Source organism: Clostridium sp. CM037, from assembly GCF_055081095.1.
Genome location: NZ_CM143650.1, coordinates 986,887 through 1,044,557 on the forward strand (window position 1 = coordinate 986,887; position 57,671 = coordinate 1,044,557).

Annotated in this window: 52 protein-coding genes and 2 riboswitches (1 of these 54 running past the window's edge); of the genes, 48 read left to right on the forward strand and 4 right to left on the reverse strand. The window is 31.3% G+C overall.

Annotated elements, in window-relative coordinates; translation table 11 throughout:
• The 9 genes from tig to ACWJKP_RS04675 all read left to right on the forward strand — a co-directional run.
• Positions 1 to 469, forward strand: partial view of a trigger factor gene (tig, locus tag ACWJKP_RS04635; protein ID WP_165412010.1) — the 3' portion only. Its footprint begins 824 nt before the window's first position; the window shows 469 of its 1,293 coding nt (coding positions 825-1,293); its start codon lies off the left edge, out of view; the stop codon is at positions 467 to 469.
• A gap of 153 nt (positions 470 to 622) precedes the next feature.
• The gene (gene clpP, locus ACWJKP_RS04640; protein ID WP_165412009.1) at positions 623 to 1,207 is read left to right on the forward strand and encodes an ATP-dependent Clp endopeptidase proteolytic subunit ClpP; all 585 of its coding nucleotides are present in this window, start codon (positions 623 to 625) and stop codon (positions 1,205 to 1,207) included.
• A gap of 34 nt (positions 1,208 to 1,241) precedes the next feature.
• A complete protein-coding gene (gene clpX, locus ACWJKP_RS04645) occupies positions 1,242 to 2,534 on the forward strand; it encodes an ATP-dependent Clp protease ATP-binding subunit ClpX (RefSeq protein ID WP_165412008.1) in 1,293 nt (430 codons plus the stop codon).
• A gap of 250 nt (positions 2,535 to 2,784) precedes the next feature.
• Complete coding sequence (gene lonB, locus ACWJKP_RS04650; protein WP_165412007.1) at positions 2,785 to 4,467, forward strand: ATP-dependent protease LonB; 1,683 nt, start codon at positions 2,785 to 2,787, stop codon at positions 4,465 to 4,467.
• 240 nt (positions 4,468 to 4,707) lie between these two features.
• A complete protein-coding gene (gene lon, locus ACWJKP_RS04655) occupies positions 4,708 to 7,050 on the forward strand; it encodes an endopeptidase La (protein ID WP_462961432.1) in 2,343 nt (780 codons plus the stop codon).
• Positions 7,031 to 7,624 carry a ribosome biogenesis GTP-binding protein YihA/YsxC gene (gene yihA, locus ACWJKP_RS04660; RefSeq protein ID WP_165412005.1) on the forward strand — a complete coding sequence of 198 codons (594 nt, stop codon included), beginning with the start codon at positions 7,031 to 7,033 and terminating at the stop codon, positions 7,622 to 7,624. Before lon ends, yihA begins: the two co-directional genes overlap by 20 nt.
• Before the next feature lie 243 nt (positions 7,625 to 7,867).
• Entirely contained in the window at positions 7,868 to 8,335 is a 468-nt protein-coding gene (locus ACWJKP_RS04665; protein WP_224579028.1) for a hypothetical protein, read from the forward strand.
• Between the two features lie 101 nt (positions 8,336 to 8,436).
• Positions 8,437 to 8,682: a hypothetical protein gene (locus ACWJKP_RS04670; RefSeq protein ID WP_165412004.1), complete on the forward strand. Its 246-nt coding sequence runs from the start codon at positions 8,437 to 8,439 to the stop codon at positions 8,680 to 8,682.
• Positions 8,683 to 8,736: 54 nt separating this feature from the next.
• The gene (locus tag ACWJKP_RS04675; RefSeq protein WP_462961433.1) at positions 8,737 to 9,708 is read left to right on the forward strand and encodes a hypothetical protein; all 972 of its coding nucleotides are present in this window, start codon (positions 8,737 to 8,739) and stop codon (positions 9,706 to 9,708) included.
• A gap of 212 nt (positions 9,709 to 9,920) precedes the next feature.
• Here the strand turns inward: ACWJKP_RS04675 and ACWJKP_RS04680 are convergent, their stop codons facing one another.
• Positions 9,921 to 10,862: a VCBS repeat-containing protein gene (locus ACWJKP_RS04680; protein ID WP_165412002.1), complete on the reverse strand. Its 942-nt coding sequence runs from the start codon at positions 10,860 to 10,862 to the stop codon at positions 9,921 to 9,923.
• Between the two features lie 257 nt (positions 10,863 to 11,119).
• Positions 11,120 to 12,655, reverse strand: coding sequence for a transposase (locus ACWJKP_RS04685; RefSeq protein ID WP_224578784.1), 1,536 nt, complete (start codon positions 12,653 to 12,655; stop codon positions 11,120 to 11,122).
• 267 nt (positions 12,656 to 12,922) lie between these two features.
• Here ACWJKP_RS04685 and ACWJKP_RS04690 point away from each other — a divergent pair, with 267 nt between their 5' ends.
• Positions 12,923 to 14,152 (forward strand): ABC transporter substrate-binding protein, encoded by a 1,230-nt coding sequence (locus ACWJKP_RS04690; RefSeq protein WP_165411622.1) that lies wholly within the window; start codon positions 12,923 to 12,925, stop codon positions 14,150 to 14,152.
• Between the two features lie 48 nt (positions 14,153 to 14,200).
• Here ACWJKP_RS04690 and perR read toward each other — a convergent pair whose 3' ends face one another.
• Positions 14,201 to 14,617, reverse strand: a complete 417-nt coding sequence (gene perR / locus ACWJKP_RS04695; RefSeq protein ID WP_165411623.1) for a transcriptional regulator PerR — start codon at positions 14,615 to 14,617, stop codon at positions 14,201 to 14,203.
• Positions 14,618 to 14,802: 185 nt separating this feature from the next.
• On the opposite strand from perR, the gene ACWJKP_RS04700 reads away from it, so the two are divergent.
• The 19 genes from ACWJKP_RS04700 (at position 14,803) to ACWJKP_RS04790 (ending at position 33,788) form a co-directional block, all read left to right on the forward strand.
• On the forward strand, positions 14,803 to 16,179 hold the full coding sequence (locus ACWJKP_RS04700) for a PhoH family protein (protein WP_165411624.1): 1,377 nt from the start codon (positions 14,803 to 14,805) through the stop codon (positions 16,177 to 16,179).
• Positions 16,180 to 16,341: 162 nt separating this feature from the next.
• Positions 16,342 to 17,352, forward strand: a complete 1,011-nt coding sequence (locus tag ACWJKP_RS04705; RefSeq protein WP_165411625.1) for a phosphodiester glycosidase family protein — start codon at positions 16,342 to 16,344, stop codon at positions 17,350 to 17,352.
• A 46-nt stretch (positions 17,353 to 17,398) separates the two neighbouring features.
• Entirely contained in the window at positions 17,399 to 18,445 is a 1,047-nt protein-coding gene (locus tag ACWJKP_RS04710; RefSeq protein ID WP_165411626.1) for a hypothetical protein, read from the forward strand.
• Positions 18,446 to 18,754: 309 nt separating this feature from the next.
• Positions 18,755 to 19,372: a site-2 protease family protein gene (locus ACWJKP_RS04715; RefSeq protein WP_187351393.1), complete on the forward strand. Its 618-nt coding sequence runs from the start codon at positions 18,755 to 18,757 to the stop codon at positions 19,370 to 19,372.
• A gap of 47 nt (positions 19,373 to 19,419) precedes the next feature.
• Entirely contained in the window at positions 19,420 to 20,073 is a 654-nt protein-coding gene (gene trmB / locus ACWJKP_RS04720; protein ID WP_165411628.1) for a tRNA (guanosine(46)-N7)-methyltransferase TrmB, read from the forward strand.
• A 174-nt stretch (positions 20,074 to 20,247) separates the two neighbouring features.
• Positions 20,248 to 20,432: riboswitch (cobalamin riboswitch) on the forward strand.
• A gap of 135 nt (positions 20,433 to 20,567) precedes the next feature.
• Complete coding sequence (locus tag ACWJKP_RS04725; RefSeq protein ID WP_165411629.1) at positions 20,568 to 22,061, forward strand: cobyric acid synthase; 1,494 nt, start codon at positions 20,568 to 20,570, stop codon at positions 22,059 to 22,061.
• Between the two features lie 94 nt (positions 22,062 to 22,155).
• Positions 22,156 to 23,106, forward strand: a complete 951-nt coding sequence (gene cbiB, locus ACWJKP_RS04730; RefSeq protein WP_165411732.1) for an adenosylcobinamide-phosphate synthase CbiB — start codon at positions 22,156 to 22,158, stop codon at positions 23,104 to 23,106.
• A 30-nt stretch (positions 23,107 to 23,136) separates the two neighbouring features.
• Positions 23,137 to 24,321 (forward strand): glutamyl-tRNA reductase, encoded by a 1,185-nt coding sequence (gene hemA / locus ACWJKP_RS04735; RefSeq protein WP_165411630.1) that lies wholly within the window; start codon positions 23,137 to 23,139, stop codon positions 24,319 to 24,321.
• On the forward strand, positions 24,285 to 24,944 hold the full coding sequence (locus tag ACWJKP_RS04740) for an NAD(P)-dependent oxidoreductase (RefSeq protein ID WP_165411631.1): 660 nt from the start codon (positions 24,285 to 24,287) through the stop codon (positions 24,942 to 24,944). The genes hemA and ACWJKP_RS04740 overlap by 37 nt, the downstream gene beginning before the upstream one ends.
• A gap of 26 nt (positions 24,945 to 24,970) precedes the next feature.
• Complete coding sequence (gene hemC, locus ACWJKP_RS04745; RefSeq protein ID WP_165411632.1) at positions 24,971 to 25,846, forward strand: hydroxymethylbilane synthase; 876 nt, start codon at positions 24,971 to 24,973, stop codon at positions 25,844 to 25,846.
• A 29-nt stretch (positions 25,847 to 25,875) separates the two neighbouring features.
• Positions 25,876 to 27,333, forward strand: a complete 1,458-nt coding sequence (gene cobA / locus ACWJKP_RS04750) for a uroporphyrinogen-III C-methyltransferase (RefSeq protein WP_165411633.1) — start codon at positions 25,876 to 25,878, stop codon at positions 27,331 to 27,333.
• A 116-nt stretch (positions 27,334 to 27,449) separates the two neighbouring features.
• Positions 27,450 to 28,415, forward strand: coding sequence for a porphobilinogen synthase (gene hemB, locus ACWJKP_RS04755; RefSeq protein ID WP_165411634.1), 966 nt, complete (start codon positions 27,450 to 27,452; stop codon positions 28,413 to 28,415).
• Between the two features lie 35 nt (positions 28,416 to 28,450).
• The gene (gene hemL / locus ACWJKP_RS04760) at positions 28,451 to 29,725 is read left to right on the forward strand and encodes a glutamate-1-semialdehyde 2,1-aminomutase (protein WP_165411635.1); all 1,275 of its coding nucleotides are present in this window, start codon (positions 28,451 to 28,453) and stop codon (positions 29,723 to 29,725) included.
• A gap of 307 nt (positions 29,726 to 30,032) precedes the next feature.
• Positions 30,033 to 30,593 carry a precorrin-6Y C5,15-methyltransferase (decarboxylating) subunit CbiT gene (gene cbiT, locus ACWJKP_RS04765; protein WP_165411636.1) on the forward strand — a complete coding sequence of 187 codons (561 nt, stop codon included), beginning with the start codon at positions 30,033 to 30,035 and terminating at the stop codon, positions 30,591 to 30,593.
• Between the two features lie 53 nt (positions 30,594 to 30,646).
• Complete coding sequence (locus tag ACWJKP_RS04770; RefSeq protein WP_263492398.1) at positions 30,647 to 30,781, forward strand: hypothetical protein; 135 nt, start codon at positions 30,647 to 30,649, stop codon at positions 30,779 to 30,781.
• 438 nt (positions 30,782 to 31,219) lie between these two features.
• Positions 31,220 to 31,801, forward strand: coding sequence for a DJ-1/PfpI family protein (locus ACWJKP_RS04775; RefSeq protein WP_165411637.1), 582 nt, complete (start codon positions 31,220 to 31,222; stop codon positions 31,799 to 31,801).
• A 351-nt stretch (positions 31,802 to 32,152) separates the two neighbouring features.
• Positions 32,153 to 32,776 carry an HAD family hydrolase gene (locus tag ACWJKP_RS04780; RefSeq protein ID WP_165411638.1) on the forward strand — a complete coding sequence of 208 codons (624 nt, stop codon included), beginning with the start codon at positions 32,153 to 32,155 and terminating at the stop codon, positions 32,774 to 32,776.
• A 325-nt stretch (positions 32,777 to 33,101) separates the two neighbouring features.
• Entirely contained in the window at positions 33,102 to 33,269 is a 168-nt protein-coding gene (locus tag ACWJKP_RS04785; RefSeq protein WP_165411639.1) for a DUF5412 family protein, read from the forward strand.
• A 48-nt stretch (positions 33,270 to 33,317) separates the two neighbouring features.
• Positions 33,318 to 33,788, forward strand: a complete 471-nt coding sequence (locus ACWJKP_RS04790; RefSeq protein WP_165411640.1) for a hypothetical protein — start codon at positions 33,318 to 33,320, stop codon at positions 33,786 to 33,788.
• 754 nt (positions 33,789 to 34,542) lie between these two features.
• Here ACWJKP_RS04790 and asd read toward each other — a convergent pair.
• Positions 34,543 to 35,628 carry an aspartate-semialdehyde dehydrogenase gene (gene asd, locus ACWJKP_RS04795; protein WP_165411641.1) on the reverse strand — a complete coding sequence of 362 codons (1,086 nt, stop codon included), beginning with the start codon at positions 35,626 to 35,628 and terminating at the stop codon, positions 34,543 to 34,545.
• 287 nt (positions 35,629 to 35,915) lie between these two features.
• Here asd and speD point away from each other — a divergent pair, with 287 nt between their 5' ends.
• The 19 genes from speD to ACWJKP_RS04890 all read left to right on the forward strand — a co-directional run bounded on the left by speD (position 35,916) and on the right by ACWJKP_RS04890 (position 57,651).
• Positions 35,916 to 36,734 (forward strand): adenosylmethionine decarboxylase, encoded by an 819-nt coding sequence (gene speD, locus ACWJKP_RS04800; RefSeq protein ID WP_165411642.1) that lies wholly within the window; start codon positions 35,916 to 35,918, stop codon positions 36,732 to 36,734.
• 856 nt (positions 36,735 to 37,590) lie between these two features.
• Positions 37,591 to 38,745, forward strand: a complete 1,155-nt coding sequence (locus ACWJKP_RS04805) for a glucose-1-phosphate adenylyltransferase (protein WP_165411643.1) — start codon at positions 37,591 to 37,593, stop codon at positions 38,743 to 38,745.
• Positions 38,746 to 38,763: 18 nt separating this feature from the next.
• A complete protein-coding gene (gene glgD, locus ACWJKP_RS04810; RefSeq protein WP_165411644.1) occupies positions 38,764 to 39,873 on the forward strand; it encodes a glucose-1-phosphate adenylyltransferase subunit GlgD in 1,110 nt (369 codons plus the stop codon).
• Positions 39,874 to 39,995: 122 nt separating this feature from the next.
• On the forward strand, positions 39,996 to 41,435 hold the full coding sequence (gene glgA, locus ACWJKP_RS04815; protein WP_165411645.1) for a glycogen synthase GlgA: 1,440 nt from the start codon (positions 39,996 to 39,998) through the stop codon (positions 41,433 to 41,435).
• Between the two features lie 21 nt (positions 41,436 to 41,456).
• Complete coding sequence (locus tag ACWJKP_RS04820) at positions 41,457 to 43,889, forward strand: glycogen/starch/alpha-glucan phosphorylase (RefSeq protein WP_165411733.1); 2,433 nt, start codon at positions 41,457 to 41,459, stop codon at positions 43,887 to 43,889.
• Between the two features lie 124 nt (positions 43,890 to 44,013).
• Positions 44,014 to 44,115: riboswitch (purine riboswitch) on the forward strand.
• Between the two features lie 128 nt (positions 44,116 to 44,243).
• On the forward strand, positions 44,244 to 44,816 hold the full coding sequence (locus ACWJKP_RS04825; protein ID WP_165411646.1) for a xanthine phosphoribosyltransferase: 573 nt from the start codon (positions 44,244 to 44,246) through the stop codon (positions 44,814 to 44,816).
• A 33-nt stretch (positions 44,817 to 44,849) separates the two neighbouring features.
• A complete protein-coding gene (locus ACWJKP_RS04830) occupies positions 44,850 to 45,956 on the forward strand; it encodes a BMP family ABC transporter substrate-binding protein (RefSeq protein ID WP_165411647.1) in 1,107 nt (368 codons plus the stop codon).
• A gap of 35 nt (positions 45,957 to 45,991) precedes the next feature.
• Positions 45,992 to 47,512 (forward strand): ABC transporter ATP-binding protein, encoded by a 1,521-nt coding sequence (locus ACWJKP_RS04835; protein WP_462961434.1) that lies wholly within the window; start codon positions 45,992 to 45,994, stop codon positions 47,510 to 47,512.
• The gene (locus tag ACWJKP_RS04840; RefSeq protein ID WP_462961435.1) at positions 47,513 to 48,592 is read left to right on the forward strand and encodes an ABC transporter permease; all 1,080 of its coding nucleotides are present in this window, start codon (positions 47,513 to 47,515) and stop codon (positions 48,590 to 48,592) included.
• Positions 48,585 to 49,523 (forward strand): ABC transporter permease, encoded by a 939-nt coding sequence (locus ACWJKP_RS04845; RefSeq protein WP_165411650.1) that lies wholly within the window; start codon positions 48,585 to 48,587, stop codon positions 49,521 to 49,523. The genes ACWJKP_RS04840 and ACWJKP_RS04845 overlap by 8 nt, the downstream gene beginning before the upstream one ends.
• Positions 49,524 to 49,814: 291 nt before the next feature.
• On the forward strand, positions 49,815 to 50,804 hold the full coding sequence (gene cbiG, locus ACWJKP_RS04850; protein ID WP_165411651.1) for a cobalt-precorrin 5A hydrolase: 990 nt from the start codon (positions 49,815 to 49,817) through the stop codon (positions 50,802 to 50,804).
• 55 nt (positions 50,805 to 50,859) lie between these two features.
• Positions 50,860 to 51,903, forward strand: coding sequence for a 30S ribosomal protein S1 (gene rpsA / locus ACWJKP_RS04855; protein ID WP_165411652.1), 1,044 nt, complete (start codon positions 50,860 to 50,862; stop codon positions 51,901 to 51,903).
• A 236-nt stretch (positions 51,904 to 52,139) separates the two neighbouring features.
• The gene (gene pepF / locus ACWJKP_RS04860) at positions 52,140 to 53,939 is read left to right on the forward strand and encodes an oligoendopeptidase F (RefSeq protein WP_462961436.1); all 1,800 of its coding nucleotides are present in this window, start codon (positions 52,140 to 52,142) and stop codon (positions 53,937 to 53,939) included.
• An 84-nt stretch (positions 53,940 to 54,023) separates the two neighbouring features.
• The gene (locus ACWJKP_RS04865) at positions 54,024 to 54,353 is read left to right on the forward strand and encodes a DUF3784 domain-containing protein (protein WP_165411654.1); all 330 of its coding nucleotides are present in this window, start codon (positions 54,024 to 54,026) and stop codon (positions 54,351 to 54,353) included.
• 113 nt (positions 54,354 to 54,466) lie between these two features.
• The gene (locus tag ACWJKP_RS04870) at positions 54,467 to 55,084 is read left to right on the forward strand and encodes a class I SAM-dependent methyltransferase (RefSeq protein WP_165411655.1); all 618 of its coding nucleotides are present in this window, start codon (positions 54,467 to 54,469) and stop codon (positions 55,082 to 55,084) included.
• 44 nt (positions 55,085 to 55,128) lie between these two features.
• A complete protein-coding gene (locus ACWJKP_RS04875; protein ID WP_165411656.1) occupies positions 55,129 to 55,935 on the forward strand; it encodes an MBL fold metallo-hydrolase in 807 nt (268 codons plus the stop codon).
• A 129-nt stretch (positions 55,936 to 56,064) separates the two neighbouring features.
• Positions 56,065 to 56,883 carry an alpha/beta fold hydrolase gene (locus tag ACWJKP_RS04880; RefSeq protein ID WP_165411657.1) on the forward strand — a complete coding sequence of 273 codons (819 nt, stop codon included), beginning with the start codon at positions 56,065 to 56,067 and terminating at the stop codon, positions 56,881 to 56,883.
• 50 nt (positions 56,884 to 56,933) lie between these two features.
• Entirely contained in the window at positions 56,934 to 57,476 is a 543-nt protein-coding gene (locus tag ACWJKP_RS04885) for a cysteine hydrolase family protein (protein WP_165411658.1), read from the forward strand.
• Between the two features lies 1 nt (position 57,477).
• Positions 57,478 to 57,651 carry a DUF1737 domain-containing protein gene (locus ACWJKP_RS04890; RefSeq protein ID WP_165411659.1) on the forward strand — a complete coding sequence of 58 codons (174 nt, stop codon included), beginning with the start codon at positions 57,478 to 57,480 and terminating at the stop codon, positions 57,649 to 57,651.
• The last annotated feature ends 20 nt before the right edge of the window (positions 57,652 to 57,671 follow it).

Below are 57,671 nucleotides of genomic sequence, written 5' to 3' on the forward strand. Positions count from 1 at the left end.
TGAGGTATCAAGTGCAGATAGAGAAAAGAAAGAATTTGAAGAAGCTGTAATAGATGCAGTTTGTTCTAACGTTGCAATGGATATTCCAGAAATTATGGTGAAAAGAGAAACTGATATAATGCTCAAAGATTTAGAAATGAAATTAAAACAACAAGGGTTAGATCTTGAATCGTACTATCAGTACACTAACAACACTGAAGAAAAGGTTAGGGAGTTCATGAAAGAAGCAGCTGAAAAGAGAGTTAAAACTGATTTAGTAATAACAGAGATAGCGAAAATAGAAAAATTTGAAGCTAGTGATGAAGAACTGTTAGAAAAAGCTAAACAAGTTGCGGCGCAATATGGAGACAAAGAAATAGATAAAACAGCAGACTTAATTATGAAAGCGCAAAAACAATATCTACAAATTGATGTTGTAAATGAAAAAGTAATAGATATGTTAGTTGATAGTGCAAAAGTTACTGCATAATTTATACTAGAATTAATTGCCAGATATTTCTCTGGCAATTAATTTTAAATACAGGATAAAATTAATTGATTAAAAAATAATTACTTGGGATAGAATTAAGGAATAGATTACCTAGTTAAACAGTACTATTATTAGAGTAAAGGAGTGAATTATATGAGTTTAGTGCCAATGGTTGTTGAACAAACTAATAGGGGCGAAAGATCCTATGATATTTATTCGAGATTATTAAATGATAGAATAATTTTCCTAGGAGAAGAGGTAAATGATGTCACTGCTAGTTTAGTTGTTGCTCAGTTATTGTATTTAGAGTCGGAAGACCCTGATAAAGACATTTATTTATATATAAATAGTCCAGGTGGATCAATTACAGCAGGGATGGCTATTTATGACACAATGCAATATATAAAACCACAAGTTTCAACTATTTGTATTGGTATGGCAGCATCCATGGGATCGTTCTTATTAAATGCTGGTGAAAAGGGAAAAAGATTTGCATTACCTAATAGCGAAATACTTATACATCAGCCTTTAGGTGGGTTCCAAGGTCAGGCAACTGATATTGATATTCACGCAAAAAGAATTATGAAAACTAAAGATACACTAAATAAAATCTATAGTGAAAGAACTGGACAATCAATTGAAAAAATTCAACATGATGTTGAAAGAGATTACTTCATGAGTGCACAAGAAGCTATGGAGTATGGATTAATAGATGAAGTTATATCTAAAAAGAAATAACATTAAACGAAATAAGGTTAGTTGAGGTGAAAATATGACAAAGTTTGATGAAAAAAAACAACTTAAATGTTCTTTTTGTGGTAAAACCCAAGAACAAGTTAGAAGATTAATTGCAGGACCAGGAGTGTATATTTGTGATGAGTGTATAGAATTATGTTCTGAAATAATTGTAGATGAATTCCAGGGGGATGTTGAACTAGACCTAGGGTCATTACCAAAACCTGCAGAAATAAAAAAATATATAGATGAGTACGTAGTTGGGCAAAATACCGCTAAAAAATCTTTGGCTGTAGCAGTATACAATCATTACAAAAGAATAAATTCAAATGTTAATGAAGGTGATGTTGAACTTCAAAAAAGTAATATATTATTACTTGGACCTACAGGAAGTGGTAAGACTTTACTAGCTCAAACATTAGCAAAATATTTAAATGTACCTTTTGCAATAGCCGATGCAACTACACTTACTGAAGCAGGATATGTAGGAGAAGATGTAGAAAACATCTTACTTAAATTAATACAAAATGCTGATTATGATGTAGAAAAAGCAGAAAAAGGTATTATCTATATAGATGAAATAGATAAGGTAGCTAGAAAATCTGAAAATCCTTCTATAACTAGGGATGTATCTGGAGAAGGCGTTCAACAGGCGTTACTTAAAATATTAGAAGGCACTACAGCATCAGTTCCACCACAAGGTGGAAGAAAGCATCCTCATCAAGAGTTTATTCAGATAAATACATCAAATATTTTATTTATCTGTGGAGGAGCATTTGATGGACTTGATAAAATTATAGAAAAAAGAACTAGAACTACATCTGTTGGTTTCGGAGCTGAAATAAGATCAAAAGAAGAAGCAAATGTAGGAGAAATGTTGAAATTTATAATGCCAGGAGATTTATTGAAATTTGGATTAATTCCAGAGTTTGTAGGAAGGCTTCCGATAGTAGTTACTCTTGAAGCTTTAGATGAAGAAGCATTAGTTAAAATTCTTAGTGAACCTAAAAATGCGCTCATTAAACAATATAAGAAATTGTTTGAGATGGATAACGTAGAATTAGAGTTTGAAGAAGAAGCGTTAAAAGCTATAGCTAAAGAAGCTATCAAAAGAAAAACTGGAGCTCGTGGACTTAGATCTATTATAGAAGATACAATGAAGGAAATTATGTTTGATATTCCATCTAATGAACAAGTATCTAAAGTAATAGTTAATGAGGATACTATTAGAACTAGAAACCCACAATTAGTCTTAGCTGAAAGTGGAAAAAGAGAAAAATTAAAGATTGCACAGAAAATTAAAACTAAAAAAGGCCCAGAAACAGCATAGTAAACTAAGACTAAATCATCACCTACGCAGGTGTAATATTAATGTAGAAAAAAGACGGATTATATATCTGTCTTTTTTTTATTTTGAGGAAATTATAAAATTTAAAAATTTGGATAATATATGGAATAAGAAGAATATATTATTCATTTCTTGACCATAATATAAATGATGCAATATTTACTAAAATATGCAAATTTAATATGAGAAAGGAGGATTAGTTTAATATATTAAATATTAAACTTTAAATAATATGACAATGAAACTTCTTATGGCAATACAACTTTTTTTTACAATAGTTATTGGATTATATTTTTTTAATGCATTAAAAAGTCAGCAAAGTAGTAAGGTGGTTGTTAATAAAGGAAACAAAAAAGAAATGGAAAATTTAAGAAAAATGAAAAGCATAAGCCTTACAGAACCACTTACTGAAAAAAGCAGACCGACAAGATTCGAGGAGGTTATAGGACAAGAAAAAGGAATTAAGGCACTGCAAGCAGCGATATGCGGACCTAATCCTCAACATGTCATAATTTATGGGCCACCTGGAGTAGGAAAAACAGCGGCTGCTAGATTAGTACTTGAAGACGCTAAAAAAAGAGAACGATCTCCATTTAATGAATGTTCTAAGTTTGTAGAAATAGATGGAACAACTGTTAGATTTGATGAAAGGGGGATTGCAGATCCGCTTATTGGATCCGTTCACGATCCCATTTACCAAGGAGCCGGACCACTCGGAGCGGCTGGAGTACCTCAACCAAAGCCTGGAGCGGTTACAAAAGCACATGGCGGAATTCTATTTGTTGATGAAATTGGAGAGCTACATCCTATAGAAATGAATAAACTCCTTAAAGTATTAGAAGATAGAAAAGTATTTTTAGATAGTGCTTATTATAATGGAGAAGATCCTAACATGCCGCTTTATATAAAAGAAGTATTTGATGAAGGGCTTCCAGCTGATTTTAGACTTATAGGTGCAACTACACGTAATCCAGAAGAAATAATGCCTGCAATAAGGTCAAGGTGCATAGAGATATTTTTTAGGGCATTACTACCAGAAGAATTACAAACAATTGCTGAAAATTCAATAAATAAAATAGGTCTTAAAATATGTGAAAAAGCATTAAAGCTTGTTGGTAAATACTCTAGCAATGGACGTGATACTGTTAATTTAATTCAGTTAGCTAGTGGTATGGCTATTAACGATGATAGAGATGAAGTAAGTGTTGAGGATGTTGAGTGGGTTATAGAAAATGGTCAGTACTCCCCAAGGTTCGAAAATATGATATCCGATAAACCACAAATTGGATATGTAAACGGGCTTGCGGTTTACGGATCTAATATAGGAGCGGTAATGGAAATTGAAGCTAGTGCAAAAAAAATAAAGCTTAGAAAAGGTGTTCTTAAAATTACAGGAATTATTGAAGAAGAAGAAATAAGTAGTAGCAATAAAAAATTGAAAAGAAAAAGTACTGCGAGATCATCAGTAGAAAATGTGGTTACGGTACTCGAAAAATATTTTGATATAGATTGTGATGATTATGATATTCATGTAAACTTTCCAGGTGGATCCCCTGTAGATGGCCCATCAGCCGGGGTTAGCATAACAACTGCAATATATAGTGCAATAAAAGGTGTGCCAGTTGATAATATGGTTGCAATGACAGGAGAGATATCAATTCATGGTAATGTAAAGCCGATAGGCGGTGTCAATGCTAAAATTGCTGCTGCAAAAAAAGCAGGTGCCACAAGAGTTATTATTCCGAGGGATAATTGGCAAGATAGTTTTAAAAGTATCGAAAATATTAAGATTATACCAGTGAGTAATATTAGTGAGGTAATTCGTGAGGCGTTACTTCAGGAGAATCCTAAAAATATTTCAATTGCATTTGAGAAAGATGTGGATGTTATAGCAGCTGAATCATTAAAAGGATAAATCATATTTTAAAAAAAAAGGTGATCACTATTTAATTATAGTAGATTACCTTTTTTATTTTAAACTTTGTAGTATTGAAAAATAATTGTATTATAGGTATACTATAGTAGTCGAAATATAAAAGCATAAAAATATAATGAGCAAGTATTTATAGTTTGTGATATCTATTCTTTGTAAAGTAGAAGTTTGATTTTACATTAATAGAGAAAAATTAATATAATATAGAAAAGAGGGAGAAAAATGGATAAAAGTACAAAACTTCTTCCGTTAATTCCGTTAAGAGGCATGAATATATTTCCATATATGGTATTGCACTTTGATGTTGGTAGGGAAAAATCTATACTTGCATTAGAGGATGCTATGCTAAATAATCAAGAGATTTTTCTGGGTTCACAGAAAGTATCAAAAATTGAAGAACCAGAAGAGAAGGATATATATAATATTGGTACTATTTGTAATGTAAAACAAATATTAAAGTTGCCAGGAGATGCAATTAGGGTACTAGTTGAGGGAATGAAGAGAGGTAAGATTCTTGAGTACAAAGAGAAGGAACCTTTTGTACGGGTGGAAGTAGAAATTATTGAAGATGAACTGTATGAAGATAATAAGGAATGTAAGGCATACATTAGAAGTATAGATAAAGCCTTTGAAGAATACATAAATCTATCAGTTAACAACTTCCCAGATGCTTTATTCAGTTTAGAAGAGACGGAAGAACCAGGAAGATATTGTGATATGGTAAGCTCATATTTAATACTAAAGCCAGAGACAAAACAAGAATTGCTTGAAACAGTAGAAGTTATTAAAAGATTAGAAAAATTGTTATTTATATTAAAAAATGAGGTTGAAGTATTAAAAATAGAAAAGAAGATTGGAACCAAGGTTAAAGGTAGAATTGATAAAATCCAAAAGGAATATTACCTAAGAGAACAAATGAAAGCTATACAAGAAGAATTAGGAGAAGATGACGAAGATAAGAGAGAAATAGCAGAATATGAAAATAAAATAAAAAAGGCAAAGCTTCCTAAAGAGGCAAAAGAAAAAGCAATTTATGAACTAAATAGATTGAAAAGTTCAGGGAATTATTCTTCTGAAAGTGGAGTAACAAAAGCCTATTTAGATTGGATATTAGCGCTACCCTTTAATAAAGTGACTAAAGATACCATTGATATTAACAAGGCTAGAGAGGTTTTTAAAGCGGAACATTATGGGCTCGAGGATGTTAAGGAAAGAATAATAGAATATTTAGCAGTTAAAAAAATCAGCAATACGCTTAAGGGACCTATACTTTGTTTGGTAGGTCCACCAGGAGTTGGAAAAACATCTATAGCGAAGTCTGTTGCTAATGCATTAAATAGAAATTTTGTTAGAATGTCACTTGGTGGAGTAAAAGATGAGGCTGAAATAAGAGGACATAGAAAAACTTACGTGGGAGCAATTCCAGGTAGAATTATATATGCCATGAAACAAGCCGGATATAGAAATCCATTATTCTTATTAGATGAAATTGATAAAATGAGCAGTGATTCTAAGGGTGACCCGGCAGATGCGCTTTTAGAAGTTTTGGATAGTGAACAAAATGCAACTTTTAGGGATCATTACCTAGAATTAGACTTTGATTTATCGAAAGTTTTATTTATAACTACTGCAAATAAATTAGATACCATTCCAAGACCATTACTAGATAGAATGGAAGTTATTGAGGTGTCAGGCTACACTTCAGAAGAAAAATTCCATATCGCTAAAAATCACATTATTCCAAAGATGTTAAAAGAACATAATATGGATGATGATAAAATAACTTTTTCCGATTCTTCGGTGAATTGCATTATCGAAAATTATACTAGGGAATCAGGGGTTAGAAATCTTGAAAGAAAAATTGCCTCAATTATAAGAAAGGCAATAACTGAAACGGTAGAAAAGGGTAAGGAAAATGTTAATGTTACAACTTCACATGTTAAACGATATTTAGGTCCAGTTTTATATACCTATGATAAAGCTGACGAGGAAGATGGAGTAGGAGTTGTAACAGGCCTTGCGTGGACAGAGGTTGGTGGGGTTATCTTGCATGTAGAGGTAAGTGCTATGGATGGAACTGGTAAGCTTCAACTTACCGGTCAATTAGGAGATGTTATGAAAGAATCTGCTAAAGCTGGATACAGCTATGTTAGAGCTAATGCAGCCAAATATAATATTGATAAAGATTTTTATAAAAATAAAGATATTCATATTCATGTACCAGAGGGAGCGGTGCCTAAAGATGGACCATCGGCCGGGGTAACTATGATAACTGCAATGGTATCTGCCTTAACTAACAAAAAAGTAAGACATAATGTAGCGATGACAGGGGAGATTACACTTACAGGAAGAGTGCTGCCTATTGGTGGGCTTAAGGAAAAATCGCTAGCTGCTTATAGGGCAGGAATTGATACAATTATAATACCTAAAAATAATGAAAAAGACATACAAAAAATACCAAATGGTATTAAAAATAAACTAAAATTTATAATTGCAAGTAAAGTAGAACATGTGCTTGAAAATGCATTAATTGGAGAGATATATAATGGAGATAAAACAATCTGAATTCATAATTTCAGCAGTAAAACCTAACCAGTATCCTACAGATAATATGGTAGAGTATGCTTTCGTTGGTAGGTCCAACGTAGGAAAGTCTTCTTTAATAAATACTTTAACCAATAGACGAAAGCTGGTTAAAGTTAGTGGAACACCTGGAAAAACTAGACTTATAAACTTTTTTTTAATAAACAATAGCTTTTATTTTGTTGATTTACCAGGTTACGGATATGCAAAAGTATCAAAAACTGAACAAGCTAAATGGGGTAAGATGATGGAGGACTACCTAATTCGTAGACCACAACTTCAAAAGGTAGCGTTACTTGTGGATTGTAGACGTAAGCCAACTAAAGATGATCTTCTAATGTACGGATGGATTAAACATTTTGGTTATGAAGTTGTAATAGTGGCAACAAAAAAAGATAAGTTAAATAGAGCAGAACTTGTAAAAAATAATAAGCTGATAAGGGAAACATTTGCTCTTGAGGCGAATGAGGAAATTATTAATATTTCCTCACTAAAGAAAATAGGTGTAAAAGAGTTACTAGGAAACATGTTTAAAGATGATCACATAGAAGAATAAAAAATAAAAGAGACCTACATTACGGCGTGCAAACTAGTACTTTGTGCATAAAGTAATGAGGTCTATTTTTTTTTGCCTTTAGCATGTGTAAAAAATATACAGCGCCGCAGGTAATGATTTAAGCACATGGAAAAAGATGATTTAATTTGAAAATCTGTGTCAATTTATTTCTACAAGAATAGTATATATTAGAACCAAAGAAAAAGATTTTAAAAGGTAAAACAACAATAAGGAGGCAAGTAAATGGATATGAATAGCTTATTAAGTGGCTTGAGTAGTGGCAAAGGAAATTTAGGTGGTGGCAACTGTGGCATCGGAGGTGGCAACTGTAACAACAGAGGCGATTGTGACTGTGGACGCGGCTTTGGTGGCGGCTGTGGTGGCTTTGGAGGCGGAAGAAGCTCAATAATTTGGATCATTATTCTATTATGCTTATGCGGAGGATGGGGTCAAGGACAAGAGTGTGGAACTGTCTGCGGATGCGATCCTAAACACTGCAAGGAACTTTGCAGATGTGGCTCAAGTAGTAGAGGTGGATTTGGCGGATTTGGTGGATTTGGTGGCGGATGTGGCGGATTCGGCGGCGGCGGTGCATGTTGCTGGATAATAATCTTAATTCTTATATTCGCATGTGGTGGCAATAATGGTAGACAAGGCAGAGGATGCACAAATAATTTTATAAATCTAGATAACTGTGATGAAGATTGTTAGATAAATAATTATAATTGCACAAATAGATAAATTAAATTATTAATTAACTTGAGTTAAAATAAATAGTGCATTAAAACATGGCCCAGGAAGGGGAGTTTTATATGTCAAAAAGAAGACGTCGTGTAAGAAGATGTTGTGATAGAACATCAGAATGTGGATGTAGAAATGGAAATCAGTTTTCAAGTATATGTACAAATCCATGTTGTGCGTTAATACTCTTAATTATACTTCAAAGAACATGTCTACTTGAAAACAAAAATGCTTTCTTGCTAATATTGATATTCATAGTTTGTTGTTGTTGTAAAGGTAGAAATGTTGAAACACCAGCGAGAGGATGTTGTTGTTAATTCTAAAAATCAGGGAGAGCTTATGCTCTCCCATTTATAAATGAGGTGATAAATATGTCAAAACATCATAAACACGATAGAAATAATATGAATAATGAAAATAATAACAATAATGCAAATAATAACAATGACAGTAATAATAACGGCAACAATAATAACAATAACGGCAACAATAATAATAATAATAACAATTCTGGCAATAACCCATTAGCACAAATGATTAATGGAAATTCTGCAAATCCTTTGATGGGATTATTAACTAGCTTTCTTGGAGGAAATAATGGTGGGGGCAATAATATGCTTGAAGGGTTAATTTCTGGGTTAGGTGGCCAAGACAATAATATGCTAGGAAATTTAATTGGCAGTTTAGGCGGACAAGACAATAATATATTAGGAAATTTGATGGACAGTTTAGGAGGGCAAGGTAATAACATGCGGGGCAACTCAGCGGATAGTTATTCAGGAAATGTAAATTCAACATCGAATTCAGCAAAAAATAATAATAACAATCAAAATAGTAATAATAGTAATAATAGTAATAATAATCAAAATAATCAAAATAAAAATAATAAAAATAATAAAAATAATAATAGTAATAATAGTAATCGTAATAATGGTAATAGTAATAGTAATGAAAAAAACAATGATCTTAATGAGAATAATGATTTAGTAAATTCAAATGAAGATGGGCAAGATAACATGTTATCAAATATATTTTCAGGTATGGGTGGTATAGATTTAAGCGAAATTTCAAATATGCTATCTGGAATAGATTTAAATAATCTAGACTTAAACAATCCAAATCTTGATGATATTATGAATTCCATATCGAATAATGATTCTTTTGAAAGTAACGATGTTGAATTTAAACATACGAGTCCTAAAGAAAGTACACATAGCATTTTACAATTCTTAGAGGATGAGGATAAGGAACAGCTTATTTTTATATTAGCTCATCTAGTAGATGATAAAAAAATTGAAGTGCTCAATAAAATCGTAGAGGAAAATGATACCTCAAGACATTAGAATTTCTACAAATAAATGTGTGTTTTATATAAAAAATTTAAATATATTTTATAATGAATAAAACTCCGTAAAAAGGGTAATATTATAAATGTAATCGGAGTTGAAATCTCCATTAGCATAAAATAATTATTTTATGCGTAACCCCCCATCCCCCTTGGGACCGATAATACGGTCCCTTTTATAATTGTGTATATCTTAATAATATCGCTTTATTACTTAAGAGTTACAGAGCTGATTTTGAAGATAGAAACTTTATTCTCATTAGGTATAAGCTTTACAATTAGGTCTATAGTATAGTTTTTTGTTTCTTTTAAATCATTTGTATTAGTTCCTTTAAAATTTAATGTCCATAGAATTTCACTGGCATTACCGTCTTTGTCCCAATTATAATCTTTGAAAACGGCATCTTGAAAAGTAAAATGTATTTTTTGGCTTGATAAATCGCCTAATAGTGAAATATCATTACCATTTAAATAAGGTGCGAAAAGTTCTTTTGACATATTTAATTCTGATAATGGAAAGCTTTCCATCAGATTTACAAAACCTAACATGGTGTTTTTACCCATATAATTATCGGCATAATTATAGTTAAAAGACTTTAAATTATTTTTAATGAAAATATAACTGACTAAGTTCATTTCACCATCTTTAATATTTCCAGATATAACTTTAGGAGTTTTATTATTTTTACTATCTATAAAACCTAAAATATTGTTTGTGCTGCAAAATATATCATCAAATTTTTCTCCGGTCCAAAGAAATACATGCTGAATAGCCTTATCCTTTACTGATGCTTGAGTAAATATTTCAGGTATATTATTTCTAGATATGTCCATTAAAGTAAGTCGCATCGGCCACTGTGAATAATAATTTCCCACTGTGTTACTTTTTTTAGAAGGCTCTAGGTAATAACTTTTAGATTCTGAATTTATTTGGATATAATATTTATCTGCATCTGTTTTTATGTAGAGAATATCCTTATTCCCATCTGCTGTTAGATCAGCTTGCATCATTTTGTTTTCATTAACAACATTAAACGTACTTATTGAACATTTTCTGAAAAACAAAAAAAATGTAAGCATTATGGTAAAGGTAATAATTGCTAAAGTATAATAGACAATTTTCTTCTTAAAAAATAGTATCTGTAATTTCATATATTACACCCCCCTCTAAATTATATGTAACAATTGTATGTTTAATTAATTTATATTAAATAAATTTAAAAAAGATTCATATTTATTAATAGTATAGTCGGAAAACAATAATTAACAATTTCCATATTTAAGTATTAAAAGTGCTTATTTGAATGAAAAGTTATATTTGAATTAATTACGGACATGACAAAAAGACTTTTTTATACACTATTTTAAAAAAGCCGTAGGCTGGTTATTGAATTGAAATTTATTTTAAATTACGCAGCTATATTTTTAAGAGTTGGGAAAATATCGGCAAGGGCTATTAATCTTTCTGATGCCCAAGCATCTATGAAACAGCAAAATGCACCAAGAAATACCCTTGTTATTCTACACCCAACAGAATAAATAATTGCATCTTCAGCATGAAAATTGTTATTTATTCTATCCCAACATCTTTCAGTAGTTGAACGTCTTTTATAAAGAGATTTCCATTGTTTTGAACCTCTTAATATTGGAGTGAAATACCTTGGGTTGTCTAATGTTTTAGTGTAATAAGATTTATTGCTTTTCATAGGACATTTTTCACAGTTTTCACATTGAACTGGGAATAACCATTTATGTCTATATTGTTTACTAATAATTCCCCAATTACGAAGCTGATGTCCACAAACAGTTCCGTGTGGAATAGCATTCTTATCAAGTTTAACAAATTCACTATTTGATGAAGGTTTTGAAGAACGTGAATTTAAATCAATAATAGGATTTATTCCATAATGCATGCATAAAAGATAAAAAGCATTAGCATCATAAGCAGAATCTAAGGCTACAGAATGAAATTTAATTTCAGGATATAAATCCACAAGTTCTTTAAGTGCATAAACGCCAGTAACAGCATCATGGCGTGCCGCGCTAACAAATTTAATATGGATAGGTAGGCTGTAAAAGCTATCACAGGCAGTAAATCCGTGATAGGTATGACCATAGTAATAATGTTCATTAAAGCTATCCCAACCCCAGCTAGCACTGGGGTCGGTAAACTTTCGATAACAGTCACAATGTTCTCCTGGTTTAAGTTTGCAATCACAAACTTTTTTACCGTAAGGCGAAGCCTGTGTTGGCATACAGGTTCCGTCGCCAGCAATATTTAGTTTAGAAGGATCGCCCAAAATACCCATTGATAAAGAAGGAATAACAAATAATTCTTTAAGTATGTTGTTCATTTTGGATTCGCTTCTGTCAAGGAGCTTTGAATTATCATATTTTAAGATTCTTTTAACTAAACGGTCAACTACACCAGACTTGGAGTTATTCATCTTTTGGTTTTTCTTTTGTTTTTTACGTGGTTTACGTTTAATTTTACGCAGTTTGGATTTATTAAGGATCTTATCCTTATGAATCAGCCTATCCATAAAATCATAAAAAGTACCTACACCAGGAATTCGGTCAACATGTATGCCTTCGGCTTTAGAGTCTGAATAGCAAGCGGGTATAAAGCCAGATAAAATTGAATAGAAAGGGTCTGAACGTAATGTTTTTACCCAAGATGATATACTAGTTTCTTTACAATAAGCCATGATAATAAGTGACCTGAGTAATGCTACCGCATCTTTGGGCGGAGCCCCTTGATTAGATTTAGAGTAAGTACTTTCTATTAGAGGGACAATTCCGGTTAGGTCGGTAGACCAGATTTTAGTTATTTGTGAACTACGCTCAAACAAAGTGATTTGTTGATTGGTTTGAATATAGAATTTTTCTAAAAATGTTTCAAGAAAATATTGATATTGAGAATGAGAAACCTTAACAGTTAACATAAAAACACTCCTCGCAAATGAAATAATGTAAAAAAATATACATATTTAATTTTGCGAATTTTTACTAGCTGTCAAGTCTTATTTCACAATGTTTAAGTAAAAAAGATTAAAAGTAATACGAATAGCTTAAATTTTCTAGGTTATTCGTACAATATGAGGCACCACGAATTTTTGAGGTGAAGTTGATTTTTGAGCAAAATGAATCAAGAGTTAGCAGTACCTTAAGAGTTTCCGAGAGTGCACTTATTAATAAAGTGAGGTGAACTTATGAAAAAATCATTAAAAAATTTATGTTGCGTTCTTATAGTTTTAACTATGGTGTTTAGCTTTTCATCATGCAAAATGGATGAAAAAGAAAAAAAATTAAATATATTTTTAGACACAACTGATGAGTCTTCTTCAAAAGTAATTAAGCTTTTAATTGATGATTTTAAAAAGAACAACCCTGATGTTGAAGTAAAACTAAATGATGCACTAGGTGATAAAAGTGATATCATGGAGACCATTAATTTAGGAACAGAAATTGATGTGATTTTTACTAATAGGAATAAACTTATTGAACTTAGTAAAAATGGAGTTTTGAGTGATATGAAAGATTCTTATGATGATAATACTATAAATAATAGATACTATAATATTATGAGTTCTTATGGTAGAGTAGGAGATAAATACTATGGAATAGGGGTTGTGCCATATTCTATTGAGCTACTATATAATAAAGCGAATCTTGAGAAACTAAAAATATCTAACCCTAATAATTTAGAACAATGGTTAAATGTGCTAAAGCAAATTAATGGTAAGGGTATGAAAACTCCTGTAGTGTTAACGGGAGATGTAGATGCGAGTGGATTTCTATTTTCATTAATAGCTAGCAAGAGCATAAGTATTCATGACGTTGAGGAAAAATATGATAGTGGTGAGGAATCTTATAAAAAATTGAAAGATGTACAGGGAATATTTAAAGAATTTGATTCTTTAACAAAAAATAATGGAATTACTAAGGACTCTTTTGAATTAGGTAATGAACAAAATATTACGGGTTTTAATAATGGTGATTCTCCATTATTAGTATGTATTTCTTATTATAATTCTAAACTTAATGGAAGTAATATAGGCATAATAGGAGATTACGAGAATAATTCAAAGTATGGGTCTAATGGGCCTATTATAATTAATTCTTTATTAAGTGTTCCTGTAAATGCAAAGAATGGCGATAATGCCGATGCGTTTATTAAATATATTTACAGTGATGAGGTTCAAGAAAGAATTGTGCAGAAAGGAATTATAAGTGGAAATAAAATCGCAAATAATAAAGTCACAGGTATTGGTAAAATAATGGTTCAACATATATATAAAGCTAATGATAATAATATACCTATATTATATAATGTACCTGATAAACTCAAAAACAATGTACTTTTAGCTTTGAAAAAGATTTTAGGTGGTGGTTATAGCTCTAAAGAATGGGAAGAGTTATTAAAAGAAAGTTATAAATGATTTGGTAAATAAAGAAAGAAGTATGAATTTAATTTCATACTTCTTTCTTTATTTAATTATTTTGCAATTTTCACATAAACCATAAAAATATACTTTACTCTCTAAAACTTCATAGCTAGTATGCTGTTTTACATCTTCGCGTATATTTGAAAAACGTATGCCTTCTATGTCATCAACCCTGCCACAACTTATGCAATGTATGTGAGGATGTGAAGACACATTGCCATCATATCTAAAGTTACCCTCACCTACATTAAGTTCAATTATTAATTTAACTTCTATAAGAGTTTTCAATGCTTTATAAACCGTAGCTAAACTCATAGTAGGATACGTTGGTTGCAGAGCTTTGTAAATCACTTCTGCAGAAGGATGCTCTTTAGTTGATTGCAAATATTTATAAACAGCAATCCGTTGAGGTGTAAGTTTTAATTTCTTCTCTTTAAAAATTGTTGTAATGTTATCCATATACACCATCCTATAATGTTATCAAATCTGTTGTAGGTTTTATTATATAATAAAAACTATTACTTGTCAAAAAAAATAATATACTATATTTAGAATTAATAGGAATTTTAAATTTTATTTTATTTTTAATTCATTTATAGGATAAGTAACATATATTAGTAATAGAGAAAGGGGGAGCTGACATTTTGAAAAAAACCTATGTACTAGATACAAATGTTATTTTGTATTCACCAAGCGCCATATTATCTTTTGGAGATAATGATGTAATAATACCTGAAGTGGTACTCGAGGAATTAGATAGTTTTAAGAAAGATAAAAGTGATTTAGGGGCTAATGCTAGATATGCGGCTAGACTTATTGATAAACTTAGGAAGCAGGGGAAACTAAATGAGGGTATTGATTTAACAAGTGGAGGAAGACTTAGAGTAGAAATGAATCATTATGATACCAAAATTCCTGATTCTTGGAATAAAGAAAAAGCTGACAATAGAATATTGCAGGTATGTAAAGGGCTTAAAGAGCAAGGCGAGGATGTATGGTTAATAACCAAAGACATTTTCCAACGAATAAAGGCAGATGCCGTAGATATTAATGTAGAAGATTTTTATGAAAAATTTGTACCGGAGTATGATAATCAGTATACAGGAAGAATGGAGGTATTTGTATCTCCAGAAAAGCTTCAGGAGTTTTTCAGTAAAAAAAATTTGGAAGTTGGTGCCTTACTTAAATATGATGAGGAAACAGAAGAATATACCACTCCATTTTTATACACAAATCAATTTTTAATAATTCATTCAATGGAAAATCCTAAACAAACGGCACTCGCTAGATATGATGGTAAAAATGTAGTACCTCTTTATAATAAGGAAAGTAAACCTTCAGGAGTTTCGCCAAGAAATGTAGGTCAGAAATTTATGCTGGAAGCTTTAAGCGCTGACTCAGTAAAAGCACCACTCGTAATTATAAAAGGACCTGCAGGAACAGCTAAAACATTATTTTCATTAGCGGTAGGACTTCAAAAAATATTACAGGATAGTAATGAACATTATAGAAGGATTTTAATTTGCAGACCCAATGTTACTATGGATGAGGAAATAGGGTTTTTACCTGGTACAGAACAAGAAAAAATATCGCCATTCATGAGGCCGATATTTGATAATTTAGAGATACTTGTGGAATCTGATGAAAAAGAACGTTACAAAAATGAGAAGCAACTATTAGATAAAATAAATGACTTGTTTGATAGGAGAATTATAACTACTGAAGCTGTTGCTTATCTTAGAGGAAGGTCCATAGTTAAAAATTGGGTAATTATAGATGAGGCACAAAATTTGTCGCCGAAACAAGTTAAAGCAATAATAACTAGAGTTGGAGAGGGAACTAAGTTGATTCTTATAGGTGACCCAGAACAAATAGATCATCCTTTTCTTGATTCAAGGTCAAATGGTTTGTGTTATGCATCTGAAAAAATGAAGGGTAGTGACTTGTGTTATCAAGTAACTTTGAAATATGATGAATGTGAGAGGTCGCCCCTAGCATACGAAGGCTCTAAAAAATTATAAAAATTTAATTCTATAGGAGAGAGTATAAAAATTTATACTCTCTTTTGTATTAATTTATCATATGATATTTATATTCACAAAAATTACATTTAAAAGATGTGTTAAAATATATAGTTTTATTGTATAATATGATAGTACATAATAAAGAAAAGGATGGGAAAGATGAAAAAAATAGAAAAATGTGGGAAGAGAAAGAAAAGAAGTCAAAGCACGCTTGTTTTATTTTTTATAATATTTGAATTAACTTTTACAGCTATTACAGGCCCATTTATGATTTATTATGGTCCGTTTAAAAATGTAAAGACTACAGTGGTAGGCGCAGCAATGACCACTCTTACATTACAATGGCTAGCAACATCATTTTTATCCGATGAAAAAATAAAAGAAATTATGAAGGACCAAGTAGTGGAAACTATAGCTCAAAATAACTCGGATGGCGTAAATATAGAAAATAAAGATGATAATAGTATTGAAAGATATGATATTAAAGGGACAAAATATAAAGGGCATGTGTTAGTAATCAGTGACGCGACTAGATTAAAAGTAGGGTATAGTAGTAAGCTCGGCGAAGAAGGGCAATTAACTAGTGATATTGCAAAAAATAATAATGCAATTGCAGCGGTTAATGCTGGCGCGTTTACAGATAAAGCTGGTGACAAAAAATGGACAGGAACGGGAGCAAATCCAACAGGAATTATAATGTCTAATGGTAAAGAAATTTTTAATGATATAAAAAATGAAAATGAAAAAACAGAGGTTGTAGCATTTACTAAATCAGGAAATTTATTAGTTGGAGCTCATTCAATTAAAGAAATGAAAGAGCTTGAAGTGATGGAAGCAGTATCTTTTGGTCCGGCACTTATAGTTAATGGACATAAAACTATAAATACGGGTGACGGACGTCAGGGGATAGCACCTAGAACAGCTATTGGACAAAGGAAAGATGGTGCAATAATATTATTAGTTATTGATGGTAGACAGATAGGTAGTTTAGGTGCTAATTTAAGAGAGGTGCAAGATATATTGTATGATTATGGGGCTTATAATGCTACTAACTTAGATGGAGGTTCTTCTTCTACATTGTTTTATGATGATGAAATTATAAACAATCCTAGCGATAGCTATGGAGAAAGATCTATACCTTCAATTATTTATGTGGAGAGTAGGCAATGAAGTGAAATTTGAGCATAGTACATTTTAAATTAAAGGAGAAGAAACTATGAGCTGGAAGAAAAGAATAAGTATATGGATAATATTTTCGTTATCCATGCAATGTTTAGGTTTATTTTATATAGATCATTATTTTTTAGCTACTGATTCAAAAATGGTTACGGAAAAAATTGTTGAAAATAAAAGCGATAAATTAAAAAATATTGATATTACATTGCCAGCAAACGTAGAAAATATATTAGCATCCTATGATGCTAAACATTTATGCTATTATGAGAATGAAGAATTAAAAATTGCTAACTGTAAGGATGGAAGCGTTAAAAATATAGAGGCGGAAGATGGAAGCAAAATTTCTTTTTATAAATGGCTTCCAGATAGAAATAGAATGCTTTTAGTAGAGAAAAGTGATGATGAGTCTAGTAATTTAGTATTGTATTCTTATGACGTAGCAAAAGGTGAAAAAGTAAAGATAGGAAAATTAGCATATACTGGTACAAATGATGAAGTAGAAGATATTCAAGTATCAATTTTAACAGGTGTTACTTATATACAGGTTTTAAATGAAGGTGAGAGCAGTAGTATATATAGAATTGACAGAGACTATAGAAGTGACAGAGAGGAAGAGATTACAAAGATTGATACAATACCAAAGAGTGTGAGTAATATGGCATTAGCGCGCCATGAAGATAATTTGGTGTACGAGGGATTAGTCTATAATAAAATGTATTCTACCAGTCTTGAGGAACCTATAAATATTAAAGGTGTAGAAAAACTTACTTTAATTGGGACTGATGATGATGACAATGTGTATCTTGGAGAATTAAAAGATAATTTGGTAAGCAAAATTTATTATGGGAAAACATTAGAAAATACTGAAAATTGGAAAGTGATTGATTTACAAAAACCTTCTAAAAAAAATGATTTATTCGTTACATCTCTTGGTAAGGTCTATCAAAATGATGCAATGAAAGCTGTAATAAAAGATGTTAGTTCTGGAACTGAAACTAGCTATAAAGGAGAATTATTGCAATTGTATACTAAGGGAATAGTATCATTGGTTAATAATAAAGAAGTATCTTTTGTTCTTTTTAAGTAGTCGATACTATGGTGTTTTATTTAAGACCTTATCTTTTTAAGATAAGGTTTTTTCTATAATCTGAAAATATAAGTTAATTCATAAGGATATAGTTGTGGTGATATATAGTTGTGGTGGTATATTATTTTATTTTAAGAATATTCAATTCAAAATAACAATAAACTTTGTTATAATAGGTATATTAGACATCTTAAAAAATAACAAGTCAAAGATGCATTAACAAGGTGAGTAGCGATTAACATTGCCTACCATGTAGGAATATAAGGAGGAATAAATTTGGATACACAACAAATATTAAATAAGATTTTGATGATACCGGCAATTTTATTAGCATTTACTTTTCATGAGTATGCGCATGCTATCGTAGCAGATAGGTTAGGAGACAAAACTCCACGATTTCAAGGGAGACTTACGCTGAATCCAATCGCACATATAGATCCAATGGGATTTCTTATGATTATATTAGTAGGGTTTGGTTGGGCAAAGCCTGTTCAGACAAATCCTAGTGCATTTAAAAACTATTATAAGGATGATTTGAAAGTTTCAGTTGCAGGCCCAATTGCTAATCTAATTCTAGGGTTTGTATTTGCAATTCTTACTGTGTTATTTTCGAAATTTCCACCAATTCATGGTGGATTATATACTATTATTAGCCAAATTTTAATAATTACAGGGTACCTAAATTGTATTTTGTTTTTTCTTAATTTAGTGCCAATACCGGGATTTGATGGATCTCATATAGTTAGAGATTTGTTCCCAAAGTTTTTTTACAATTTACCAGATACAATTTATAGGTATCAATTCTTAATATTTATGGTGTTAATATTGCCTATATTACCTGGTGGACAATCAGTTTTTACTTATATCGTGCAAGCGCCAGGGTTATGGTTATTTAAACAGTTTTTAAATATTGCAGGGATGTTTTAAATAAAAAGTAAATTTCATAAAAATTATAAATGTAAGGAGAAAAACATATGCGCTTAAGAAAAAAATATTGGGCTAGACCAGAGCTGGAAACTAGTCATATTGTAATAACTGACCAATATGATCACAAAGGAAAATGGAATGAAGAATTTAAAAATAATAATGAAATCCATCTAGAACTAGGTTGCGGTAAAGGTAGATTTATATCAGAAAAGTCCAGGAGAGATATTGATATCAATTTTGTAGGCATTGATTTAAAAGATGAGGTTCTGGTATTTGCCCTTAGAAAAGTAATAGAAGTAAGAGAAATTGAAGGAGCACAAGACATAAATGTACGTCTTATGCCAATGAACATTATGCTTATTGATGATGTGTTTGCAAAAGATGAGATAAGCAGAATTTATATAAATTTTTGTAATCCTTGGCCAAAAGACAGACATAATAAAAGAAGATTAACTCATACTAAGTTCTTGACGAGCTATAAGAAATTCTTAAAACCGGGATCTGAAGTTTGGTTCAAAACAGATGATACAGAGCTATTCGAAGAATCAGTAGACTATTTCAAAGAGTGTGGGTTTGAAATATTATTTTCGACCTATGATTTGCATAAGAGTGATTTTAAAGATAATGTAGTTACAGAATATGAAGCTAAATTCACAGAAATAGGGAAACAAGCTATGTTTCTACAAGCAAAATTAATTTAGCGAATTTAACCATATGAGACTTAAGCATTTTAGATTCTTATTTATTGACAGGATTAACATAATGCTATAAACTTAATTACATAGAAATGTATTAAATTGAAAATTTTAAAAATGAAACTTATGAATTATATTAGTTAAAAATGAATAGATTTGTTTAGGTGCCTTTTATTAATCAGCCACTAAAGTGGATTAAGTTACTTTAGTAGATGATTAGTAAGGTGAAAAGGGAATGTGGTGTAATTCCACAGCAGCCCCCGCTACTGTAATTGAGAGAAAATCTTTTATAACTACCTGAAAGGGAAAGTGATAAGAGAAAGCGTATCAAGAGCCAGGAGACCTGCCTAAATTAGTAATATTAAGCTTTCGGCGGGAAAGAACTGTAGAATTCAAGTTAGTGCAATGAAAAATTTGTACATAACAGCAGGTGCGCAAGCTTGCTGTTTTTTTGTTGTGTGCCAAAGAAGAATACAAGTAGGAAGAAAGGAGAAATAGTAATGGCTAAAGTAATGGTTCAAGGAACCGCTTCATCAGTAGGAAAAAGCATATTAGTAACAGCACTTTGCAGAATTTTTGTGCAAGATGGGTTTTCAGTATGTCCTTTTAAGTCACAGAATATGTCATTGAATTCTTATATTACATTGGATGGGAAAGAAATGGGACGTGCGCAGGTGCTTCAAGCCTATGCGGCAGGATTGGAGCCAGAGGTATATATGAATCCGATTTTATTAAAACCTACCTCGGATAAAAAGTGCCAAATTATCGTTAATGGAAAGGTTTTTGGGAATAGTACAGCTATGGAATATCATAATATGAAATTGGAATTCAAAGACATGTTAAAAAAGCAGTTTGAAGAATTAGAGAAGAAGTTTGATATTATAGTAATGGAAGGAGCAGGTAGCCCAGCAGAAATTAATTTAAGAGATAGAGATATAGTGAATATGGGAATGGCGGAACTTATAGATGCACCTGTGATACTCGCAGGAGATATAGATAAGGGTGGAGTATTTGCGTCACTAGCAGGGACTTTGCTTTTGCTTAATGAGGCCGAGAAAAAAAGAGTTAAAGCCACTATTATTAATAAGTTTAGAGGAGATTTAGAAATCTTAAAGCCAGGACTTACAATGATTGAGGATATTATACATATTCCATGTGCAGGGGTAGTTCCTTATTTTAGATTGGAACTCGAAGATGAAGATGGTGCAGTAGAATTTAACAAAAAAATTACTGCACCTATTGATATTGCTGTAATAAAGCTTCCACATATATCGAATTTTACGGATTTAGACGCATTAAAGGCTGAAGAAGATGTATCAGTTAGATTTGTTACAACTAAAGGAGAATTGGGCACGCCAGACCTCCTTATCATACCCGGAACAAAAAATACTATTGATGATTTAATTTCTTTAAGAAATTCGGGACTTGCAAAAGCGGTTCAGCAATATAGTGTAGAAGGTAACGTATTAGGTATTTGTGGAGGCTATCAAATGTTAGGAAATAGCTTAAGTGACCCTAATGGCTTAGAGGGAAATTCAAAAGAAACAGAGGGTATGAAGCTTTTAGACGTAGACACAATATTTGAAGATGAGAAAATAACTACAAGAGTAAAGGCTCGTAGCATTAACATTAGGGATACTAGTATAGAAACTTATGGTTACGAAATACATATGGGAATTTGTAAATATGGTCATAATGCAAAACCACTTTTTGAAATCTATGATAAGAATGGTTCTGATACGTCATCCTTTGATGGAGCAATAAATGCAGGTGGAAATGTTATGGGTACATATATTCATGGAGTTTTTGATGGAGTAGAGTTTAGAGAACATATGATTAATACTTTAAGGGTAAAAAAAGCTATGGAACCTAAAAAATCTAAGGTTTATGAAAATCTAAGAGAAAAAGAATTAGATAAGCTAGCAGACATAGTTAGAGATAATGTAGACATGGATTCAATCTATAAAATCATAGGAATAAAAAGAAAAAGTTAAAAAGAAAAAGTTAGGGACAGTTAACAACTATTTAAAAAATTATAACAGTATAAGATAGTGAGGAATTAAAATGGCAATACTATTTCAGACGAACATAATAGATTTAATTTTAGCGGTAATGTTAGACTTATTAATTGGAGATCCATATTGGTTTAAACATCCGGTGATTTATATAGGAAAACTTATTTCTAAATTAGAGAAGTTAGGCAGAACGATATGTAAAACTAATGGTCAAATTAAAGTTTTTGGCGGAATTATTGTAGTTATAGTAGCACTTTCTAGTTTTTTGGTGCCTTTTATAATTTTGAGAATTTCTAATAAGTTTTTTTGGTTGTACCATATTCTCAATATAATATTGCTTTGGACAACAATAGCTGCTAGATGCCTTCATAAAGAAGGTAAAAAGGTTTATGATTCTTTAGTTAATAATAATATTTATGACGCAAGAGTTAAATTATCGTACCTTGTAGGGAGAGATACAAAAACCCTTACTGAGTATGAAATAGTAAGAGCTGATGTGGAGACCATTGCAGAGAATACAGCAGATGGTGTTATAGCCCCTATTCTCTATGCAATATTAGGGGGAGCACCTTTAGCTATGATGTATAAGGGCATAAATACCATGGATTCAATGCTTGGATATATGAATGAAAAATATAAATATATTGGGTTCTTTCCAGCTAAAACAGACGATGTATTTAATTTTATACCAGCAAGAATAACAGGATTTTTAATCTGTTTGGCATCACCACTTGTTCGAGGAAATATTGCTTGCAGTATAAAAGTGATGATAAGAGATAGAAAAAATCATAAAAGTCCTAATTGTGCTTATCCAGAAGGAGCAGCAGCAGGGGCTATGGGAGTTAGACTAGGTGGTACGAATGAATATTTTGGAGAAAAAATGTATAAACCAACAATAGGAAACAAAATAAATGATTTGGGGAAAGAACATATAATAGATACAATAAAATTAATGTATGGGGCAATGTTTTATTTAATAATAATATGCATGTTATATGAAATATGCGTATATATGAAATATTAGTAATAGTGATGTATTTTTGGAGATGATATAATGATACAACTTATAGGGCTAAAGCATGATGTGAAAATAGAAATTAGAGAAAAACTCTCAATTATACCAAAACGCCAAGGAAAGTGCTTAGAGGAACTTTTAAATATTTGCGAAGAGGCAGTTATTTTAAGTACCTGCAACAGGACAGAGATATATTTTAAATCTAAGGATGAAGAGATTGTTGATAAGATTTTTAAGGCATTAAATTGGGATAGGTCTTTAATAAAGTGTGTAGAAAATTATAAGGAAGAAAAAGCAATACAACATTTAATGGATGTGGTCTGTGGGTTTGATTCACTATTACTTGGAGAGGACCAAATTTTAGGGCAAGTTAGGGATGCTTATGAAGCTGCAAAAGGTTCAAAATCAACTAAAAAGGAACTTCAAAGACTTTTTGAAAATGCTATCGCTTGTGGCAAGAAGTTTAGAAATAAATCTAAAATAAGTGAGATACCGGTTTCTTCATCTTCTATGGTAGTTAAAGAAGCAATAGATAGGGGACACAAAAATTTTATGATTTTAGGCTATGGAGCGGTAGGAGAATTAACTTCAAAATATATACTAGAGGGAAAAATAAATTTACTATATATTGCAGTTAGGGATATTCATAAGGCTAATATAGAAGATCCGAGGGTGAAAATGATACCGTTTAACGACATACATAAATATTATGAAAAGGTGGATTGTGTTATATCTTGTACAACGGCTCCTCATACTGTGGTTCACTTAAAGGAGTTACCTAACAAATACTTATTATTATTTGATTTAGCTGTACCAAGGGACATTGAAGAAATAGTAAGTGAAAACCCCTTATATGAAGTGTATGACATAGATATGTTAGGCGACATCCATGATGCCAACTACAAAAGACGTGAAGCCTCAATGAGGGATAATAGATACATTGTGGATGAAGCTATAAAAGAGTATATAGAGTGGAAAACCATGGAAGAGTTATCGCCTTTTATAAAAAAGTTAAAACACAATGGTGAAGGTGTTTACAAAGAAAGACTAGAGACTTTTAAGCACAAGAAAGAGACTAAGGATAATGAAAAATTAGCAGAGATACTTTTGAAGAGTACTTCAAATGCCTATGTAAACAAAGCTATAGAGGTGTTGAAGGAGGAACATTTGAAGGGGAGGTCTAAGGAATGCGTGGACATAATAAGCAGGATTTTTCAGGTTTAAATTATACCATGATTTCACTGCTATCAGATAAGATTAATATACTTATAGTTGGTGGGGGAGAGGCAGCTCTTATAAAATGTAAAACTTTCTCAAGGGAAGGTTGTAATATTACAGTAGTATCAAAAGAGTTTTGCCTAGAATTTTACACACTACAAAATATTTATAACCTAAAATTAATAAAGGGTGAATATGATGAAAGCTATGTAGATCAGAATCATATTGTAATTATTGCTACAGATAATATAGATACAAATGATGGTATAAAAGAATACTGCGATAGAAAAAGTAAACTATATGTACACTGCGGGGATTATAAACAAGGGTTATTTGTAACACCAGTTCAAAGAAATACACCCAATATGAAATTTGCATTACATACTAAAAACGGTAGCCCTAAAACAACACTTTTCATGTCGAAAGTCATAGAAGATAAAATTTGTGAGTATGAAGGTTTTATAAATTATACATGTAGCATGAGAAATATGGTAAAGAAGAGTGAAGTCAAAAAGGAAATTATGAATTTTGTATGTAGTGAAGATTTCCACTTTTTTTATACTAAGGGAGTGCAAAATACTATTTTAGAAATGTTTTATGGAGCTGAATTTGGGATAGCTGAGAATTGAAGTTGAAGTTAAAGGAGGAATAAATTTTGAAAATTAATATAGGAACTAGGAGAAGTGAACTTGCACAAGTACAAGCTAATACAGTTATGGCTATGATTAAAGAAAAATTTAATATTGACTCTGGAAAGGTACTTATTGAGACTAAGGGCGATAGAATTTTAAATGTAACTTTAGATAAAATAGGAGGTAAGGGTCTTTTTGTAAAGGAAATAGAGGTTGCAATGCTGGAGCAAAAAGTTGATATAGCAGTACATAGTATGAAGGATGTACCCTACGACATACCAGAGGAGTTTGAAATAGTGGCTATTCCAGTTAGAGAAGATGTTAGGGATGCATTTGTTGCCTTTAACAACATTAGTTTTTATGACTTGCCTAAGGGCGCAAGAATAGGAACTAGTAGTATTAGACGTGGCACTCAAATTAAGATACTAAGACCAGATGTGGAGATTGTACCTATAAGAGGTAATGTACAGACTAGAATAGCAAAAATAGAAAAGGAAAACCTAGATGGCATAATCCTAGCAGCTGCAGGACTAAAAAGGCTAGGTATGGAAAAGATAATTACTAACTATTTTGAACCAACGGAAGTTGTACCAGCGATAGCCCAAGGTGCATTAGGTATTGAAATGGTTAAAAGCCATCCACAAGTATCTATGATTAGAAAATTAGATTGCTACGATGCTAGAATCTGCGTAGACGCAGAAAGAAGCTTTATGGCGACCCTTAATGGAGATTGCCATGGTTGTATAGGAGCATATGCTTATTTTGAAGGAGAAACTATGCACATGCTTGGTGTGTTTGAAGTTGATGGGAAAATAGTGAAAAAACAACTTTCAGGAGATAAAAATGATTATATAAAGCTAGGTGCTGATCTAGCTAAAAAAATATTAGAAGATAATTAATCATATTAAAAAGTAGAAAGGGGATACTAATGGGAAAGGTTTATTTAATGGGAGTCGGTCCAGGAGATGAGGAACTAATAACCCTAAAAGCAATAAGAATGCTAGAAAAATGTACTGCAGTTATGTATGATAGGTTAGCAAGTATTAGTATACTTAAATATTTAAAAGCTGAATGTGAAATATACTATTGTGGAAAAGAGCCGGGCTGTCATTATAAAACTCAGGAAGAGATAAATGAAATGCTAGTAATGCTCGCTAAAAAAGGACATGTAGTTGGAAGAATTAAGGGCGGAGATCCATTTGTATTTGGACGTGGCGGAGAGGAAGCTTTAGCACTTCTTGAAGAGAACATTGAATTTGAAGTTATACCAGGAATAACTTCACCAATAGCAGTGCTCAATTATGCTGGCATACCTATCACTCATAGAGGGATAGCTCAAAGTTTCCATATATTCACTGCAATGACCGCAGAAAAACTTAATATTGATTGGAATGCGGTAGCAAGGCTTGGCGGAACTTTGGTTTTTATGATGGGTTTTAAAAATCTAGAAAAGATTGCAGGAAATCTTATATCCAATGGGAAAGGTAAAGATACTCTTTGCGCGGTAATAATGAGAGGAACTACATCAAAGCAGAAGAAGGTAGTGGGAACGCTAGAAGATATTTTATGTAAGGTGCAAAAATCAGAAATATCATCTCCTTGCATTATCGTAGTGGGGGAAGTAATTAAATTTAATGATGAATTCAATTGGTACGAGAAGAAACCTTTATTCGGGAAGAACATCTGTATAACTCGTTCAAAAGAGCAATCAAAGGAATTAAGAGAAAAATTAATAGATTTAGGTGCAGAAGTACTTGAGATAAATTCCATTGAATTTAAAAACACTTCATATAATTTAGATGATTATAAAACAAAGCTTGCGGGCTATGATTTTTTAACTTTAACCAGTGTAAATGGAGTGAATATCTTTTTCGATTACTTAAAGGATATTGAATTTGATATTAGGAAGCTCAAAGCTAAAATTGCAGCCATAGGGCCAGCCACTGCAAGCGCTATTAAAAATAGAGGGATTATGCCAGAAATAGTTGCAGATCATTTTGTTGCTGAGTGTTTGTTTGAGAAAATGAATACATACGTAAAAGCGAAAGATAAAATATTAGTTCCTCGATCTAAAGATGCAAGACCTTATTTGGTAGAAGAATTAAGAAGTATTGGCTGCAGCGTGGATGAAGTTTTCACATATGAAACGGTTTGTGGTAAATTAAGATATGAAAATGAAATAAAAGATGTAGATTTGATAGTATTTACTTCGCCGTCGACTGTTAAAAATATGATTACAATGATAGGTATCGAAATTATAAAATCGAAAACGGCACTGGCTATAGGACCTATAACTGCAAAGGAACTTTCAGATAATGGTATAGAATCTATTATATGTGATGAATATAGTGCAGAAGGGGTTATAAGCAAGCTTGTAAAAATGTAATGTTAATTTAGAGATGATTTACAGCACCGCAGGTGATGATTAAAAGCTTCGAAGGTGATGATTTAATAACAATTTGTGGATAAAATGATAATTTATTTAATTAGGAGTGGATAACTGTGTTCAAAAGGAATAGAAGATTAAGAGAAACAAGTAATATAAGAGATTTAGTAAGAGAAACGATATTAACACCATCAGATTTTATATTTCCTATTTTTGTAGTAGAAGGTGAAAATATTAAAGAAGAAATATCTTCAATGCCAGGAAATTATCATTTTTCATTAGATAGACTTCATGAAATTATTGAAGAAGTTGAAGAAGTGGGCGTACGTGGAGTAATTTTATTCGGATTACCAGATCATAAAGATGAAGTAGGTTGTGGAGCATTTGATAAAAATGGTATTGTTCAAAGAGCAGTTAAAAAGGTACGGGAGATATCAAAAAAATTAGTTATAATAACGGATGTATGTATGTGTCAATATACTAGTCATGGACACTGTGGAATATTAGAAAACGAGAAAGTAGATAACGATAAGAGTTTAAAATATATGGCAGAAATAGCATTATCTCATGCTGCAGCTGGAGCGGACATGATAGCACCATCTGACATGATGGATGGTCACGTAGCTGCAATAAGAGAAATTTTAGACGGAAATGGATTTAAAGATGTATCAATAATGGCTTATAGTGCAAAATACTCGTCAGCGTTTTATGGCCCTTTTAGAGAAGCGGCTAACTCAACGCCACAGTCTGGGGATAGAAAAACTTATCAAATGGATCCAGCAAATATCAGAGAAGCTATGAGAGAAATAGAATGCGATATTGAAGAGGGCGCAGATATTGTAATGGTAAAACCAGCATTATCATATTTAGATGTAATAAGATGGGCTCGTGATAGACATGATGTGCCAATAGCAGCTTATAGTGTTAGTGGAGAATTTGCTATGGTAAAATCAGCTGCAAAAATGGGATTAATTGATGAAAAAGCTGTAGTTATGGAAATGCATATGTCTATGAAAAGAGCAGGAGCGGATATGATAATCACTTATTATGCACTTGATTTATGTAGATGGATTAAGGGATAGTTAGAAATTAAATATTTAGAAAAGAGGAAATTACGATGAGAAATTTAGATATATTTAATGAATCAAAGCAGTATATGCCCGGCGGAGTTAATAGCCCAGTTAGAGCGTTTAAAGATGTAAGTGTAACTCCTCCAATTATTAAAAGTGGTAAGGGTGCATATATTTATGATGAAGATGGAAATAAATACATAGATTTCGTATGTGCTTGGGGACCTATGATACTTGGGCATAGTGATGATGATGTAGTAAAAGCTATACAAAATACTTGCACTAGCGCTATTGCATTTGGTGCACCTACAGAATTAGAACTAAAACTCGCAAGGCACATTTGTAGCACTGTAGATAGTGTAGACATGATTAGAATGGTTAACTCAGGTACAGAAGCCACAATGAGTGCAGTTAAGCTTGCAAGGGGATATACAAGAAAGAATAAAATAATAAAATTTGCAGGTTGCTACCATGGACATTTTGAAGGCTTTCTAGTTGAAGCCGGTTCAGGAGTAATGACCGCGGGAATACCAGGTTCAGCAGGCGTTCCTGAGGAAAGTATTATACATACATTAATTGCAAATTACAATGATATTAGCAGCGTTAAAACATTATTCGAGAAATATAGTGATGATATTGCCTGTATAATAATTGAACCAGTAGCAGGAAATATGGGAGTTATACCAGCTGAAAAAGAATTTTTATTGGAGCTTAGAAATTTATGCGATGAATACAAGAGTCTACTTATTTTTGATGAAGTAATGAGTGGATTTAGAGTAGCATATAAAGGAGCACAAAGTATTTATGGAATAGTTCCTGATTTAGTAACTTATGCAAAAATCATGGGAGGGGGACTTCCTTGTGGTGCATATGGTGGAAAAAAAGAAATAATGGAGTTATTATCTCCTATGGGACCAGTTTATCAAGCGGGAACTATGTCTGGGAATCCGGTGGTAATGGCAGCTGGATATGAAACATTAACTAAGCTTTATAATAACCCTAGTCAATACGCGCACATGGAGAAACTTTCAGAAAAACTTCAAAAGGGGCTAATAGAAATTGCAAAAGAAAAAGGTATACCTATGGTAGTTAATAGATGTGGTTCAATGCTCACAGCATTCTTTACAAAGAAGAGTGAAGTTAAAACTTTTGAAGATGCTAAAACTTGTGATCCATCGCTATTTGCAAAATACTTTGAACATATGATAAAAAGTGGAATAAATATTGCACCTTCTCAATTTGAGGCAATATTCTTATGCGTTAAGCATACTGATAATGATATTGAAAAATTCTTAGAGGCGTTTAATAGTTTTAAAATATAAGAGTTCAGTGAATAACAGGCACAATATGTGAAGTAACAATTTTTTCTTGCTGTATGCTATAACGAAAAGTATATATCGCTACAGATGCGTTCGCTTTGCCAAGTAATTCTAAAATTTATTTTATTTACAGTTGCTAAAAAACACAAACTCGCTAGCGCTCAAACATGTGTTTTTCTTAACGCATCTAAAACTAAAACAAATTAAGAATAACTAAGGCTTGCTCAAACGCATTTTACGCGATATATACTTTTGTTAGTATCTATTAAGAAAAAATACTTAATTTCTAAAATTGAAGGAAGTGTAAAACATGAGATTTATTAAAGATAATGAATTTATAAGGGGCAATTGCCCAATGACTAAGGAAGAAGTAAGAATATTAAGTGTGGTAAAACTTGAGCTTCAAGAGGATTATAGGGTATTAGACATCGGTGCGGGGACAGGATCAGTAAGTATTCAAATTGCTCAGATATGCAGTAGTGGTGAAGTAATCGCTATAGAAAAAGATGTTGATGCATTAGAGGTTATAAAACAAAATAAAGAAAAATTTAAAACGAGTAACCTGGAAATACTAAGTTCAGAAGCCATGGAGATAGAAACCGATATAACAGGAGAATTTGATGCTATATTTGTAGGTGGAAGTGGTGGAAATATAGCTGATATTATCGAGAAGTACGGAAGTAAGCTTAAGAAAAACAGAAATATTGTTTTAAACTTCATAACAATAAATAATGTGTACAAGGCTATGGAAGCTTTAAAAGCGTTAAATTATGAAGTAGAATGTGTACAAATTCAAGTAAGCAAGACAAAAGGAAAGAGCTATATGTTAATGGCAAATAACCCTATATTTGTTGTTAGTGGAGCAAAATAATTCTTTTGAAAATGAATAAATTTTGGTCGAAATTTTTAATGGTGTTTTTAGTGGTGACATTACCTTTAGGATTAATGGGTATTGTTCAACAATTTTTAGGTACAATGTTTGAAAAATGTTGTATGAGTATAGTGGCAATAATAGGCTTCTTGTCAGATACTCGTATTGCCGTTGAAAAACGTTGGTGATATATAAACTATGAGCTAGGCTCTAAATGTTAAACCTTCTGCTTATAATACATACCATTGATGTGAGCGTATAACAATTAATAATTATTATGATCCCTAGAGAACTATTCACTTATCTACAGCGTTTTTCGTGTTAAATCACAAAGGTACCATAGAAATTAAAACTCAAAGATTAATATTAAGGCGTTAGTTGTTTATATCTAATTCCATATATTTTTAAGGGAGTATCATGGAAATCTGTTTATGTATGGTTTCCTAAAAGTATAAAAATTGCACTTTATTTTGTATACATGAGTATTTAGTGTACATATATTTATTAATTAAAAGTTTTTATAAAAAAGTTACAAGTGTATGCTGATATTATGAATATTAAGTATTGTTAGTTTATTTTATTTTCGATAGTATTTACACTATCTACAAATTAAGAGGAGAATAAATATGAAAAAAGTGTTATTATTATTGGCAAATGGATTTGAAACATTTGAAGCAAGTGTTTTTATTGATGTAATTGGATGGAATTACATTGATGGTGATAAATCCACACAATTATTTACATGTGGAAGGACCAAGCAAGTAAACAGTACATTTAATCAAAGGATTATTGTAGACTACACTTTTGATGAGGTAAATATTGATGATTATGACGCATTAGCAATTCCAGGAGGATTTATAGAATATGATTTCTATAATGATGCTTATAACGAACAGTTTTTAGAAATTCTAAGGGGATTTGATAAAAAAAGTAAAATTATAGCCACAATATGTGTTGCTGCATTACCACTAGGGAAAAGTGGAGTTTTAAAAGGAAGAAGAGGAACTACCTACAATAAAAGAGATGGAATAAGGCAAAAACAGTTGAAAGATTTTGGTGTTGAAGTTATCAATCAACCAATAGTAATTGACCAGAATATAATTACATCTTGGAATCCATCGACTGCAATGGAAGTGGCTTTCATATTGTTAGAGAAATTGACAAATAAAGAAAATAAGGAGAAGGTTAAAGAATTGATGGGGTATTAAGAAAATAATTCTTTGGCTAAAAATATATTGTGCTAAATAGCATATTATAAGAAAAGTTACTCTAAGCCTCTGACGCTTTTTCAATACAATTTTTATGTCCCCCCAGAGAACTACCCAGAGTCAGAGCCTTAAATTAAAGAAAAAACAAAAATACTATTATGGGCATTTGATGTATAATTATTCATGAAGGGTGCATTAACCACAAATGTATGATTGATAGATAATCGTAGATTAATTGTTTTTTTGACTTATCTATATTTAGTATCATAGAAGTGGCTTAAATAGCTAGTTTACAAATTGTAGGTATGTAAACTATGTGAAATTACTTAATTTTAACAACGGAGGTTAATAATGTATAATTATGTTATATTTGATATTGATGGTACGATTTTAGATACCGAATTTGCAGTTCTTTCATCACTCCAAAAATTAATGTTTGAAGAATTTAATAAAAATTTTAGCTTTGAAGAATTAAGATTTGCGTTAGGTATTCCAGGAGAGGTAACATTAAATAAACTTGGAATAACTAATCTTCCCGAGTCTAATGAGAAATGGAATAGATATTTAAAAGAATATATTTCTCATGTAAAAGTTTTCGATGACATTAAGGATACATTAGTTAAATTAAATGAAAGGGGGATTTCAGTAGGTATAGTTACTTCAAAGACTAAAGAAGAGTACATAAGTGACTTTGTACCTTTTGGGCTAACCAATTACTTTAAATTAGTGGTTTGTGCAGATGATACAGAAAAACATAAGCCTAATCCAGAACCTATTTTAAAATTTATTGAATTATCAGGAACAGATAAATCAAAGACAATTTACATTGGTGACACTAAATATGATATGGACTGTGCATTCAGTGCTGGTATAGATTTTGCATTAGCGTTATGGGGTGCTAAATCTTCAATTGGGATTAATGCAAATTATATTTTTCAAAAACCTAAACAAATATTGGAACTTATAGAGGGTTAATCCGAATTAAGGGAAACTCAAAATTTGGGGCTCTTAAAGGCTGTAAAATATAAAAGATAAGCAGAAAGATGTATTAACCCTTTTGCTTATCTTTTATTGTTAAAATACATACCATCGGATGTGAGAACATAACAATTAATAACTGTTATCTCCCCCAGAGAACTATTCAGAGGCTTTGAATTTAATATTGGCAAATGAAAAATCAATCTTAACTATTAATTGTAAAAAAAGGTTATCCACATTGTTTCCCGCAAGCTGTTTCCAATATCATAAAAGAATGATACATGAATAATTGTTATTAAGTAAGTATTAAGGAGGGAAATAATTGAAAAAGAAAATATCAGTTTTTATAATTATTGCTATTTTATTTTATGGAGTATATTGGGCTTTCTTTGATATGAGTCTGAGTCGTTTGCCTAAAGGGGAGTTAATAGTAGAATCAAAATCACCTAACGGAAAATATATTATTAAGGCTTATAAATCAAATTTGTAGAAAAGGTCGAAGTAATACTAAGTTATATTAGATGAGAAAGGAGAAAACATGGATAGAACAGATATCCCAATATTGATTTCAATGTCTTATATGCTATTCATTACTATATTATCACTTGTTAAACAAAGAAAATTAATCATACAATCCAAGCACAGTAAAATTTTTAGTATTGTAATGCTTCTTATCGGTGCAATCTTAGGAAGTTTAATGATTTATAAAAGACAAAAATCCTTTGAGGTGTTACTTGGATTAGGTTTATTTATTGAATTTTATCTTATCTCAAAATTAAAGCAAGGTATTTATGAGAATGGTTTTTTTGAATGTACCAATTATAGTACGGTATGGAGTCAAGTGAAAAAAGTAGAGATTTACAATAAAACACATGAAGTACAAATTCTGTATTACAATAATGTTGGCTCCAACGAGTTAGCTTTTGAAAAGAAAAGTCTTAATTCAATTTTACATATTCTAAGAGAATATTTAGATGATGAATTCATTAAGGTCATTAATAAGATATAAAGCTAATGAGTATTATCTTAGGTAAATTACCTATAAAGTTAAGACATATCATTCTTATAATCCAAATCAAGGAAAACACAAAATTTGCGAATTCTACTAAAGCCTGTAAAATATAAAAGATAAGCAGAAGGATGTGTTTAAACCTTCTGCTTATCTTTTATAGTGTTAAAATACATATCTAGAGGCTATTCTAGTGAACCTGAGCCGATAGGCTTCCGGTATTCCCTAATATTGTTTCTAAGAATTAATGGTTTTCTGCCCTTCGATTTCGTTTCCATGAAACGGAAGAGAGTCTTCATTTGATGATAGATTACATAATAGTATGAAATTTCTCCGGAAGTGACTCCAAATAAGAAGCGCAGAAACAATTGAAATCTCATTTAGAAATTCTTGTTTTGTAAATTAAAAATTCTCGTCAGACTTCCAGGAAGGAAGGTTAGCGAACCTGAGGCAGGATGTCGAGTGTGGTCACATAATAATTAATAATTGTTATGTACCTAAGAGAACTACCCAGAGGCAGAGAATTTTATATTCGCAAAACACTGATTTTTAGGCGCAAAAAAAGTATATATTACGTATAATGCATTGAAGCGAGCTTTAGAACTTCTTATTTTATTTTTAATTAAGATGCGTTACGAAAAACATATGTTTGAGCGACAGCGAGTTTATGTTTTTCAGCAGACTAATTAAAAATAAAATTAGTAGTTCTTAGCGAAGTGAATGCATTAATAGTAATATATACTTTTTTTCTACTTTATTTTGAAGTTAAATAACCCTCTTTCATTAAAAGTTCAGCAGAAAGCACTGCACCACCGGCTGCTCCGCGTAGAGTGTTATGAGATAGGCAAACAAATTTATAGTCAAATAATTTATCCTCTCTGAGTCTTCCAAGTGATATGCCCATTCCTTTTTCAATATCTCTATCTAGCCTAGATTGAGGTCTATCATTTTCCTCAAAATATGTTAAGAATTGCTCTGGGGCATTTGGAAGTTCTAAAAGTTGTGGTTTGCCTTTGTAACTCGCCCAATGCTTTAAAATAGTTTCTTTTGATGGTTTATTTTCAAAAGAAACAAAAACTGCAGCTAAGTGACCATCTGCCACAGGAACACGGATGCATTGAGTTGAAATTATAGGCTCCGCAGCATTAACTATCTTATTATTCTCAATATGACCCCAGATTTTTAGGGGTTCCTGCTCACTCTTTTCTTCTTCTCCACCTATATATGGTATAACATTATCAATGATTTCCGGCCAGTCTGAAAATATCTTTCCAGAACCTGATATAGCTTGATATGTGCAAACTAATATTTTTGTGGGTTTATATTCCATAAGGGCGCTTATAGCAGGAACATAACTTTGAATTGAGCAGTTGGGTTTCGCAACAATAAAGCCTCTTTTAGTGCCTAAACGCTTACGTTGTGCGTTAATTAATTCAAAATGGTCAGCATTTATTTCTGGAATAACCATTGGAACATCAGGTGTACCTCGGTGTGCAGAGTTATTTGAAACTACAGGAGTTTCAGCCTTTGCATATTTCTCTTCAATTTCTCTTATTTCATTAGCGTTCATATTAACAGCACAGAAGACAAAATCTACCTCGCTGCTTATTACATCTACTTCATTTATATTTTTAATTACAATATTTTTAACGCTTTCAGGCATAGGTACGTCTAGTTTCCATCTATTATTTACTGCGTCATAATAAGTTTTACCCACAGAGTTCTCACTAGCAGCAATAACAGCTATTTCAAAATAAGGGTGATTTTCAAGTAGTGTAACAAGACGTTGACCAACAAATCCAGTTCCACCTAATAATCCAACTTTTAATTTTTTATACATTGTATTAATACCTCCGATTCTAATGATATACATTTGTAGAAAAATATAAATATTACACTTAAATATATTAATATCCATGTTATACAGGGAATAGTATGATAAACATAAAAACATATATACTACTATTATATATATTGCTATTATAAATAATTATAATGTTAAAAAGTATATACTTCAAGCAATTTATTATATAGAATGGAAAGAAACGATAAATTTATACCTTGACAATGAAGTCATAAGTTATATAATTTTCTTTAGAAGAAGTCTAATAGAAATGGGGAATAAAGTTGGCTAAAAATGAGAAAAATAAAATAAAGCTATATGGATTTAACAACTTAACAAAATCATTAAGTTTTAACATTTATGATATTTGCTATACAAAAACAGAAGAGGATCGCAAAAGATATATAGAGTATATTGATGAACAATATAACGCTGAGAGGTTAACAAAAATTCTTACCGACGTTACTGAGACGATAGGCGCAAGTGTGCTAAATATTGCAAAGCAGAACTATGATCCCCAAGGAGCAAGCGTAACATTACTTATTTCAGAGGAAGAAATTCCATTATATGTGGTGGATCCTTCCTGTAATAGAGGAATTTTAACTCCGATTCGTGAGAATATCGTGGGACATTTAGATAAAAGTCATGTAACAGTACATACTTATCCTGAAAGCCATCCTCAAAATGATATAAGCACTTTTAGAGTAGATATAGATGTAGCCACTTGTGGTACTATTTCGCCATTAAAAGCTCTAAATTACTTAATAGATAGTTTTGATTCGGATATTATTACTATTGATTATAGAGTTCGCGGCTTCACTAGAGATATGGATGGTCAAAAACATTTTATAGATCATGAAATTAATTCTATACAAGATTATATTTCAAAAGAAACTATAAATAAATATAACTTAATTGATATGAATATATATCAATCTAATATATTTCATACTAAAATGATATTAAACGATTTTGAGCTTGATAATTATTTATTTGAGATTAAACAAGAAGATTTAAATGAAGATGAAAAATGTGATATTATACAAAAATTAAAAAAGGAAATGGGCGAAATATTTTATGGTATGGATATTTCTAATGAGTAAATTTCTATGAAATTTTATCTAAGGCACATTAAAATGAATAATTATTCATTTTAATGTGCCTTAATAATTATGAGCTTTATCATAAAGCATGATTATAGAGTTATAGATTTTTAGCTATCTGTAATAAAAACTGAGACAGAAAAATAATTGTAAATATTTAACAGAATATTGGCGGGTAATTTAGTTATAAATGTAACACTTATTCCCAAAAAAATTTTATTGATATAAAAAAAATGTAATTATTTTTAAATATTTATATATTTTTATTATGAAACTTAAAACAGTGTAATAATATTCTAATCCTAAAAGAAACTTTAGTAAACTTGTAGATAAATAATTATTATAAGGAGCAAAATCCACCAATATTTTCCCTATTATTATGATACAATTATAAAAACATTATAAAAATATTATTATAAATATTCAAATAAATGCAGCTAAATAAGGCTTTGCTTTCGTTTTAATAAATTTTAGAATTCAAAATTTATTATTTACAATTACTAAATTATAATTTTTATATGTTTAAAGTGGAGGGTATATTCCTAATTTTTAAAGCGAAATTGTGGATGAGCATCTTGGGGATGGCAAGCCATCAAATATTTTTCTTTGATTAGTCGTTTTGAAAATCCCTAAAGATTCTATGTACCTTGTAGATAAATTTTATGAAACGTATTTGTTCTCATTAATGTATGCATTTTCTAAAGATTTTTTTTTTGTGTTTTTACATGATGAGGTATTAGGTGTAAAAATGTGTAAAAATCTTTATTAAGTAAGATGTTAGCTTTAGTAAAAGTTAGTATTGTAGCTCCGCAGGAGATGATTTAATTAGTAAAGGTTTAGAAAGGAGAGAACTAGCATGATAAAAAAAGAAATGATAGCTATGATATTGGCAGGAGGCCAAGGGTCAAGACTAAAACAATTAACTAAAATCACAGCAAAGCCTGCGGTTCCATTTGGAGGAAAGTATAGAATTATAGATTTTTCTTTAAGTAATTGTTCTAATTCGGATATAGACACTGTAGGAGTTCTTACTCAATACCAACCTTTGGCTTTAAACTCTCATATAGGTATAGGCGCACCTTGGGATTTAGATAGGAAAAACGGAGGGGTGAGTCTACTTCCACCTTACCAAAGTCAAGATGGCGGAAATTGGTATAATGGCACAGCAGATGCTATATATCAAAACACAAATTACATCGATAGCTTTGAACCAGAGTATGTTCTTATTTTATCAGGAGACCATATTTATAAAATGGATTATTCCAAAATGTTAGATTATCACAAAGAAAAAGGCGCAGATGTTACCATTGCAGTATTAGAAGTAACGAAGGCCGAGGCAAGTAGATTTGGAATAATGAACACACGAGAGGATCACAGCATCTTTGAATTTGATGAAAAGCCAGAAGAGCCTAAAAGCAATTTAGCATCTATGGGAGTTTATATTTTTAAATGGTCTGTTCTTAAACAGCTTTTAAAAGATGATAACCTTGATAAAAATTCCAGTAACGATTTTGGTAAGAATATAATACCAAAAATGTTGATAAATAATCAAAAATTATATGCATATCCATTCAAAGGGTATTGGAGAGATGTTGGTACTATTGAAAGTTTATGGGAAGCTAATATGGATTTGCTATCTGACGATAACGAACTTGATATACATGATAATCAATGGAAAATATATACAGTGAATCCTATGATGCCGCCACAATATATCGGACCTAGCGCAAGCATTGACAATGCAATGCTCAATGAGGGATGTACTGTTTTTGGAGAAATAAGCAATTGTGTGCTTTTTCATGGAGTACATGTAGGAAAAAACACTAAAATAACTAATTCCGTAATTCTACCTAATACTAAAATAGGCAATAATGTGGTAATAGATAAAGCTATTATAGGAAGTAATGTTACCGTAAGACGTAATGTGCATATTGGCAATGGAGAAGACATTATTGTTATAGAACAAGGAAGAGAAATTAAGGTTGATTCAAAGAAAATAACTAAATTATAAAACTTGCGAGGTGAGAGCATGCTTAAAAATTATATAGGAATATTAATGTTAAATGAGCAAGAAGATAATATTAAAAGTCTTACAAAATCGAGACCTATAGCGTCGATTCCTATAGGTGGAAGATATAGAATTATTGATTTTGTGCTTTCAAATATGATTAATTCGGGTATTCATAATATAGGTATGTTTACTAACACAAAATCGAGGTCCTTAGTGGATCATTTAGGTTCAGGGAAACCGTGGGATTTAGATAGAAAAATAAATGGACTATTTTTGTTTAATCTTACCTCAGAAACATCACAATTAAAAGATATAGATGCAATAAGTGAAAACATGGAATATATTTATAGAACTAAGCAAGAGTATGTAATAATATCTTCTTCTTATATGTTATGTAACATGGATTACAATGAGGCTGCTAAGTATCACGAAGAATCCGGTAGCGATATAACGGTAGTATACAAAAAAACAAATAATGGGAAGACGCATTATGTAAGTTGTAGCACTTTATATATTGATGAAGAAAATAAAGTTTTGAACATTGGAAAAAACATAGGAGCAGAGGACGAACTAAATATATCAATGGAAATGTATATAATGAAAAAAAGCACTCTTATATCTATTGTAAACAAGTGCATTCAGACTGGATATCATAGTTCGATGAAAGAAGTTATTTGTAGTGAAATTACTGAACTTAATGTAAATGCATATGAGTTTAAAGGATACCTCCAATGTGTAAATTCTGTAAAAAATTATTATAAAACTAGTATGGATATGCTAAATGGTAAAGTAACCAAGGAATTATTCTTTAACAAAGGGTTAATCTATACAAAGAGTAAAGATGAAGCTCCTACTAAATACTTTAATGGATCGAAGGTTAGTAATGCTTTGATTTCCAATGGATGTATTTTGAAAGGAAGTATAGAGAAAAGTATAATTTCAAGAAGGGTAACGGTACACGAAGGGGCAGAAATCAAAAATTGTATAATATTTCAGAATTGCGAAATTAAAAAAGGTTGTAAACTGACTAATGTTATAATTGATAAAAATACAATTATAAGTGAAAATACAGTACTAAATGGGGATGAAGATTTTCCGGTAGTTATTGAAAAAAAATTTCGGCCATAACAATTTTAAAAAATAGGTATTTGAAAATAAATAACAAGTATACTTACTTGTTCACTTTGTTTACAAAATAACAAGTATACTTACTTGTTATTTATTTTCATATATTTAATGGGGGGTTTAGTATGAAAGTATTATTTGTGGCTTCTGAAGCATATCCTTTTATAAAAACTGGAGGCCTTGGGGATGTTGCATATGCACTGCCTAAAGCTTTAAGAAAGCTCGGCATTGACGCAAGAGTAATTATACCTAAATATAGTAAAATTCCTTTGTCATTTAAAAATTGCATGGAAACTATAGCTAGTTTTAAGGTTAAAGTTGGTTGGAGAGATAAGTATTGTGGACTACAACGTTTGACTTATGATGAGGTGCCTTATTATTTTGTAGATAATGAAGATTATTTTAAAAGACCTGAGATATATGGATATTATGATGATGGAGAGAGATTCTCTTACTTTTCAAAAGCAATCTTAGAATCTATAAAATACATGGGGGATTTCGTGCCAGATATAATTCATTGTAATGATTGGCACTCTGGAATAGTACCAGCTTTACTTAAAGAAAATTATAGTGAAGACGAGCGATATAATGAAATAAAAAGTGTATTCACTATACACAATTTGAAATATCAAGGAGTATTCAACAAAGAGATACTAGGTGATTTAATAGATTTAGATTGGAAATATTTTAATGATGAAGCATTAAAATTTTATGACAATGTATCATTTATGAAGGGCGGGATTGTTTTCTCAGATGCAGTAACTACTGTAAGCAACACTTATGCAAGAGAAATACAAACTCCTTTTTATGGGGAATCGCTAGATGGATTATTAGCCTCAAAGGCTGAAAATATATATGGCATAGTAAATGGTATAGATTATGATCTCTATGATCCTAGGGTGGATAAAAAAATATTTTGCAATTATGATGAAAAAAGTATAAAACAGAAAGTGAAAAACAAATTAAAGCTACAAGAAAAACTAGGGTTTACCGTAGATGAAGAAATGCCAATGATAGGAATTACCACTAGACTAGTGAAACAAAAAGGCTTAGATTTAATTGTGGATAAACTCCAGGAATTACTTATTCTTCCGATACAAATAGTACTGCTTGGTAATGGTGAAGGATATTATGAAGATATATTTCAATACTTTGCGTCTATTTACCCAAGTAGGATATCGACAAATATTATTTTCGATGAGGAGCTAGCACAGCAAATATACGCTGCTTCAGATATGTTTTTGATGCCATCTTTATTTGAACCTTGTGGCATAGGCCAGCTTATAGCCTTGAAATATGGAAGTATTCCAATTGTCAGGGAAACTGGAGGGCTCAAAGACACCGTTATCCCTTATAATAAATATACTAGTATTGGTAATGGTTTTTCTTTTGAAAATTATAGTAGTCAAGAATTGTTAGATGCTATAAAGAGGGCTCTGGATTTATACAAAGACAAAGAGTCTTGGAATAAATTAGTTCAAAATGCCATGCTTTCAAACAATAGTTGGGAAAATTCGGCTGAAAACTATATGGAATTATATACTAATCTGAAAAGTAAATTTTAAAATTGCTAGGTGGTGAATATTATAGTAATAGATAAAGAAATATTTAAGTTGGACTATGTAGAGAAACTACAAACAATGTTTGCAGAAGATGAAATTGATGCATCGCCTCTGCATCAATATTATGCTTTAGGTGCACTAGTAAAAGACTATTGCTCTAAACCATGGATAGAAAGTAATAAAGAGTATGGAAAAAATAGAGGAAAACAAGTGTATTATTTTTCTATGGAATTTTTAATTGGTAGATTACTAGATAGTAATCTAGTTAATCTAGGTATAAAGGATATTTGTGAGGATGCTCTTAGTGATTTAGGAATTAGTTTAAAAAAGATAGAGGATATAGAATCGGATGCGGGGCTCGGTAATGGTGGGCTTGGAAGATTGGCAGCATGTTTCTTAGATTCTATGGCATCTACGCAGATTCCGGGTCATGGTTGCGGCATAAGGTATAAATATGGATTATTCAAACAGAAAATAGAAAATGGTTATCAAGTAGAAGTTCCTGATAATTGGTTAAGAAATGGTAATTCGTGGGAGATAAGAAAAGAAAGCAAGTCTGTAGAAGTAAGATTTGGTGGAGATGTACATTTAAATAAAGAGAATGGATTAACAAGAGTTAGCCATGAAAATTATGAGTGTGTAAGGGCGGTACCATACGACACTCCAATAAAAGGATATGAGAATAATACTGTAAATACATTAAGGCTTTGGAGCGCAGAAACTATGGAGGAAGATTTTGATTTTTCATCCTTTAGTCAAGGAAATTATGCAAAAGCTGGTGAAAATAAATATTCAGCGGAGGCTATTTCACAAATTTTATATCCAGATGATAGCTATGAAAAGGGTAAATTACTAAGGCTTAAGCAAGAGTATTTTTTTGTGAGTGCTGGATTACAAAGTATTTTAAGAAATTATAAAAAGAAGAAACTTTCATTTAGTGAGTTTCATAAACACGTGGCGGTGCAGATAAATGATACCCATCCGGCTGTAGCTGTGGCTGAACTAATGAGGCTATTAATTGATGAGGAGGGTTTATCTTGGGACGCTGCAATGGATATTACAACGCGAACTATGGCATATACTAACCATACAATTATGGCAGAGGCACTAGAAAAATGGCCTGTAGATATGTTTAAAAAATTACTTCCACGTATTTATATGATTGTAGAAGAAATAAACAGGCGTTTTTGTAATGAAGTGTATCATAGGTACAATGGAGATTGGAATAAAGTCAATAAAATGTCTATTATTTATGATGGATATATAAGGATGGCGTATCTCGCTATTGTAGGAAGTCATTCTGTTAATGGAGTTGCAAAATTGCATACAGAATTATTAAAGCATCAAGAATTGGCTGATTTTTATGAGTTCTTCCCAGAAAAATTTAACAACCAAACTAATGGCATAACTCATAGAAGATGGCTATTAAATTCTAATCAAAAGCTCGCAGAACTTATAACGGAAACTATAGGTTATGGGTGGGTAAAGTCTCCAAATGAGCTCCATAAATTAATGGATTATTCAAAGGATACCGCTTTTCAAGAAAAAACACATAGCATAAAAACGAATAATAAAATAAAATTTTCAAACTATATATTAACCAACTATGGAACTGAAATTGATCCGAATTCCATATTTGACGTTCAGGTAAAAAGACTGCATTCCTATAAAAGACAAACTTTAAATGTATTCCATATAATGCATTTATATAACCAGCTTCTTGAAAACCCTAATTTAGATATGGTTCCAAGAACTTTTATATTTGGTGCGAAAGCTTCTCCAAGTTATTATATAGCAAAACAAACTATTAAACTTATTAATACAATAGCCTCTAAGATAAATAATGATCCTATAGCGCGCGGTAAAATAAAGATAGTATTCCTTGAAAATTATGGTGTGTCATTAGCTGAGAAAATTATTCCTTGTGCTGATGTTAGTGAACAGATTTCTACTGCATCTAAGGAGGCTTCTGGAACTGGTAACATGAAATTTATGATGAATGGGGCTATAACACTAGCAACCTTAGACGGGGCAAACGTAGAAATATTTGAAGCAGTCGGAAAAGAAAATATTATATTATTTGGACTAACATCAGAAGAAGTAATAGAATATTACAAGAATAAAAGTTATAACTCTTATGATATATATAATAGCGATCAAAGAGTAAATACTATAGTGAATCAATTGGTAAATGGATTTTTAGAAACTCCTAAAATTGAATTTATGAGCATATATGATAGTTTACTATTACACAATGATGAGTATTTTGTGCTTAAAGATTTTGATGCTTATGTAAAGGCACATAGAGAAATTGACAGGTTATATAGACAAAAGTCCATTTGGCAACAAATGGCCATTACAAATATTGCTAAGTCGGGTATCTTTTCAAGTGATAACACTGTAGAGAAATATGCAAAAGAAATTTGGGGAATTCCTGCGGTTAATATTAAATTATAATTGTATAAAAATGCTGTACTAGATTATTATCTAGTACAGCATTTTTTAAAATACATATTGATTTAACGAAAAAAATGTTGTAGTATTGATATACAACTATAAATACGAACAATTAATAAAAAACAAAACTTAATATTCGCAAACTCATATAAGCTTAGAAATATGGACTAAGCGTTTCTACCAAGTAGCCGTAAAATACTTGACTATGGGTGTTTTAATAAAAATAGTTAAATAATTCTAAAATGAATTTTTTTATTATAAACTCCCTAGCTAACGCGTTAAGCCGTTAATAGAGGAGTTTTTTGTTTTGCAATGAATCGTATGTTGAAAATATAGTTAATAAAGGAGAAGATTATGGAAATATTAAAGGATAAAATATTAACGCAAGGGTCAGTAATAGGTAGTGGAATTTTAAAGGTTGATAGTTTTTTGAATCATCAAATTGATATAGTGCTCTTAAATGAAATTGGAAAAGAATTTAAAAAAAGGTTTGCACAACATGAAATCACAAAAATATTAACAGTTGAAGCATCAGGTATAGGAATAGCATGTATTGTGGCACAATACTTTGGTAACATTCCTGTAGTTTTTGCAAAAAAACATGAAGCCACTAATTTGGATAGCAATACATATGAAGCTGATGTGTTTTCTTTTACAAAAAATAAGAATTATAAAATTAGAACTAGTAAAAAATATATAAAAAAAGAAGATAAGATTTTAATAATTGATGACTTTTTAGCTAATGGGAATGCTGCATTAGGACTTATAAAAATTGTACGTCAGGCTGAAGCCGAAGTGGTTGGAGTGGGAATTGTAATCGAAAAGGCATTTCAAAATGGAAGAATATGCATAGAAAAGGAGGGTGTTAAAGTAGAATCATTAGCCATAATAAAATCTTTACAAGATAACAAGATAGTTTTTAGCTAAGACTTATTATTTATTATAGGGGAGGAATTAACAATGAAGAAAAAATTAGGAAGTTTATTAATAGTACTTACATTAGTTATGCCTTTAATGCTTGCAGGATGTGGCACTGATAAGAAAACTGAGACAAAAGGTACGCAAAAAAAGGAAATAAACGTAGGGTTTATATATGTAGGACCTGTAGGTGACGAAGGCTGGACTTACTCTCATGATGTTGCAAGAAAAGAGATTGAAAAACAGCTAGCTGTAAAAACTTTGTATAAAGAATCAGTAAAAGAGGATTTAGCAGAAGTTGAAAAAGTATGTGAAGAAATGATTAATCAAGGAGCTAACGTTATTGTAGGAACAAGTTTTGGATTTATGGATGGAATGGAAGCATCAGCTGCGAAACATCCTGAAGTTAAATATCTACATGCATCTGGGTACAAAACTTCAGAAAATATGTCAAACTATTTTGGACGTATCTATCAAGCAAGGTATCTTTCAGGGATAGTTGCTGGAATGAAGACTAAAACTAATAAAATAGGATATGCAGCAGCGCACCCAATTCCAGAAGTAATAAGAGGAATAAATGCTTTTGCTCTAGGGGTACAATCAGTGAATCCGAAAGCTGTAGTAAAAGTAAAATGGACTAATACTTGGTATGACCCAGCTAGAGAAAAAGAAGCAGGAAAGGCACTTATTGCAGAAGGTGTAGACGTAATTACCCAGCATCAAGATACTGCAGGACCATTACAAGCTGCAGAAGAAGCAGGAATATCCGCTATTGGATATAATACAGATATGAAAGCTAAAGCACCTAAAGCATATATGACATCGCCAGTTTGGAATTGGACACCATATTATGTTGAGCAAATAAAAGCTATTAAAGCCGGTACGTGGAAATCAGGAAGTTATTGGAAAGGTTTAGAATCTGGAGTAGTGAGTCTTGCGCCGCTCACAGAAAATGCACCAACTGGAGCAAAAGAGGCTGTAGAAAAGGCTAAAACAGAGATTCTTTCAGGTGAAAACAAAATATTTGTAGGACCTTTAAAGGACCAAACGGGAACTACTAAAATTGAAAAAGGTAAAGTCATGACAGATGAGGAATTACTACAATTTAATTGGTTTGTTAAAGGCGTAGAAGGAAAAATAGAGAAATAATATATGATTTTAAAATATGGAGGAGATGATTTAATATGAATGAAATCCCTTATGTATCTATAGAGAATATTAGTAAGACCTTCGGAAAGGTAATAGCTAATAAGAATATGAATTTAACGGTGCATGGTGGGGAAATTCATGCGCTACTAGGTGAAAATGGGGCAGGTAAAAGCACTCTCATGAATATGCTATCAGGGGTATATACTCCTGATAGTGGCTCTATTTTTATTCATGGGAAAAATATGAATTTTACTTCTCCAAAGGATGCTATTAAAGCTGGTATAGGAATGATTTATCAGCATTTTAAATTAGTTGAGGAAATGACTGCGAAGCAAAATATATTACTGGGTCAAAATAGAGGCTTATTTTTTAATGACAAGTTAGAAATTAAAAAGATTAATGATATATGTGAAAAATTTTATTTAGAGATGGATGTAAACAAATATGTTTGTGATATGGCAGTAGGAGAGAGGCAAAATCTTGAAATACTTAAAGTACTTTATAGAGGTGCTGATGTCTTGGTATTAGATGAACCTACTACGGTGTTTACTCAAGGTGAAACTGAAAAATTATTTAAAATAATGAGAAAGATGAAAGAACAAGGCTGTGCAATTATATTTATAAGTCATAAAATGGATGAAGTAATGGAGATCTGTGACAAAATTACTGTATTAAGAAAAGGTGAAGCTATAAAAACAGTTGAAAAAGAAAATACCACTCCAAAGCAATTAACAGAACTTATGATGGGTCGCAAAGCGGATTTATCTATAAATGAGGTAAATAAAGAGCCAGGAGATATAATGCTTAAGGTAAAGGACTTGAAAGTGTTAAATGCTGAAAAGGCAGAGATAATTAAAAATATTAGTTTCAGCCTAAGAAGTTCTGAAATTCTTGGCGTGGCTGGAATTGCTGGAAGTGGCCAAAGGGAATTATGTGAGGCCATTGCAGGAATTGAGAAGGTAGCAAGTGGTGAAATAGTTCTTGAGGGGGAGAATCTAGTAGGGAAAGCTCCTAGAGATATTATTAATAAAGGCATAAGTATGAGCTTTATACCAGAAGATAGATTAGGAATGGGACTTGTTGCTTCTATGGGAATGGTGGATAACCTTTTGCTAAAGGATTACCACACGCAAAAGGGGATATTTATAGATAGAAAACCAGTCGTAATTAAAGCAAAAAAAATGGTTGAGAAATTTGAAATTAAGACACCGGACATACATCATCCCATAAAATATTTATCAGGTGGGAATATTCAAAAAATATTAGTTGGAAGAGAATTAAGTATGTATCCGAAGATTCTTGTTATGGCATATGCGGTAAGGGGCTTGGATATTAATACATGTTATACGATTTACGACCTAATAAGTCAAGAGAAGGAAAAAGGAACGGCAGTATTATTCATTGGAGAAGATTTGGATGTGTTAATTAAGTTGTGCGATAGGATTATGGTGCTTTGTGATGGTGAGGTTACTGGCATTGTTGATGCGAAAAAAGCTTCAAGAGAAGAAATTGGTATGATGATGGTGGGAAATACTGCCCAGATGGAGGAGAATTAGATGATGAAGATTGTTAAAAGAGCTGAAACTCGCAAAACTGATAATTTTAAAATTAGAAGCATTGCAATCCTCCTATCATTATTGGTACTAGGTATGTTTTTGTTAGTAATTAAACTTAATCCAATAGACGTATATGCGTCTCTTATAAAGGGAAGCTTTGGCTCGGGTTATAGTATTAAGCAAACACTTATTAAGGCAATACTACTGATTGTAGCTTCTCTTGGAATATCGATAGCCTTCAAGATGCAATTTTGGAATATTGGTGGAGAAGGACAAATAGTAATGGGAGCCTTTGCTGCTACTTTTTTTGCATTGAAATTTCCATATATGGATAAATTACCATTGTTATTAATAATGTTTTGTGCAGGTATTTTAGGCGGAGGGTTATGGGCATTAATTGCAGCCTTACTTAAGGGGAAATGGAATACTAATGAAACGATTGTAACATTAATGCTAAATTACATAGCCTTAAAGTTTATTACATACCTACAATATGGACCTTGGAAGGATAAGAGAGCAATGGGTTTCCCTAAAATACCTAACTTATCGCCAAATGCAACGCTTCCAGATGTTTTTGGTATACATATGGGATGGATAATCGCAATTATACTTGTGATTATAGTGTATATTTTCATGAAATATACTAAGAAGGGTTATGAAATTTCGGTGCTTGGAGAAAGTGAAAAAACAGCATTGTATGCAGGCATTAAAATTAGAAAAACCATGTACATAGCTATATTTTTAAGTGGAGCACTATGTGGAATTGCAGGTGTAATTCAAGTATCAGCTGTAAGTAGGACACTGTCTGCACAAGTTGCAGGTGGGGCAGGATTTACAGCTATAATTATAGCTTGGCTTTCAGGATTAAGTGCACCCATTATAGTAATAGTATCTATACTATTTGCGGCTCTATTACAAGGAGCGTCATTTATTCAAACAGCATTTGGAATACCTGAAGCGGCTGCACAATTAATACAAGCAATTATACTGTTTTTTGTATTAGGCAGTGAAGTCTTCATTAAATATAAAATAAATTTTAACTATCAAGGCATACTAAAGGAGGAAAATAGAAATGAATAGTATAACAACATTTTTAGCCGCTGCGGTTGTAGCAGGTACACCTCTACTTTTTGCCACATTAGGTGAATTATTAACTGAAAAGGTAGGTAACCTTAATTTAGGTGTAGAAGGCATGATGCTTATGGGATCTGTCATTGGATTTATGGCAGGCTTAAGTACGGGAAATCCTGTTATAGCAATGATAGCTGCAGCAATTTCAGGAGCCTTTGGAGCGTTAATTTATGCGTTTTTAACTATAACACTTCGGGCAAATCAAGTTGTATGTGGTCTTACGCTAACTATATTTGGAACAGGGTTCTCAAGTATGATAGGTAAAAAATTGATTGGGCAAGTTACCCCAGATAAGGTTAAATCATTTTTCGTACCTAAAAGAATTCCATTAATTGGAGATATACCTTTTATAGGAGATATATTTTTTAATCAAGATGTGTTTGTATATTTGGGATATATTATAACTTTGCTTTTGTTTATATATTTATATAAAACTACTAAGGGCTTAAACACCATGGCAGTTGGCGAAAATCCTGCAGCTGCTGATGCAGCTAGTATAAACGTTAATTTGTATAAATATGTGAATACATTAGTAGGCGGAGCTCTTTGTGGTCTTGGAGGAGCATATCTATCTCTTGTTTATGTTCCAGCATGGCAGGAGAATGTAACATCTGGCAGAGGATGGATAGCAGTGGCCTTAGTAATTTTTGCAACTTGGAGACCTCATAGAGCGCTTATAGGAGCATACCTTTTTGGAGGGCTTGACATAGTAGGTTTTAGACTTCAAGGATTACCTAATTTTTCAGTATCTCAATATCTTATTGATTTGCTACCATATTTAGTTACAATAATTATTTTAGTAATAGTATCAATGAAAAAATCTAGTAAAAACTCACCACCGTCTGGACTCGGAAACCCCTATTTTAGAGAAGAAAGATAATTAATTTCTCGAATTTTTTTACATGATACATAATAGGGGACATTTAACGACATTTTAGAAGGAGAGTCTCCCACTTCTATAAGCGGAAGTTACATTCCCTAACAAATAAAAAACTTCAGCGGGAGTATAAATCTCCTTCTGAAGTCGTTAATATTGCAGCTCCGCAGGAGATGATTTAACAATTATTCAAATGCAAATAGTTGTTAACTGTCCCCAATTATTTTATGTTTTGTGTATAATAATAGTATGATATATAATAATAGTATGATATATAATAGGAATGGTGACAAAATGAAATATGCAGTTATTACATTTACAGAAAAGGGAGATCAAATAGCTAATATTTTAGCTTCAAGCCTTAACATTGATTTATATTCAAAGAAAAAGCAAAGTGATTTTAATTTTAGGGAAGTTAGTAGAAATGCAATGGAAAACTATAGAGGTGTAATATTTATAAGTTCTACAGGTATTGCAGTTAGAGCTATAGCACCATACATAAAAAGTAAGGATGTGGACCCTGCAGTATTAGTTATAGATAATTCTTGTAATTATGTTATAAGTCTTTTAAGCGGTCATTTAGGAGGCGCAAATGAGCTTACATTAAAGGTTAGTAAGCTTCTCGAATCACAAGCGATAATAACTACTGCTACAGATAATTTAGGTATTTATGCTCCAGATATGATAGCAAAAGATAATGGACTTATAATTGAAGATTTGAAAAAAGCAAAAGAAATAGCGGCTCTCTTAGTAGAGGGAAGAAAAATTGGATTTTTTGATGAAAGAGGGATAGTACAAACGCCCGTTGGATATAGTAGTAATTTAGAGGACGTTAGTGGGTTACTATACATTTGCAGCTCAGAGAGTACTGATAATCATTTAAAGGGACATATAGTGCCTACGATTAAATTAATAAGAAGAAATATCGTACTAGGGATAGGATGTAGAAAAGATTTTTCAACCCAGAAAATGAAACAAACTGTATTAAGAGTTCTTAAAGAATTTAATATAGATATTAGGTCTATAAAGTCTATAACGACGATTTTAATAAAAAAAGATGAGGTTGCAATAAATGCGCTAGTAGATTATTTTAAATGCCAACTTAAAATATTTACGGCAGAAGATATAAAGCAAGTACAACATAAATTTTACGGTAGTGATTTCGTTGAAAAAACTATTGGAGTTAGAGCTGTTTGTGAGCCTTGTGTAGAACTTAGTGGTGCAAGGATTATAAAAAATAAGATGAAATTAGATGGTATGACGTTATGTATAGGTGAAGTATGATATAATAAAGAAGATATTTTTAGTAACAATTATGCAATAAGAGGAGTGTATTTATATGACAACAGATAATAAAGAAGAAGTTATAATGAAAGATATGACAACAGATGGTAATGAGGAAGTTATCATGAAAGATATGACAGTAGATAGTAGTGAAGAAATTACAATGAAAGATGCGATGGATAATACTGATGACGTGCTTTTAGCTAAAAAAAGTGAAGATAGCGTTAAAGTTTGGGAAAAATTACAGGAAATCGTAGATGAGAATAAAACGTTAGAAGTAACAGTTAGTGACATAGTAAAAGGCGGAGCTACGGCTTATATTGATGGAGTTAGAGCATTTATACCTGCGTCACAAATCTCAGATTCATATATAGAAAACCTAGAAGACTTTAAAGGCAAAACTTTAGAAGTTAAAATAATAGAACTTGATAAAGAAAATAAAAACATAGTTCTATCAAGAAGAGTAATAGAAAAAGAAGAAAATGAAGGTAAAAAAGATATAATTTGGAATGAACTCAAAAAGGGCGATAAGAGAAAAGGTGTTATAACTAGACTTGCTAAATTTGGTGCTTTTGTAGATTTAGGTGGCATTGATGGTCTTATTCACGTTTCACAATTATCATGGAAAAGAGTTCAAGATCCAGCAGAGGTAGTGTCAGTTGGAGATGAAGTCGAAGTTACTATTTTAGATTTTGATAAAGAAAAAGGAAGAATATCTTTAGGACTTAAATCAGAAGCAGGAAACCCATGGAAGAATATAGTAAGCAACTACAAGCCTGGTGCTATAGTAGAAGGAACTATTGTAAAATTAATGGATTTCGGTGCTTTTGTACAACTTGAATCAGGAGTAGAAGGACTAGTTCATTTATCAGAAATATCAGAAGAACGTATAGCAAAAGTTTCTGACGTATTAAAAGTTGGAGAAGTTGTAAAAGTTAAAATCGGTGAAATAAACGAAAAAGATAGAAGAATAAGCCTAAGTATTAGAGAAGCAGCAAGAGGAAATGAAGATTTTTCACAATATAAGCAAGAAGAAGAAGCTGGATTAACTTTAGCTGATATATTAGGAGATAAATTCAAAAACTTTAAATTTGAATAAAATTATAAGTAAAAATAATTAATAATAGTTTTACTTAATAGAGCTACAAGAAGCATAGATTTTTAAAAAAGTCTATGCTGAATTAAGAAGATGATTTCTGTATTGTAAACAGGAGTCATCTTTTTTAGGTTCCATTGATATCTAAATTTAATATCTACTTTTAATAGATTTTCTTAGAAACATATGGTAATATATTTATAAAATGTAATTTAATGATATGAAAGAAGGGGATTTTAGTGAGTGAAGTTAAAAAACTTAAAACAAGAGATGAAATTGACAGCATGTACAAGTGGAACGTCCAAAAGATGTATAAGAGTTCTGCGGCGTGGGAAGAAGATTTTGAAATACTAAGATCTAAAGCACCAGAAATGCAAAGATTTTCAGCGAAACTGGGCACTGCTGAGGAGTTATTATCATTTTTAGAAAGCAATGTAGAGATTCAAAGACTTCTAGAAAAATTGCTTGTATATGCACATTTAAGAGGGGATGAGGATACAGCTAAGGCAGAGTTTCAAGTACTTAAAAATAAGATTGATTCATATGCCGCAGAAGTTTCGAGTGCCACTGCATTTTTTGTCCCTGAACTATTATCATTAAAAGAGGGCTTTATAGATGAGGCAATTTGTAAGATTCCAAAACTTAAAATATATGAATTCTACTTACTAGATATTTTAAGTCAAAAGCCTCATACATTAAGTGTAGAGGGAGAAAAGCTATTAGCCTCTGTAAGCGACTGCTTAAATGCCCCGGGAAATATATTTGAAATGCTTACAAATGCAGATATGACGTTTCCAAGTATAAAAGATGAAAAAGGTAATGAAATTGAATTAACAGAAGGAAACTACAGTATTTTTATAAAATCGAAGGATAGAAGGGTAAGAAAAGATGCCTTTGAAACATTATTTGGAACATATAAGGGGTTTAGAAATACGTTAACAACATCTTTGACATCATCAATAAAAAACTTTGTATTTAATGCAAAAACAAGAAATTATGCATCAGCATTAGAAAGCTCATTAAAGCCTAATAATATTCCAGTAGAGGTTTATCATAATGTGGTGGATACTATAAACAACAATCTAGACTCCCTCCATAAATATGTAAGACTTAAAAAGAAACTTTTAGGACTTGATGAAATTCATATGTATGATTTATATGTGCCAATAGTTGATGCGGTGCAAGATAGTATTGAGTATGAAGATGCTGTTAAGATAGCATTAGATGGTATTAAACCTTTGGGTCAAGAATATTTAAATATATTTAAGGAAGGAATTAGTGAAGGCTGGGTAGATGTATTTGAAAATAAGGGTAAACGTTCTGGGGCATATTCATCGGGATGCTATGACAGTATGCCATACGTACTCTTGAATTATAACCACCAATTAAATGATGTATCTACGCTTGCTCATGAAATGGGGCACTCTATTCATTCTTATTATTCAAGGAAGAATCAACCATATATATATTCAGAGTATGAGTTATTCTGTGCGGAAGTAGCATCTACAACTAATGAATGTTTACTAATAGATTATTTAATTAAAAATGAGACAGATAAGAAGAAAAGACTATTCTTAATAAATCAGCAATTGGAAGGAATAAGAACTACAGTATTTAGACAATGTATGTTTGCAGAGTTTGAAAAAACAACCCATGAAAATATTGAACAGGGTAACCCATTATCTCCAGAGGACTTATGTAAAATTTATCATGATTTAAACCAAAAATATTTTGGAACTGAAATGGTGGTAGATGAGGGTATTGATATGGAATGGGCAAGAATTCCTCACTTTTACAGCGACTTCTATGTATATCAATATACTACAGGTTTTGCAGCAGCTAATTCTTTCAGTAAAATGATAGTTGAAGAGGGCGAAAGTGCTGTAGAAAGATATAAAGGATTCCTAAAGAGCGGTGGAAGTGACTATCCAATAAATATACTTAAAAAAGCAGGGGTAGATATGTCATCACCAAAACCTTTAGAGGATACTATAAGAAGATTTGATGAATTATTAGAAATGCTCGAAAAAGAGATATAAAAAAAGTATTGGATTTCTCCTGGGGGACTTGCAATAAGAGCTTGAAACGTAAAATTTTGTTAAGAAATTCTAAATGAAATTTCAATGTTTCTGCATTTCTTATTGCAAGTCGCTTTCAGAGAAATCCAATACTTATTATTTAGATCTTATTTTGAACATCTTTATGACGTAGTAGAGGCAAAGATTGCAGGATTTAATACAATGTCAAAAAAAGAAAAAGAAGAGTATAATGTTGTTTCCTTGTGTAAATACACGGGGAAATTCATGTTTATGATTGATTTTTGCATAATACTTTTTGTTTTAAGTGTTGTGTTTGCAATGAAAGTACTATTTAATATTGGACTAATGTTATTTTTTGTTGCACTAATATTTAAAATAATTTATTCAAATACAGGCAATCGATTTAAAAGATAGATAATAGTCAACTATTTATAAAGTTAAGTGGTTCTAAAGGATTGAAAGGTTGTAAAAAACAATGGATATTATAAGAATAATGTGTAGTAAAGATTAGTAGTATGGGGGTGGAATTGATAAATATAACAAAATATGTTGCTGAACAATTTGGAAAACCAACTGGCATTGGTGGAATTATATCTACATTTATTATGAATAGGATGAATCAAATGCAATACAAGACTGTTATGGATAATTTGAATTGTTCTCAAAAAGATAGAGTATTGGATATTGGGTTTGGAAACGGGTATCTTATTAAACAGTTGGCAAAGAAAAATGAAGGGGATTTTTATGGTATTGAAATTTCTGATGACATGTTAAAGACTGGTTGTAAACGCAATAGTGAATTAATAAAACGAGGAAAAGTACATCTAACAAAAGGTAATGTAATGGATATTACTTTTGAAAATTCTTTTTTTGATAAAATTTATACAGTTAACACTGTTTACTTTTGGGAAAATTTAGATGAAAGTTTATCGGAAATTAAGCGAGTGTTAAAACCAAATGGAATTTTTATTAATGTTATTTATTCAAAACAGTGGTTAGATAATATAAAATATACACAATATGGTTTTTTAAAATATACACCTAAAGAATTAGAAGAAGCAACTTTACGTAATGGATTAAATGTGTTTCAAGTTATTGAAACAAAGAAAAACATTTCATATTGTATTATTTCGAAAATGAACTGATAAAAAAATAGCCATTATTTTTAATAGGATAAGGAGGTAAAAAGGTGAAATTAAAAGTTTTAGTAGATAACAATACATATATTGACCGATATTACTGTGGTGAACCTGCAGTTTCATATTATATTGAAGATGAAGAGGTTCGGATATTATTGGATGTAGGATATTCTAATTTATTTATAACAAACGCAAATGCATTAGGTGTAGATTTACAAAGTATAGATTCTATTATTATTTCCCATGGTCATGATGACCACACAAGAGGATTGAAATATTATTTTGAACAAAACTATAAAAATAGAATATCTATTTTTGCTCATCCAGATGCATTTAAAGAAAAAATAATAAAAAATTTTAAAATATGTTCTCCTATTTTAAAAGAAGAACTGAAGGAAAAGTGTGATTTAGTTCTTTCAAAAGGATCTAAGAAAGTTAGTAAACATATAACTTTCTTAGGTGAAATACCGCAGGTAAACAACTTTGAAAAAAGGAAGTCTATTGGTAAACAAAATGTTGACGAAACTTTTGTTGATGATTATGTAATGGATGATACAGCACTTGTATATCAAAGTGAAAAAGGTATTTATATCATTACTGGATGTTCTCATAGTGGAATTTGTAATATAGTAGAATATGCAAAAAAAGTATGTAAGGATAATAGAGTATTAGGTATTATAGGTGGATTTCATTTATTTGAAGTATCTGAGCAAGTTAGTAGGACTATTGATTATCTGAAACAGAACAATATAAGGGAGTTATATCCTTGTCATTGTACTTCATTTGCTGTTCGTGCAGAAATACATAAGGTTTTGCCTGTGAAAGAAGTAGGCGTAGGATTAGAAATACAATGGTAAAAGTATAAGAAATTAGTATACCCTATAGTTATAGTAATTCGAATCTCTCATAAAGAGTATATTAATCCTAAATACAAAATTGATGTACTATCGTAAGAAATTACGTAGCAGATGAGAGGAGAAAAAAGAATGGAATGTAATATAGAAAATATATCTATAAATTATGAAGCGATAGGTAGTGGAAAACCAATTATTATCATACATGGGTCTCACGTAGACCATAGATTAATGATGGGATGTATGGAGCCTTTATTTAATAATAGGGGTGGATACAAAAGGATATATATTGACTTACCAGGGATGGGAAAAACCAAAGGGGAGAAGTGGATTATAAATTCAGATGTAATGCTGAATATTGTAATTGATTTCATTGAAAAAATTATTCCAAATGAAAACTTTTCACTTGCAGGTGAATCCTATGGTGGATATTTAGCTCGAGGAATAGTACATAAAATAAAAGATAGAGTAGATGGTCTATTCCTGTTATGTCCTTCTATTACTATGGATTTTAAGAAACGCAATATTCCATCACATATTATTTTGAAAAGAGATGATGAGTTATTATCACAACTTGAACCATCCGATGCGGAAGGTTTTTCTTCTATACAAGTAATACAAAGTGAAGAAGTTTGGGCTAGATATAGAGATGAAATTTTATCTGGTCTAAAATTGGCAGATAATAATTTTTTATTCAATCTTCAACAGAATGGGTATGCGTTTTCGTTTGATGTAGATAGGTCGGATGAGAAGTTTAATAAGCCAACTCTTATACTAGTAGGTCGTCAAGATTCAAGCGTAGGTTATAAAGATGCTTGGAGTATTTTGGACAACTATCCAAGATCAACTTTTGCTGTGCTGGATAAAGCAGGGCATAATTTGCAGATAGAACAGGGAGAAGTATTTAATTCATTAGTTAATGAATGGCTTGAAAGGGTTAATGAGCCATAATGGTATAATATAAGGAACTTAAAATTAAATTTATAGGGGGAAATAGAGAAATGGGGAAAATAGCACTCTTAGTTGTAGATGTTCAAAATGCATTAGTATTAGCAAAGCCGTTTGCAGTAGAAGAAGTTATAAGTAATATTAAAAAATTAATTAAGACATGTAGAGAAACCAATGTAGAGGTAATTTATATTCAACATAATGATAAAGTTGGTGGTGAATTAGAACCCAATTCAGAAGGATGGAAGATCTATGGAGAAATAAGTCCAAATATAAATGAAGAAGTAATAAATAAAAATTATAATTCTGCTTTTAAAGAAACAAATTTAAAAAAATATTTAGACAATAAAGGTATAAATCAGTTAATTATTACAGGTATGCAAACAGAGTATTGCATTGATACTGCTTGTAAAGTTGCATTTGAGTATGAGTTTAAGGTGATTATACCAGAGAAAACAAATACAACATATAATAATGGAAATATATTAGCAAAGGATTTGTATGAGCATTATAATTTTAATATATTTAATGGCAGATTTGGTATTGTAGAAAGTATAGAGAATACAATAGAAAGAATAATACAAGGTGGTATTTAAAATGGAGAAAAAGCTTAGATATAGATTGATTACCGGAAAAGATGATGCGAACTTTTGTAAAAGAATTTCTGAATTACTTGATGAAGGTTATACATTATATGAATCTCCTTCATGTACATTTAACGGACAAGATGTAATTGTGGCACAAGCTGTAATTAAGAATGATAAAAAATAAATATTAAAAATTTGAATTAC

Excerpts from the sequence above, each read along its gene's own strand:
- ACWJKP_RS04885 (WP_165411658.1), top strand. The coding sequence starts at position 56,934 with ATGGGGAAAATAGCACTCTTAGTTGTAGATGTTCAAAATGCATTAGTA.
- ACWJKP_RS04740 (WP_165411631.1), top strand. The coding sequence starts at position 24,285 with ATGCGTGGACATAATAAGCAGGATTTTTCAGGTTTAAATTATACCATG.
- asd (WP_165411641.1), bottom strand. The coding sequence starts at position 35,628 with ATGTATAAAAAATTAAAAGTTGGATTATTAGGTGGAACTGGATTTGTT.
- ACWJKP_RS04865 (WP_165411654.1), top strand. The coding sequence starts at position 54,024 with ATGTTTCTGCATTTCTTATTGCAAGTCGCTTTCAGAGAAATCCAATAC.
- clpX (WP_165412008.1), top strand. The coding sequence starts at position 1,242 with ATGACAAAGTTTGATGAAAAAAAACAACTTAAATGTTCTTTTTGTGGT.
- ACWJKP_RS04825 (WP_165411646.1), top strand. The coding sequence starts at position 44,244 with ATGGAAATATTAAAGGATAAAATATTAACGCAAGGGTCAGTAATAGGT.
- ACWJKP_RS04805 (WP_165411643.1), top strand. The coding sequence starts at position 37,591 with ATGATAAAAAAAGAAATGATAGCTATGATATTGGCAGGAGGCCAAGGG.
- ACWJKP_RS04775 (WP_165411637.1), top strand. The coding sequence starts at position 31,220 with ATGAAAAAAGTGTTATTATTATTGGCAAATGGATTTGAAACATTTGAA.
- glgD (WP_165411644.1), top strand. The coding sequence starts at position 38,764 with ATGCTTAAAAATTATATAGGAATATTAATGTTAAATGAGCAAGAAGAT.
- rpsA (WP_165411652.1), top strand. The coding sequence starts at position 50,860 with ATGACAACAGATAATAAAGAAGAAGTTATAATGAAAGATATGACAACA.
- cobA (WP_165411633.1), top strand. The coding sequence starts at position 25,876 with ATGGGAAAGGTTTATTTAATGGGAGTCGGTCCAGGAGATGAGGAACTA.
- ACWJKP_RS04670 (WP_165412004.1), top strand. The coding sequence starts at position 8,437 with ATGTCAAAAAGAAGACGTCGTGTAAGAAGATGTTGTGATAGAACATCA.
- ACWJKP_RS04690 (WP_165411622.1), top strand. The coding sequence starts at position 12,923 with ATGAAAAAATCATTAAAAAATTTATGTTGCGTTCTTATAGTTTTAACT.
- ACWJKP_RS04780 (WP_165411638.1), top strand. The coding sequence starts at position 32,153 with ATGTATAATTATGTTATATTTGATATTGATGGTACGATTTTAGATACC.
- cbiT (WP_165411636.1), top strand. The coding sequence starts at position 30,033 with ATGAGATTTATTAAAGATAATGAATTTATAAGGGGCAATTGCCCAATG.
- glgA (WP_165411645.1), top strand. The coding sequence starts at position 39,996 with ATGAAAGTATTATTTGTGGCTTCTGAAGCATATCCTTTTATAAAAACT.
- perR (WP_165411623.1), bottom strand. The coding sequence starts at position 14,617 with ATGGATAACATTACAACAATTTTTAAAGAGAAGAAATTAAAACTTACA.
- ACWJKP_RS04675 (WP_462961433.1), top strand. The coding sequence starts at position 8,737 with ATGTCAAAACATCATAAACACGATAGAAATAATATGAATAATGAAAAT.
- lonB (WP_165412007.1), top strand. The coding sequence starts at position 2,785 with ATGACAATGAAACTTCTTATGGCAATACAACTTTTTTTTACAATAGTT.
- ACWJKP_RS04715 (WP_187351393.1), top strand. The coding sequence starts at position 18,755 with ATGATACCGGCAATTTTATTAGCATTTACTTTTCATGAGTATGCGCAT.
- ACWJKP_RS04840 (WP_462961435.1), top strand. The coding sequence starts at position 47,513 with ATGATGAAGATTGTTAAAAGAGCTGAAACTCGCAAAACTGATAATTTT.
- ACWJKP_RS04685 (WP_224578784.1), bottom strand. The coding sequence starts at position 12,655 with ATGTTAACTGTTAAGGTTTCTCATTCTCAATATCAATATTTTCTTGAA.
- ACWJKP_RS04830 (WP_165411647.1), top strand. The coding sequence starts at position 44,850 with ATGAAGAAAAAATTAGGAAGTTTATTAATAGTACTTACATTAGTTATG.
- ACWJKP_RS04790 (WP_165411640.1), top strand. The coding sequence starts at position 33,318 with ATGGATAGAACAGATATCCCAATATTGATTTCAATGTCTTATATGCTA.
- hemA (WP_165411630.1), top strand. The coding sequence starts at position 23,137 with ATGATACAACTTATAGGGCTAAAGCATGATGTGAAAATAGAAATTAGA.
- hemL (WP_165411635.1), top strand. The coding sequence starts at position 28,451 with ATGAGAAATTTAGATATATTTAATGAATCAAAGCAGTATATGCCCGGC.
- ACWJKP_RS04845 (WP_165411650.1), top strand. The coding sequence starts at position 48,585 with ATGAATAGTATAACAACATTTTTAGCCGCTGCGGTTGTAGCAGGTACA.
- ACWJKP_RS04880 (WP_165411657.1), top strand. The coding sequence starts at position 56,065 with ATGGAATGTAATATAGAAAATATATCTATAAATTATGAAGCGATAGGT.
- yihA (WP_165412005.1), top strand. The coding sequence starts at position 7,031 with ATGGAGATAAAACAATCTGAATTCATAATTTCAGCAGTAAAACCTAAC.
- ACWJKP_RS04835 (WP_462961434.1), top strand. The coding sequence starts at position 45,992 with ATGAATGAAATCCCTTATGTATCTATAGAGAATATTAGTAAGACCTTC.
- clpP (WP_165412009.1), top strand. The coding sequence starts at position 623 with ATGAGTTTAGTGCCAATGGTTGTTGAACAAACTAATAGGGGCGAAAGA.
- ACWJKP_RS04680 (WP_165412002.1), bottom strand. The coding sequence starts at position 10,862 with ATGAAATTACAGATACTATTTTTTAAGAAGAAAATTGTCTATTATACT.
- trmB (WP_165411628.1), top strand. The coding sequence starts at position 19,420 with ATGCGCTTAAGAAAAAAATATTGGGCTAGACCAGAGCTGGAAACTAGT.
- ACWJKP_RS04725 (WP_165411629.1), top strand. The coding sequence starts at position 20,568 with ATGGCTAAAGTAATGGTTCAAGGAACCGCTTCATCAGTAGGAAAAAGC.
- ACWJKP_RS04705 (WP_165411625.1), top strand. The coding sequence starts at position 16,342 with ATGAAAAAAATAGAAAAATGTGGGAAGAGAAAGAAAAGAAGTCAAAGC.
- ACWJKP_RS04890 (WP_165411659.1), top strand. The coding sequence starts at position 57,478 with ATGGAGAAAAAGCTTAGATATAGATTGATTACCGGAAAAGATGATGCG.
- ACWJKP_RS04710 (WP_165411626.1), top strand. The coding sequence starts at position 17,399 with ATGAGCTGGAAGAAAAGAATAAGTATATGGATAATATTTTCGTTATCC.
- ACWJKP_RS04665 (WP_224579028.1), top strand. The coding sequence starts at position 7,868 with ATGGATATGAATAGCTTATTAAGTGGCTTGAGTAGTGGCAAAGGAAAT.
- cbiG (WP_165411651.1), top strand. The coding sequence starts at position 49,815 with ATGAAATATGCAGTTATTACATTTACAGAAAAGGGAGATCAAATAGCT.
- lon (WP_462961432.1), top strand. The coding sequence starts at position 4,708 with ATGGATAAAAGTACAAAACTTCTTCCGTTAATTCCGTTAAGAGGCATG.